The organism is Streptomyces sp. NPDC002935 (assembly GCF_040611295.1).
GTDB lineage: Bacteria > Actinomycetota > Actinomycetes > Streptomycetales > Streptomycetaceae > Streptomyces.
This window is the reverse complement of record NZ_JBEXNW010000045.1, coordinates 1-57,671: the sequence shown is the minus strand read 5'-3', so window position 1 is coordinate 57,671 and position 57,671 is coordinate 1. Positions and strand designations below refer to the sequence as shown.

Genomic DNA, 57,671 nt, shown 5'->3' with positions numbered 1-57,671 from the left:
CCGGCATGCGCGCAGCGTCCGGACCACCCTTCTCGAAGGCGGCCCGCACCCGCCCGACGTACTCCCGCAACCGCCCGTCGTCCCACTCGTCGAGCGGGATGACGTCCACCTTCATGAACAGGTGAAGCATGCGCAGCCGCATCCGCATGGCCCGCAGCGGGTGCCGCTCGTCGCGCTCGGGGTGATCGAGGAAGGCGGCGATCGGATCGACGCCGTCGAGCTCGGGAAGGAGGCCATCGCCGGTACCACCGGCAGCACCGGCAGCAACGGCAGCACCTGTGGTGGACGCGGCGCCGACGGCCGCCTCCGCGTCGGCAGCGGTGACCGCGGAGCCACGCGCGGCGGGACGCCCGCCACCGCCATGGCTTCTGTTTCCGAAGTCGCTGGCGAAGCCGCTGCCGAAATCGCCCTGGCTGCCGCCGCCCGTGTCACCGCCGATCGCGGTGGAGCCGTCGGCCGCCGTACGGCCACCGGTCGGTGCGGCGAGCAACGTCCCCAGCTTCAGGACGAGTTCGGTCCATTCCGTGCCCTCGCGACGGAAGTTGCGCAGCCACCAGAACCAGCCCATGGCGAGGACCAGCCCGCCCGCCTCTTCCTCGTCACGGGCGACAAGCGTGCGATGGAGGGCCGCCCTGATGTTGTCGAGCTCGGTCTCCAGGCGCCGGATCCAAGGGAGTTGGCGGGCCGATCGCAGTTGGGGCTCGGCCTCCTCCGTGAGGGCGAGCACCCACGCGCGGTGGCGCCGCTCGGCAGCGGCACGCCGCTCGGGAACCTCGGCAGCGCGTTCGGTGGCGTACTCATGGATGGTCTCCAGCATGCGATAGCGCATCCCGCCGCCGACGCTGCCGCTTCCACCGACATCGACGCCGACGCCGAAGTCGTACTCAACGCTCTCCGTGCCATCGGCGCCCTCCGGGGTCGCGACGACGAGGGACTTGTCGACGAGCGCGCCGATGAGGTCGGCCGCGGGACCGGTGCACACGGCCTCCGCGGCCGCCAGGTCCCAGCCGCCCGCGAACACCGACGCCTCGCGCAGCACCGTCCGCTCCCGCTCGTCGAGCAGGTCCCAGGACCAGTCGACGACGGCCCGCAGGGTCTGCTGGCGGGGCAGCACCGTACGGCTTCCGGAGGTGAGCAGCCGGAAGCGGTCGTCGAGCCGGTCGGCGATCTGACGCGGGGTGAGCAGCCGCAACCGGGCGGCGGCCAGCTCGATGGCCAGGGGCAGGCCGTCGAGCCGGCGGCAGATCTCGTCCACGGCGGCGGAGTCGTGGAGCGCGGCGTCGGCGTCGGGGCGCACGACCGAGGCTCGCTCCGTGAAGAGGCGGCGCGCGGAATCGGGCAGGAGCGGCTCGACCGGACGCACCAACTCGCCGGGGACGCCGAGGGGTTCACGACTGGTGGCGAGGATCGTGAGCCCCGGGCAGCGGGTCAGCAGCGTCTCGGCGAGTTCGGCCGCCGCGCCGATGACATGCTCGCAGTTGTCAAGGATCAGGAGCTGGCTGCGCGGGGCGCAGTACTCGACGAGCAGGGCGACCGGGTCGTCCTGCGGAACCGCCATCTCGTTGGTGATCAGCGCGGTCTCGCGCAGACCGAGGGCGCTGACCACCGCACCCGGGACCGCCTCGGGCCGGTCGAGCGGGGCCAGCTCGACCAGCCACGCCTGCGAAAGCCCGGCGGCGGCTTCCTCGGCGAGGCGGGTCTTTCCCGAACCACCTGGTCCGGTCAGCGTGACCAGGCGGGCCCTCCGCACATCCGAACGGATGGCCCCGAGCTCGCGTTCCCGCCCCACGAACGAGTTCAGACGGGGACGAATGTTGCCGTTTCGCTGAGCGCGGGAGGGATCCGCGGAGCTGAGGCCGGGGGCCGGGCCGGACGGCACGGCCCCGCCCGTGCGGGACCCGGGACCCTGCGGCCCGCGCGTGTCCCTCGGGTCCAGCAATGCGGCGTGCAGGGCGCGGAGTTCCGGCCCGGGATCCGCGCCCAGACCGTCCATCAGCGCGCGGCGCACCTCCTCGTACGCGGCCAGGGCGTCGGCACCGCGGCCCGCCTCGCTCAGGGCGCGGATGAGCAGAACGTGCAGCGCCTCGTCGTACGGATGCGCCGCCGTCAGTTCCTTCAGCTCCGGTACGACGTCGGAGGCGCGGCCGAGTCGCAGGTCCGCCTCGACGCGGCTGCGCGTCGCCTCCAGGCGCAGGGCCTCCGGGCGGGTCGCGGCGGTGCGGTCGGGGAGGTCCGCGAGGGCGGGGCCGCGCCACAGGGCGAGGGCTTCGCCCAGGCGGGCTCCTGCGGTGGCGGCGTCGCCGTGGTCGAGCGCGGTCCTGCCCTCCGTGACGAGCCGCTCGAACACGAACAGGTCCACGTCGTCCTTGGCGGCCCGGAGCCGGTAGCCGCCGGCCTCCGAGGTGACCGTGTCCTTCCCGATGGCCCGGCGGAGGCGGCCGACCAGTGCCTGCAGTGCGGCGGGGGCGTCCTGGGGAGGGTCGTCCGCCCACACCTCGTCGATCAGGGTGTCCGGGGTGGTGGTGCCGCCGGGGTGGCAGGCCAGCGCTGTGAGCAGCGCGCGTACCCGGGGGCCGCCCACAGTGACCAGGGCCCCCCGGTCGTTCTCCACCTGGGCAACCCCCAGAATCCTGTACCGCACGCCCCCATTCTCACCGCCCTGCCCGCTCCGGGGCACCGCCTCACCCCCGGCGAGGCCGCCCGCGCCCTCACTCACTTCCCCCGAGCTCCCCTGCACCCCGGCACAGCAACAACCGTCTTTCGCCCCCTCCGCCCCTACCCTTCCCACCCCTGGGGCTCCCGCCCCAGACCCCGCTCCTCAAACGCCGGAGGGGCTGAATCTTTCCCCGGAGCCGAAAGGCGAGATCGCACCCGCAGCCGAGGACGCACGGGAGGGGCCGTGCCGGTACATCCCAAATGTCCGTCGCTTACGTTCGGATCGAGCAGCAGTTCGCACAGATAGCCCACGTCTGATCCAGCGGCGACGGACGGGGATGTACCGGCACGGCCCCGACCCACCCACCGGACCCGCACCCACAAGCCCCAGCAAGGGCAAAGCTCAGCCCTGCCGAGCCGCCGCCCCCAACGCCCGCCCCTGCGGCACGATCCCCGCAGGCACGGCCCGCTGCCGCGCGGGCGTCCCCGTCCAGCACGTCCCGCGCCGAGCCAGCAACCGCCGCAGCCACAGTTCGAGCGAGACGAGATCGGCCAGTCCGTCGAGGGGCAGCGGCGCCCCGTCCGCCGCCGCGCGCAGCGCCTTACGGACGACGCGCGCCTCGACGAGCCCCGCCTGCGCGAGCAACGGCGTGTCGAACAGGGAGACCAGGGAATCGACCGCCACCCGCAACCCCGTACGGGCCGCCGCCGCGGAGGACGCGTGGGACGGAGCCCCCCACCCGGGGGGCAGATCGGCCACGCCGGCCCCCTCCAGCACCGTACGCAGGATCGCGGCCCGCGCCCCCGGCTGCACCCGCAGCGCCTCCGGCAGCTCACGGCAGGCCCGGACGACCTGGTTGTCCAGGAACGGCGTGTGCAGCCGCTGGAAGCGGATCTCGACGGCCTGCTCCAGGACGCGTACGTCCGCCGCGTGGCGGGCCAGCGCGGCCCGCGCGCGGAAGTCTCCCGGCCGCTGTCCGGGGCCGACGTTCAGCCGCCCCCCGCCGCCCTGGAGGCGAACCGATACTTCAGCCAGTGCCTCACCGGTCAGCCACCGCGCCGCGGGCCCGGGCCGGGCCCAGCCGAGCGCGGCCAGCGACGCCCCCACCGCGCCTCCGGGCTCCTCGAACCGGCGGTGCAGCAACTGGTCGGCGAGGTTGTCGACTCCGGTGCGGTACGGCGTACGGGCGAGCTTGCGCGCCGCGCCGTACACGCGCGCGGGGACCATCACCGACCCGTCGGCCTTCGCCAACGCGGCGACGGGCCGCACCAGATGGCGCCGCTTGCGGTCCATGAGCAGGTCGGCGAGCCGGGCCGGATGGGCGTCCAGCACCTGCCGCGCGCCGTAGCCCGCGAAGTGGTCGGCGCTGCCGGAGGCGAGCCGCGCGCGGTGCCGTGCCGATGTCACCAGGGACGGCCCGGGCTCGTCGGTCAGCGGCCCCTCCAAGTCGGCGTAGGGAAGGGTCTCTTCGCCCCCGGTGACGACCACATGGTGCAGCCGGGGATTCGCGGCCAGCGTCCCGGCCCGCTCCAGTTCGGCCTCGCGCCCCCGCACGGCGAGGTCGTTGAAGGTCACCGCCAGGAGCCGTTCCCCGGCGCCCGTGCCGTGTCCGAGGACCGTGCCGGGCGCCCCGGGAAGGCCGGCGGCCAGCAGCGCGAGGGTGCCCGAGGCGGACCCTCCGGAGAGGTCGGCCCCGATGCCCGGCACCGGCATCCCGCGCGCGGCGCGCCGCTCGGCGGGTCCCATGCCGGGCACGGGCCCGGGGTCCACATCGGTGCCCGGCACGTGGCGGGGCGCGGTGAGACGGGCGCGGACGGCCTCCACGAGGGCGTTCCTCACGCCGTCCACGGCGATCGTGGGGTCGGCGGTGGGCGCGGCGACGGCGAGGGAGGCGACGGGCTCGTACCCGGCGATCTCGCGCGCCCCGGCGCGCAGGATGAGTGTGTGTCCCGGCGGAATGCGGCGCACGCCCTCGTAGGGGGTGGAGTCGTGCACCGCGGCCGGTACGTCGGGGGCGGCGAGCAGCGCCGCCAGGTGCCCGAAGTCGAGGTTGGCCTCGATGAGGTCGGCGAGGGGGAGCGCGGCCGTCGCGTAGGCCGTGCCGCCCGCCCAAGGGGTGTAGAACACGGGCCGCGCGCCCGCGAGATCACCGCAGACGGTCACCCGGCGGCCGACCTGGACGACCGCGGTGTAGCTGCCGGACCAGTTGGTGAGGTGGCGAAGTGCCCCGCCGCGCGCGGCGAACAGTCCGACCCGCAGCTCCTCGTCGGAGGCGCCGCAGGTGCCGAGGACGGCGATGCGGTTCTGCGCGTCGGCCTTCACCACGCGCACCTCGTCGGGGCGCCAGTCGCCGACGGCCCACAGCGGATCGGGGTCGCCCCACAGGAGTTGGGAGCCCACCGGGTGCACAGTCTCGCCGTTGTTCCCCGTGGTGCCCGCCGAGCCGATCCCGGACGCTCTGGCGACGGTGCTGCTCCACCCCACCAACCATCGCATCGTCGCCTCCACAGGCTGTGGACAACCAGTGCACCGTACGAACTCGGCACCATGCTGCCACGAAGGAAGCGTGCGGGAGGGTCCCTGGGGCGGCTTGTGCTCCCCGAAGTGCGCCCCCATGCGCATGCCCGCGCCGTCGCGGGGCGGCCGCGCGGCGGGCAAATACCCCTCGGGCAGGGCTCGTTGAGGCGACCCGGCCGCCGCGCGCAGCCACAGGAATCCGCCCTCCGCCGACGGCCCGCCCCGAACCCGACCGGGCGCCACGATGGGGGCACCCGGCACCTCCAGGGCACCGGCCCGCCACCGCGACCGCCCGCCCGGAAGCCCGGCCGACACCCCGGCCGGCACCCCCGCCAGCCCCGCGGCCGACGCCCCACCAGCGCCCCGACCCCTCTCGCGACCGCCCCTCGCGCATCACCCGAACCCCAGCGGGTCGACGCGAATGCGCCCCCGATACGCTCCCTCAGGACGCCCTTCGCGCCCTCAACTGACGTGGTGGGAGCCCTAATCACCCTCAGGGGCGACCATCGATTTTCGGCCAAATCGGCAGTGGACGGACAGGTGCGGACACGCTCCGTACAGGCCTTGCGCACCGCTTCGGCAACGCACAGTCCGGGAGGCGGAGTTCGCCTCCCGGACCGGTCCGCCGCCCGCGGGGATGTAGGCGGCGGTGTCCCCCAGCCCACTGGATCCAGTACAGCGGGCCGACCCACGCACTCTCCATGGAAGCGCTCCCCCCGATGGCCGGAGAAGAGCGCACGGACGGGCGCACAGCCACACAACGGGAGCACGCCGCGACCGTCCGTACAGTCGTACGGACCACAATCCCGCCAACCGGACCTACGCCCCTTAACGCTGGGGATCGGGCGAACTACGCTGGGTTTACGAATGCCGCGTGGTTATGCCAGTGCGGCAGCCGTCTGTGTCGAGGGGTGGCGCATGTCCAGGGAGCAACGCGGGCCGAACGAAAAACTCGGCGCCGTTCTCGCCCTCGCGGGAATCAGCAACGCAGGACTCGCGCGTCGCGTCAACGATCTTGGCGCTCAACGCGGGTTGACTCTTCGCTACGACAAGACGTCGGTGGCGCGCTGGGTGTCGAAGGGCATGGTGCCTCAGGGCGCCGCGCCCCACCTCATCGCGGCCGCCATCGGCCAGAAACTCGGCCGTCCGGTGCCGCTCCACGAGATCGGGCTGGCGGACGCGGATCCCGCGCCGGAGGTGGGCCTCGCCTTCCCCCGTGACGTCGGGCAGGCGGTGCGGTCGGCGACAGAGCTGTACCGCCTCGACCTCGCCGGGCGCCGGGCCGGCGGCGGCATCTGGCAGTCGCTGGCCGGCTCCTTCGCCGTGAGCGCGTACGCGACGCCCGCATCCCGGTGGCTGATAACCCCGGCCGACAGTTCGGTGGCGCGCGAGGTGAGCCCCGGTGAGGGCTCCGGAGCGCCGCTGAAAGTCGGCCACAGCGATGTGCTGAAGCTCCGCGAGGCGGCCGAGGACGCCAGGCGCTGGGACTCCAAGTACGGGGGCGGGGACTGGCGTTCGTCCATGGTGCCCGAGTGTCTGCGGGTCGAGGCGGCGCCCCTGCTGCTCGGCTCCTACTCCGACGAGGTCGGCAGAGCGCTCTTCGGCGCGTCGGCCGAACTCACCCGTCTCGCGGGCTGGATGGCCTTCGACACGGGCCAGCAGGAGGCCGCGCAGCGCTACTACATCCAGGCCCTGCGGCTCGCCCGGGCCGCCGCCGACGTGCCCCTCGGGGGCTACGTCCTGGCCTCCATGTCCCTCCAGGCGACCTATCGGGGCTTCGGCGACGAGGGCGTCGACCTCGCCCAGGCCGCCCTGGAGCGCAACCGCGGTCTCGCCACGGCCCGCACCATGAGCTTCTTCCGTCTCGTCGAGGCACGTGCCCACGCGCGCGCCGGTGACGCCCAGGCGGCCGGCACGGCGCTGAAGGCCGCCGAGGGCTGGCTGGAGCGGGCGCGCGACGGCGACCACGACCCGTCCTGGCTCGGCTTCTACTCGTACGACCGCTTCGCGGCCGACGCCGCCGAGTGCTACCGCGACCTGAAGGCGCCGCGCCAGGTGCGCCGCTTCACCGAACAGGCGCTGTCGAAGCCGACGGAGGAGTTCGTACGCTCGCACGGGCTGCGCCTGGTGGTGTCGGCCGTCGCCGAGCTGGAATCGGGCAATCTGGACGCGGCGTGCGAGCAGGGCGTACGAGCGGTGGAGGTCGCGGGGCGCATCTCCTCCGCGCGCACCACCGAGTACGTGAAGGACCTGCTGCACCGGCTGGAGCCGTACGGCGACGAACCGCGCGTGGTGGAGCTGCGGGAGCGGGCGCGACCGCTGCTGATGGCCCCGGCGTAGACCGCCGCTGAGGGCTCTGGCGCGAGACCGTCGCTGAAGGATCCGGCGCGGGACCGCCGCCGGTGGCTCCGGTGGCGGCGCCGGTCCTGCGCCACGGCCCCGCGACCCGAAAGTTCGCGGGGCACGGTTCTCGGGTTTACGGGCATTGTCAGTGGTGCAGTGCACTATCGAAGCCGGAAGGTGGTGCAGATGCGGAGCGCGTACGACTGCGATGTGCTGGTGATCGGCGGCGGAATCGTCGGCCTGTCGACGGCGTACGCCATCACGCGCGCGGCGCCGGGCACCCGGGTGACGGTGCTGGAGAAGGAACCGGGGCCCGCCCGGCACCAGACCGGGCGCAACAGCGGAGTGATCCACAGCGGGATCTACTACCGCCCCGGCTCCCTGAAGGCGCGGTACGCGGTGCGGGGCGCCACCGAGATGGTCAAGTTCTGCGCGGAGTACGACATCGCCCACGCCGTCACCGGCAAGCTGATCGTCGCGACGGAGAAGTCGGAGCTCCCCCGGCTGCACGGCCTGGTGCAGCGCGGCCGGGAGAACGGCATTCCGGTCAGGGAGCTGGGCCCCGCCCAGCTCTCCGAGCACGAGCCCGAGGTCCGCGGCCTCGCCGCCATCCACGTCGGCACCACCGGCATCTGCGACTACGTGGCGGTGGCCCGGCGGCTCGCGGAGGCGTCCGGAGCGGAGATCCGCTACGGGGCGGACGTCGTGCGCGCCGACCGCCGCCCAGGCCTCGGGGTCGCCGTGCGCACGGCGGAGGGGACGATCGTCCGCGGACGGGTGCTCGTCAACTGCGCGGGGCTGCACTGCGACGAGCTGGCCCGGCTCACGGGGGACGACCCCGGGATGCGGATCGTGCCCTTCCGCGGCGAGTACTACACGCTGGCGCGGCCGGAGCTGGTGCGGGGCCTGGTGTACCCGGTTCCGGACCCGGCGTTCCCGTTCCTCGGCGTCCATCTGACCCGGGGCATCGACGGCGGGGTCCACATCGGCCCCAACGCGGTCCCCGCGCTCGCCCGGGAGGGATACGGGTGGGGGACCGTCCGGCCCCGGGAGCTGGGCGCGACCCTGTCCTGGCCGGGTTCCTGGCGGATAGCGCGCCGGCACTGGCGCTACGGAGCCGGGGAGCTGCGCCGGTCGGTGTCGAAGACGGCGTTCACCGAGGCGGTACGGCGCCTGCTGCCCGCGGTGACCCCGCAGGACCTGGTCCCCGCCGCCGCCGGGGTCCGGGCCCAGGCGGTCCTGCGGGACGGCACGCTGGTCGACGACTTCCTGATCAAGGAGGGCCCGCGGACGGTGCACGTACTGAACGCGCCGTCCCCCGCGGCCACGGCATCGCTCCCGATCGGCCGTGAGGTCGCCCGCCGGGCACTGGCGGCACTGGCGGCCGCCTGAGCGGGCCACCCCGTACCGCGGCGCCCGTAAAATCGACCCCACTGTGTCTGATTTCCTTGACTCCCCCGAAGAGACCCGGCCCGCCTCCGCCGAGGACGGCTCGCTGCGTCACCACCGCGCCAAGAGCGAGCCCCGCTTCCCCGACGGTCCGCAGCCCGATCCCGCCGGGTCGCACTTCGAGCGGCGGATCCGCAGTTTCCAGCCCCGGCGGAGCCGGGTGACGGCCGGACAGGGAGACGCGCTGCAGCGGCTGTGGCCCAAGTGGGGTCTGGACATCGACGGGCAGCGGACGCTCGACCTGGCGGAGCTGTTCGGGACGGACGGCCCCGTGGTGCTGGAGATCGGCTTCGGCATGGGCGAGGCCACCGCGCAGATGGCGGCCGAGGACCAGGGCACCGGAATCCTCGCCGTGGACGTGCACACGCCGGGCCAGGGCAACCTGCTCAACCTCGCCGAGCGGAGCGGCCTGTCCAACATCCGGGTCGCCAACGGGGACGCGATCATCCTGCTCCGCGAGATGCTCCCGCCCGCGTCCCTGAACGGCCTGCGCGTCTACTTCCCCGACCCCTGGCCCAAGAAGCGGCACCACAAGCGGCGGCTGATCCAGCCGGAGTTCCTGGATCTCGCCGCGACCCGTCTCAAGCCGGGCGCGCTCGTGCACTGCGCGACGGACTGGGAACCGTACGCCGAACAGATGCTCGAAGTGCTGAGCGCGCACCCCGACTTCGAGAACACCCGGCCGGACGGCGGTTTCGCGCCGCGTCCGGAGTTCCGGCCGCTGACCCGTTTCGAGGGCCAGGGACTGGACAAGGGTCATGTGGTGAACGACCTCCTGTTCCGCCGCGTACAGCATCGAGACCAGCACGCCCCGGGCCACTGACCCGCGCGCATCGCTCCGGCGCCTCCCGGGAACTCCCGGACGACTCCGGTAGACGTCGCGGGCCACGCCCTCCCTCGTTAGGGTCAATGCCGTGGCCATCCACCCCCCGTACCCGACCCAGCCCGGCGGCCCCGTCGGACCTGCGCCGAGACACCCGCACTGGTGGCAGCGCAGATGGGTCCGGTACGGAGCGCTGATCACCCTGCTGGCGATGTCCGGCCTCGTGATCCTCGCCCTCGTCCGCGAACAGACCGGAACCGAGGGCTTCCTGGTCGGTCTCGGACTGGCCGTGCTCCCCGTGCCGCTGCTCATGGCCGCCTTCCGGTGGCTGGACCGGGTGGAGCCCGGCCCCTGGCGCAACCTGCTCTTCTCCTTCGCCTGGGGCGCCTGCGCGGCCGCGCTCATAGCCATCGTCGCCAACAGTTTCGCGACCCGGTGGATAGCGATCGCGACCGCGGATCCGTCCAGCGCCGACACGATCGGCGCGACCGTCATAGCCCCCGTCGTCGAGGAGTCGGCGAAGGCGGCGGCCGTCCTGCTGGTCTTCCTCTTCCGCAGACGGGACTTCACCGGGATCGTCGACGGCGTCGTCATCGCCGGGGTCACCGCCACCGGCTTCGCGTTCACCGAGAACATCCTCTACCTCGGTACCGCCTTCGGCACCGACCAGCTCAGCGGGACAGGCGGGCTGGCCTCCGTCACCGCCGCGACCTTCTTCGTGCGCGTGGTGATGTCGCCCTTCGCGCATCCGCTGTTCACCGTGCTGACCGGCATCGGCTTCGGCGTCGCGGCCCTGTCCGCCGAGCGCCAGCATGTGCGCCGTGTACTGCTCCCCCTCGCCGGACTGCTGCTCGCGATGGGCATGCACGCGATCTGGAACAGCTCGTCGGGCTTCGGCGAGTGGGGGTTCTTCGGGGTGTACGCCGCGTTCATGGTGCCCGCGTTCGGACTGCTGACCTGGCTGGTCGTCTGGACCCGGCAGCGCGAGCTGCGCACCGTGCGCACGGAACTGCCCGCGTACACCGTCGCCGGATGGCTGGGCGCGGCCGAGCCGTACGCCCTCGGCTCGATGCGGGCGCGGCGGCTCGCCCGCGAGTACGCCGACCACCACTTCGGGAAGGCCGCGGCGCGCTCGGTGGCGGAGTACGAGGCGTACGCGACCTCGCTTGCGTTCCTGCGTCACCGGGGACGCCTGGGTCGCGCGGGCGCCGATTTCGTCGTACGGGAGCGCGAGTTGCTCGACGAGCTGTGGCGCCGCCGGGAGATCGCCCGCCCGGCCCTCGCCTACGCGGCCCGCACGACGACGCCGATGCCCGCACCGCCGCCCTGGCCGGCCCACGGGTACGGGTACGCCGCCCCTCCCGCCCAGCCGTACGCCGCGCCGACGCCGTATCCCGCGTACAACCCGTACCGCTCGTAGCCGCGGAACGGCCACGGCACCACCGGTCGGCGCCGGCGGTGCCGTGGCAACGGCAGTCCCGTGGTCAGGCCGATGCCCGGGACAGCCGCGTCAGGTCCTCGTCCGTCAGGACCAGGTCGGCGACCCCCAGCAGCGCCGGGAGCTGCTCCACCGTCCGGGCGGAGGCGATCGGCGCGGCGACCGTCGGCTGGGCGGCCAGCCAGGCGAGGGCGACCGTCGGGACCGCGACACCGTGGGCTTCGGCGACCTCGTCGAGGGCGGCCAGGACTCGCGGCCCGCGTTCCGACGCGAGGTGCTTGGCCGCACCCGCCGCCCGGGGCGAGTCGACCGTCGTGCCCGGGCGGTACTTGCCGGTGAGGAAGCCGGAGGCGAGCGCGAAGTAGGGGACGGCGGCCAGTCCGGCCCGGGAGGCGACGTCCCTCAGGCCGCCTTCGTAGGTGCCGCGCGAGACCAGGTTGTACTGCGGCTGGAGCGCGACGTACCGCGCGAGGCCCTCGCGGTCGGAGAACTCCAGGGACTCCTGGAGCCGCTCGGGCGAGATGTTGGAGGCGGCGATGTGCCGCACCTTGCCGGCCCTCACCAGCTCGTCGAGGGCGCCGATGATCTCGTCGACCGGCACCTCCGGCTTGTCGAAGTGCGTGTAATAGAGGTCGATGTGGTCGGTGCCCAGGCGGCGCAGCGACGCGTCGGCCGCGGCCTTGATGTTGGCACCGGAGAGCCCCGGGTACTCGGGGTGCTGGCTGACCTTGGTGGCGACGACGATGTCCGCGCGGTTGCCGCGGGTCTTCAGCCACTTGCCGATGATGGTCTCGGACTCGCCGCCCTCGTTGCCCTCGACCCACGCCGAGTAGGAGTCGGCCGTGTCGAGGAAGTTGCCGCCGGCGGCCGCGTAGGCGTCGAGCACGGCGAAGGACTGGGCCTCGTCCGCCGTCCAGCCGAAGACGTTGCCGCCGAGGGAGAGCGGGAAGACCTCGAGGTCGGACGAGCCGAGCTTGCGAAGAGAAGTCATGAACAACATCAACGCCCGTACCGGATGGGTGTATTCCACACTCACCCCGGAGGGTCGGTACCGAGGGTCCGATACGCGCACTCGTCCGCACGCGCATGACCGGCAGCCCTGACGTCGGGGGGGTGTCGTCAGGACCGCCGGAGACCAGGGGAGACGTGCGTCGGGAACGTGCGTCCGGCCAGGAGTCGTGCGGGATCAGAGGTCGTACGGGTCAGGAGCCCGAGCGGGTCAGGGGTTGAGGCCCTTGCTCTGGAGCCATGCCATCGGGTCGATGCCGGTGGCGGCGCCGCCGGGGTGCACTTCGAGGTGCAGGTGCGGCCCGGTGACATTGCCGGTCGCGCCCACCCGTCCGATGACATCACCGGTTGCGACCTTCTGGCCCACGGTGACGCTGATCGACGACTGGTGGCAGAACCACAGCTCCGTACCGTCGTCGAGGGTGAGGATCGTGCGGTAGCCGTACGAGCCGGCCCAGCCGGCCTCCGTGATGGTGCCGCTGTGGATCGCCTTGATGAGCGTGCCGGTGGGCGCCGCGAAGTCGAGTCCGGTGTGGTAGCCGGAGGACCACATGGAGCCGGCCTCGCCGAAGGTCGAGGTCAGGGTGTACGAGGAGGTCGGCAGCGAGTAGCTCTTGGCGAGTTCGGCGAGGCGCTCGGCCTCGGCCTTCGCCTTGGCCTCGTCCTCCGCCTTCTGCTTCGCGGCGGCGGCCTTGGCCTCCGCGTCGTCCTGCTGCTTGGCGGCGAGCGCGACGGCCTTCTTCGCGGCGGCGGCCTGGGCGGCCTGCTGGGCGGCGGTGTCGACCTGGTTCTGCTGCGACTCGGCCTGCTGCATGATGCGGGCGCGCAGCGCCTCACCGGCGTCCGTGGTGCCCTGGGCCGTGTCGGCGCTGGTCAGACCGGCGCTAGTGAGCGGAGTCGCGGAACCCTGGGGGGTGCTGGATCCGCCGTCGGAGATCAGGGCCTTGGCGGACTCGGTGACCGACGACAGGTCGGGCAGCGAGATCGAGACGGGGGCCTTGCCCGGCGCGGCGGTGGCCATGCCACCCGCGCCGACGGCGGCTATGACGCCGACGCCGAGAACCGTGGAGCTGCGGGCGAGTCCTCCACCGCGCTGCTTGCCTACGCGGTGCCGGCCGCGGACGGGAAGAACGGAATCCTCGGTGGGGTTCCACTCCTCCCAGGGTCCCTCGTCCTTGCCGTAGGCGTAGCCGAAGGTCTGTGTGTCATTCGGCGGGAACGAGGTTGGCTGAGCGGGCCGGTTGGACGCCACGTGGGCGCACTCCTTTCCTTCCTTGCCACCTACCGGGTTAGCTGACGGGTTCGGAGCAGGAAGGTCTCCTACGCGCGTATATCAACCGTGCTTCCACGGTTGAAATAGGCTCGATTCACCCCAAGTTGGTGGTTCCCCGGTTCCCTTGCGGGATTCGGCGCGTGCGCACGGAGCCATCTCTTGTGACGGCTGGGACGACCGCGCTGCGTTATCGAACGTTAATAGACCCAGGCACCGGATTCCAAGATGTTCCGACTGATCATTAACACCTTTTGGCCAGGACTTTGGGGTCATGGAGGATGAAAAACGGGCGAGTTGACCACGTGACATCGACACGGATTCATTTGACGGTGTGTCAGTTGTTATGCGGAGGGACACCGTCCGATCACTCCTCGTGACAACGGTCGAGAAGGCCGTACGCGTTGCGGGCGCCGGCCGCCCGAGCAGCCCGCGGACCCGCTCGCCGAGCCCACCTCAAACGCGCCGGACGGCGAGCAGCGCCATGTCGTCCGTCAGGGCGCCGCCCGTGTGCCGGCGGACCTCGTCGGCGAGGGCGGTCAGCAGCGCGTCGGGGCCGGGAAAGACCCGTCCGGCCAGCCGCGCGGCCGGATCGTAGAACTCCCCGCGGGGGTCGCGGGCCTCGGACAGACCGTCGGTGTACAGAAGCAGCGTCGCCCCGGGCGGAAAGCGGGCCACCGCCGCCCGGTCGGGCCAGGCTCCCAGTTCGCTCATCCCGAGGGGCAGCGCATAGGGCTCGGCGGCGAGCATGACGAGTGTGCCGTCGGGATGCAGGAGCAGGGGCGGCGGATGGCCGCGGTTGACGATGCGCACGAAGTCCTCGTCGTGCGGGATCTCGGCGAGGACGGCGGTGGTGAACTCCTCGAACGCGTCGGGGCTCTCGTGCCGGGTTCCCGGGCGGGTCAGCGCCCGCTCCAGGCGCCCCGCGACCGCCTCCAGGGTTGCCTCCTGCTCGGCCGCCTCCCGGAACGCGCCGATCACCACGGCGACGGCGGCCACGGCGGTCATCCCCTTCCCGCGTACATCGCCGACGACCAGCCGCACGCCGTACGGGGAGTCCTGCACCGCGTACAGGTCCCCGCCGATGAACGCGTCCGCCTGTGCCGCCTCGTACCGCGCCGCGACATCGAGGCCGTCGATTCGCGCGTCGGGCTCGGGCAGCACCGCACGCTGCGCGAACTCGGCGATCTCCCGGACCGAGGCGAGCCGTTCGTTGCCCCGCCGGACGAGGATGTTGATGAGGACCGCGAGGACGGCGGCCGTCGCCACGGTGACCGATTCGGTGACCGCGTCGACGTTCAGGACGATGTCGAGCAGAAAGTGGACCAGGAACACCGCGCCGACGGCGAGAGCGCCGGTGAGAACGGTGCCGCGCAGCGAATAGAGGGGTGCGGCGACCAGGGGCGCCGCCGTGAAGAGGGGGGCCGCGGTGAAGGCCGACGGCGTGAAGTAGTCGTAGAGGATCCCGGCGATGACGAGCAGCACGGGCAGGGTCCGCACGAAGGTGCGCGCGAAGGAGATCCTGCGGGGAGCCGCTCCCGCCGGACCGGGAAGCGGAGCGCCCCCGAGCCCGGGGACACCGGGCGACGGCCTGTCGGCCCGGTCATCGAGTTCTCCGGTTCGCTGCTCACCTCCTGGCTGCCCCACCTGTCCAGAAGACCTGGAGCGGGGGCGGCGGGCGACCCCTGTGGCCCGACCGGGGGATGTCACGAGGACACAACACCGAAGGCCGGAACTCGTGAATCCGAGTTCCGGCCTTCGGCCTTCAGTAGCGGGGACAGGATTTGAACCTGCGACCTCTGGGTTATGAGCCCAGCGAGCTACCGAGCTGCTCCACCCCGCGTCGTTAAGACCAGTGTACGCCATTAGCGGGACCCGAAGCACACCCGTTTAAACGCGCCCCTTCAGCGGAGTCGAACGGGGTGGTCAGCCCGGCAGATGCAGGTTGGGGGCCTTGGCACGCTCGGCGTACTCGGGGAGGACGACGACCTCGGCGCCCGCCGCGGCGAGCAGGCCGTTCCCGTCGGCGTCCGTGACGAACGTGTCGGGCTCGCGCCAGGCGGTGACGACCCGGCGCACACCGGCGTCGAGGATGAGCCGGGCGCACGGCGCGGGCCGGGAGGCACGGCGGGCGCACGGTTCCAGGCTGCTGTAGACGGTGGCGGCGGCCAGTCGCGGATCGGCCGGGTCGATCTTGGCGAGGGCGGCCTCCTCGGCGTGCACGACGGGGTCGTCCCCCTCGCGGGAGTGGCCACGGGCCAGCTCGGTCCCGTCGGCCGCGACCACCACCGCACCCACGCTGAACGCGGTCGTCGAGGGCGGGCACAGCGCCGCCAGCTCGCAGGCGAGCTCCAGCCACCGCCGGTCCGCCGCGGAGGCGAGCCCACCGGTGCCGGGCGCGGTGGGGACGTACCGGATGAGCACGACGTCCCCGACGGGCCGGGTCTCCACCAGCCGCATCCGGCCGGGGGGATACGCCCCGGGTCCGAACAGGCGCGGCGCGTCCGGCTGCCCGACGAAGAGGGGAGCGACGGCGAGCTGCAGTTCGTCGGCCAGTCCCTCGCGCACGAGCTGGGTGTGGACCTTCCCGCCCCCTTCGACCATGAGCCGACCCACACCGCGTACGTCGTGGAGGTGTTCCAGCAGCACACGCCAGTCGAGTTCGGGCCCGGTCGGGACGACGTCGACGCCGGCGAGACCGTGCAGCAGGTCGGCTGCCCGCTGCGCACCCTTGTCCGTCGTATAGACGACCTTCTCGCCGCCCGTGTGCCAGAACTGTGCCTCCGGGTCGAGGTCCCCGGAGCCGCTGACCGTGACCTTCAGCGGGTACTCGGGGCGGCCGGCGGCGACGCGGGCCGCGCGTCGTTCGGCGGAGTTGACCAGAAGCCGTGGATTGTCCGTGCGCAGGGTGCCGGCGCCCACCAGGATCGCGTCGCTGGACGCCCGCACCTCGTCGACCCGGTCGAAGTCGGCCGGGCCCGAGAGCAGCAGCCGCTCGGGGCCGGTGTCGTCCAGGAAGCCGTCGAGGGAGACGGCGGCGGACAGCAGGACGTAGGGACGGGGCATCGGGACGCATCCTCCGGTCACACGCGCTCAGTGGTTCAAGTTTTAAACAATACCTAGACTGGGCCCATGACGACCCGCTGGCTCTCCGCCGCCGAACAGCGCGCCTGGCGCTCGTACCTCTCCGCGACCTCCCTCCTGGAGGACGCCATCGACCGCCGGCTGCAGGCCGAGGCGGGGATGCCCCACCTTTACTACTCCATCCTGGCCAAGTTGTCCGAGGCGCCGGACCGGCGGCTGCGGATGACCGACCTCGCCGAGGCCCAGAAGATCACCCGTAGCCGTCTGACGTACGCGGTGACCCGGCTGGAGAAGGACGGCACCGTACGCCGAGAGGGCTGCCCCACCGACAAGCGCGGGCACATGGCCGTCCTCACCGATGCGGGCATGGCCCTCCTGGAGCGGGTCGCGCCGGGACACGTCGAGACGGTGCGGACGGCGATCTTCGACCATCTGACACCCGAGCAGGTGGAACAGCTGGACGAGATCTGCGGAACCATCACACGGGCGATCCAGGACGGGAATTACGGGGCATCCGGGGAAGATCTGCCGTGGCGGCGGCGTTCCTGTTCCTCGTGAGGGGCACGAGTGGCACGAGGGGGACGCAGAACCCGTTGCTTGAAGTTTTAAGCAGATGTAGTGTCTCTTCCGGGCAGTGCTTCAAATCTGAAGCACCACCCCGTACGAACCCGCTGGACGGAGAGACAACATGCGCGACTACCCCACCGCCACGGTGCGCACCCGCGTCCGCGTGCCCCTGCGCTTCGGCGACGGCTACTCCGTCGACGCGGAACTCGTCACCTTCCACGGGCTCGCCGACGGCAAGGAACACCTGGCCGTCGTCCTCGGCGACCCCGGCACGGACCCCCTGGTGCGGCTGCACTCCGAGTGCCTGACCGGCGACGTCTTCGGCTCGGCCCGCTGCGACTGCGGACCGCAGCTGCGCGAGGCGGTGGAGCAGATCGCGGACCGGGGCGGCGTCCTGCTGTACCTGCGCCAGGAGGGCCGCGGCATCGGCCTCTACAACAAGCTCGACGCGTACGCCCTCCAGGACCAGGGCCTCGACACCTACGCCGCCAACGCCGCCCTCGGCCTGCCCGAGGACGACCGCGACTACACGGCGGCCGCCCAGATGCTCCAGGCCCTCGGCATCGACTCCCTGGACCTGCTCTCCAACAACCCCGACAAGGCCGAGCAGCTCCGCGACCTAGGCATCACGGTCTCCCACCGGGTCCCGACGGGCGTGTTCACCACGGCCCACAACGTCCGCTACCTGCGCGCCAAGGTCCTCCAGACCCAGCACACGCTCCCGCTGACGGAACTCACGGGACTCACGGTCGGCTGACAGCCCTTGAACGAAACAAGCCCCCGGCTCAGATCGCTCTGAGCCGGGGGCTTTTCCGTAGACCCTGTGGGACTCGAACCCACAACCAATGGATTAAAAGTCCACTGCTCTGCCAATTGAGCTAAGGGTCCCCGCACCGGACGACGCCGATACGGCGCACCGACCCGCGCCGATGCATCCCCGAGCATAGCGGGAGGTGGCCGGGACTCCGATCGGGTATCGGGGACCCGGCCACGCCAAAAGCGCACAAGGTCAGGGATCGACCGGTTCGGGCGCACCCTTGCGGGCGGCCTCACGGGCGATCGTGCGCTGGTGATCGGGGTTGAGGAACCAGTGCCGGGCCGAGGCCATCCACCAGGCCGCGGCGAAGCCGAGGACGACGAGGACGGCGATCGGGGCGTAGTTGAAGGTCTCCCAGGTGACCGGGGAGACCTGGGGCAGCATGAACAGGATCGTGATGACGACCACCCAGGCGACCGCGATCACCCCCACGGGGCGGGACCAGCGACCCAGATGCCAGGGCCCGCGCTCGAAGGCGTCACCCTTGCGCACCCGCAGCAGCGTCGGGATGACGTACGCGACATAGAGGCCGATCACCGCGATCGACGTCACGGCGGCGTAGGCCGCGTAGTTGATGAGGTACGGCAGGCCGAGCACGAGGGCGCCCAGCGCGGCCAGCCAGACGGCCGCCACGGGGGTCCGCGTGCGCGGGTTCACCGTGTGCCACACCCGCGAGAACGGCAGCGCGCCGTCCCGCGAAAAGGCGTAGATCATACGGCTGTTGGCCGTCACCGACGCCATGCCGCAGAACAGCTGCGCGCCGATCACGACCAGCAGCAGGAGCTTCCCGGAGGTCGCGCCGAGCGCGTCCAGCAGGATCTGCGCCGGGGGCGCGCCCGTCGCCGAACCCAGCTCCTTGTCGTACGACTGGATGGCGAAGGTGAAGCCGAGGAGCAGGACGAACCCGGCGATCCACGAGGTCCAGATGGACCGCACGATGCCCTTGGGGCCGGCCGTGGAGGCGTCGTGTGTCTCCTCCGTCATATGGGCGGAGGCGTCGTACCCGGTGAACGTGTACTGGGCCATGAGGAGTCCGATGAGGACGACGTAGACCCCACTGCCCCAGCCCGTGTTGTTCACGAACTTCGTGAACACGAAGCCGGCCGACTGGTGGTGGTCCGGTACGAAGGTGAGCGCGCCGACGATGACAGCGACGCCGATGACGTGCCACCACACGCTGATGCTGTTGAGGAGGGCGACGATCCCCACGCCGAAGGTGTTGAGGAGGCCGTGCAGGATCAGGATTCCCGCGAACAGCAGGACCGTGCGGCCCGGCGTCACCTCGAAGTCGAACTGGAGGTTCAGATAGGCGCCGAGGAAGGACGCGGCGCCGAAGTCGATGCCCGCGGTCACCGCCACCTGGCCGAGGACGTTGAACCAGCCCGTGAACCAGGCCCAGGCGGCCGCGCTGCGCTCCGGGGCGAGCCGGTGCGCCCAGAAGTACAGCCCGGCGGACGTCGGGTAGGCCGAACAGATCTCGGCCATCGCGAGTCCGACGAACAGCGTCATCAGGCCGACCGCGACCCAGCCCCAGGTGATCACGGCGGGACCGCCGGTGTTCATGCCGAACAGGTACAGCGTCAGACAGCCCGACAGGACCGAGATGATCGTGAAGGAGACCGCGTAGTTGGAGAACGCCGACATGCGGCGGGCGAGAACCTGTGTGTAGCCGAGCTGGGCAAGCCGCTCTTCGTCCGACAGCCCACTCACTCTGGCGTCATCTGTCATGCCCCCAGCGATTCCCTCGCCGGGGGCATGACATGCGCTACGGGGCAGAGCAAGTTGGCCAGAAAAGGCCCTTGTAGCTCTGCCAGCCGCCGGTGATCTTCACCCGCGAGCCGAACGAGCCCGTTCCGGTACCGGCGTTGCTGGCGACACTGCCCGGCGAAGCCCGGCGCGGCCTTGCGGCCCGGGCCAGTGCGCATGCTGTTCGACCGCCAGGTTCCACACATACCGGGCGTGCGCACAGTGGCCGAGCATGATGCCCGCCTGCGCGTTCGTCGGGTACAGCCGGAAACGTGACATGCCGCGAACCTAGCCACCCCGTTCCCCTCCAGCACGCGTCTTCGGCCGGTCTCACTCGTGAGAGTGACCGACACGTCCCCTCTTCCAGGGCGGCCTTCGGCCGCAGAGCCCCAAGCCCGCCGTCACCACCACCTGCCGCAGGCCGGCCCCGGCAGCACACCTTCCGCAACGCCGGATCGCCCTGCCTGCGATCCGGCTTTCCCTGTCCCGCTACGCGGGAGCGGGCATTCACCCCGGCCCCGAAGGACCGGGCACCCTGCCCGAAAGCAAGGGGGAGCGGGAACTCGTTTCCCACAGCTCGCCCCCGAAACGACGATGTGGCCCCCACCCGGACCGGGTGGGGGCCACATCACTTCACTGAGCTAGCCGGCGTCAGCCGTTGCGCTTCCAGCGCGGCTTCTCGTCACGGCGGAACGAACCAGGAGCGGTGCCGGTGCCGGTCGTGCGGTGGTCGTCGCGACGGCCGGTCGGGCGGTCGTGGCCGGAGCGGAAGCTGCCGCCCGCGGGACGGTCGCCCTGACGGTCACGGTTGAAAGGGCGGTCGCTGCCCCGGTGGCCGCCACGGTTGTCGTCACGACGCTCGAAAGAACGGCCGCCACGGTCGTCACGGTTGAAGCCGCCGCCACGGTTGTCGTCACGACGCTCGAAAGAACGGCCGCCACGGTCGTCACGGTTGAAGCCACCGCCACGGTTGTCGTCACGACGCTCGAAAGAACGGCCGCCACGGTCATCGCGGTTGAAGCCACCGCCACGGTTGTCGTCACGACGCTCGAAAGAACGGCCGCCACGGTCGTCACGGTTGAAGCCGCCACCGCTGCGGTTGTCGCGGTTGAAGCCACCACCGCGGTTGTCGTCACGACGCTCGAAAGAACGGCCGCCACGGTCATCGCGGTTGAAGCCGCCACCGCTGCGGTTGTCGCGGTTGAAGCCACCCCCGCGGTTGTCGTCACGACGGCCGCCGCGGTCGTCGCGGTTGAAGCCGCCACCACGATTGTCGTCGCGGCGGAAGCCGCCACGGTCGTTGTCGCGACGCTCGTAGTTGCCCCGCTCGTCGCGGCGCTGACGCGGCTCGTAGGCGGGACGCTCGGCCGGCTCGGAGGCGACGGCCTCGGCGGCCGGGGCCTCGACCACGACCTCGGCAGCGGCCTCGGCGGCAGCGGCGACGGCCACCTCCGGGTCCTCGCCCCGCTCACGGGCGGCACGGGCGACCAGACGGTCGGCCTCACCGCGCAGCTCGGCGGCACGACGCTGCGCGCGCTCCAGCTCCTTGGTGAGCTGAGTGACCTCGCGCTCGGCCTGCTGTGCGGCGTCGCCCGCCGACTGGGCCTGGACCTCGGTCATCGACCGGGCGCCGGTGATCTCGGCGACGTCGGGCTCGAAGGCCGTACCCGAGTTGATGATGTGACGCGCGGCGTCGACGCCCGCGTCCTCCATCAGCCGGAAGATCTGGCGGCGCTGGTGCGGCAGCGACAGCGACACGACGGTGCCGGAGCGGCCGGCGCGGGCCGTACGGCCGGAGCGGTGCAGGTAGTCCTTGTGGTCGCCGGCCGGGTCCACGTTCAGGACCAGGTCGATGCCGTCGACGTGGATACCGCGGGCGGCGACGTCGGTCGCGACGAGCGCGTTGACGTAACCGTCCTTGAAGTCGGCCAGCGTCCGGGTGCGGGCGCCCTGCGTCATGCCGCCGTGCAGCGCGTCGGCCTTCACACCGGCGTCGCGCAGCTGCTCGGCGATGCGGTCGGCGCCCAGCTGGGTGCGGACGAAGATGATCGTGCGGCCCTTGCGGGAGGCGATCGCGGCGGTGACCGGCGCCTTGTCCTTGGGCTTCACGATGAGGATGTGGTGCGACATGGTCGTGACGTTGCCCTGGGCGCTGTCGACCTCGTGCGTGACCGGGTTGGTCAGGTAGCGCTTGACCAGCGTGGAGATCTCGTTCTCCATCGTGGCCGAGAACAGCATGCGCTGGCCGCCGGCCGGGATCTGGTCGAGCAGCTCGGTGACCTCGGGCAGGAAGCCCAGGTCCGACATCTGGTCGGCCTCGTCGAGGACGGCGATCTGGGTGTTCTCCAGCGAGCAGGCGCCGCGGTTGATGATGTCGCGCAGGCGGCCCGGGGTGGCGACGAGGACGTCGACGCCGCGCTCCAGGGCGTAGATCTGGTTGCCCATCGACGTACCGCCGCAGACGACCTTCATCTTCAGGCCGAGGACGTCGCCGTAGGGCTGCAGCGCGTCGGCGACCTGCATGGCCAGCTCACGGGTCGGCGTCAGGATGACGGCGCGCGGCTTCTTCTTCTCGGTGTGACCGCCGGCGAGCTGCGCGAGGGTCGGCAGACCGAAGGAGAGGGTCTTGCCGGAGCCGGTGCGGCCACGGCCGAGGATGTCCTTGCCGGCCAGGGCGTCCGGGATGGTCGCGGCCTGGATCGGGAAGGGGCTGGTCACGCCGTTCTGCGCGAGCTTGCGGACGACGCCCTCGGGGAGACCGAGGTCCTCGAACGTGAGCTCGGGGGCGGACTCGACGGTCTCAGCGGTGTCGATGACCTCGACGGTCTCGATGACCTCGACGGCCTCGACCGCGTCGTTGTTCTCGTTGTTCTCGGGCACGACGACGTGATCAGTACTGGAAACAGACATGCGAAATGCGAACCTTCCGGAGTTCTTCGGCACGCGCCCAAACTCCGTGAAGTCGCAAACGACCGCCTCTATGCGGTCCGGCCACGGCAAGGGAGAGTACGCGCCACGCGGCGCTCTCTGCGGCGGCGCCGGGCAAATGGGATCAAACGATCTACTACCATACGCACCCTTCCCCCATGAAGGCAAACTGAGCCCCATACGACCAGGTGAAGGTGCGTTCTTAGCCACCTGCTCGCATCAACAAAGCTACCTCGGCCGCGCCGACCGCGCTGTTGTACCGGCCACATCCACGGCCCCGATCGCCGTGAACCCCGCCACATCCCCCATCCATGAGGCCCGCCACCTCGCCCCCCGGCGCCCGCTACACCGGTGCGCCCGCCTCGGGCGCCGGCTCCCGCTGCACGAGCTGCGTCGCCTGCTGCTCGTGCGCCGACGACGACGGCTCCGCCGTACCGGGGTCGGGCTCCGGCGGCGACGAGGCGGGCGGGGGCTCGGGCGTCGGCTCCGCCGTCGTCCGCGTGGGACTCGGCTCGCCGGGCGGCACGGGCTCCGTGGACGGCCTCCCGCCCTTCTCCGTCGCCTTCTCGGACGGCTTCGCGCCCGCGGACTCCGACGCCGACGGAGACGCGTCGCCGGACGCGGACTCCCCCGGCTTCGCCGAGGACTTGCCGCCCTTTCCCCCCTTCCCGCCGCGCGACCCGACTCCGCCGCCGCCCACCGCGGTCCCGCCGCCGGGCACCTGGCCGGCCCGCTGCCCCGCCGAGTGCGAGGGCCCGGGCCGCTCCCCGTCGTCGCCGACGCTCATGCAACCGGCGGCGGCGGCGACGGCCATGACCGTGGCGACCAGACGGACGGGTACGTACAAGGCGCGCACGGGCGGCCACCTCCGAATGGGGTGTCCCCCGCTCAAGAGGAGCCGGAGCGTGGGGAGGAACGGGAGTTCCCCCTGTCCAACTCCCGCCGCCCACAAGAGGACACGCGCCCCCCGGGCCCAACCGGGCCGGGGGGCGCGTGCGGGGAACGCGTTCTTCGTGGGCGGTGATGCGTGACGCGCGAGGTGCCGCGGGTCAGCCGACGGCCAGCGGGTCGTCCGGGGCCAGCACGGCCGCGATGCGCTGGGCGACCACCTCGGCCTGGTTGCCGTCGGGCGTGTCCGCGGTCTTGGTGGCGTTGACCGCGATGGCGAGACGGTCGGACGGGAGATACGCCTGGATCGCCGCGTAGCCCGAGAACGACGGGTTCTGGAGCACCCATCCGTTGATCACGATGACGCCGAGCCCGAAGTGCTTGGCCTCGGTCTGCTCCAGGCAGACCGTGGCGGGACAGGTGGCGGTCGCGTGGCCGAGACCGACCGTCCCCGGGTTGAGCAGGGTGCGGTAGGAGCGGTGCGAGAGGAGTTCGCCGCTGCCGATGGCCTGCGCCGAGCGGGCCAGGTCACAGACGTGGGTGGTGATGACCGCGCCTGGCGCGGTGGTCCACGACGGGTTCCAGAACGTGGACTCCTCGTACAGGCCGCGCTCGGCGGTGAAGGCGTGCAGGACCGGACGCGGGATGTCGGGGGTGAAGTTGTTCCGGGTGTTGTCCAGACCCAGCGGACCCGTGACCCGCTCCTTCAGGAACCTGTCGATCCGGGTTCCGGTGATCTTCTCCAGCGCCTGGATCAGCAGCAGGTAATTGGCGTGGGAATAGCTCCAGTTGGTGCCCGGCTTGTACCAGAACGGATGGCTGTAGGGGTACGAGAGCAGCTCCTGCGGGGTCCACTGGCGGAACGGGTGGGCCTCCAGCTCGGCCAGGAAGGCCGGGTCGGTGACGTAGTCGTGCAGCCCGGTGGTGTTGGTGGCCAGCATCCGCAGGGTGATCTTGTCTGCCTTGGGCAGACCGGGCAGCCAGCGCTCCACGGTGTCGTCGAGGCGGACCTTGCCCTCCTCGACGAGCTGCAGGAGGGCCGTGCCGACGTAGGAGAAGGCCACCGAACCGGCGCGGAAGTGCATGTCCGGCTCGGCCGGGACACCCGTCATGGACTCGCCGAGCGCGTCCGTGAGGATCTCGCGTCCGTCGCTGGTGACCTTCAGCTCCACGGACTTCAGGTGGAGTTCGGCCTTGGCCTCACGGGCGATGTCCAGGACCTCGCGGGCCTGGCCGTCGAGAGGCCTCTCGGTCCTCACACAGTCGCGTCCGCCGCGGCCGCCGGGCCCTCCGGCGAACGCCGGTGCGGCGGCGCCCGTCTGGGCCGTCACGGCGAGGAGGGCGGCACAGAGGAGAGCCGTGCGGGCGCGGGCACGCGTGCGCAGCCGCGTCGGGGAAGGGGTGCGGGTCATGCCCGCACTATGTCCGGATCATCAATGACAATTCGACAGAACACTCCGTAAATGTTATGAGACACCCCATGTGGGGCAGGGGCCGGTTCGCCCTCCGTCATATCCGGCCCCATCGGAGCCTCCGTCGGCCTCCTGTGACGGCGTGCCGTCCCTGACAATGGCCTTGTGCTGGAGATGACGCGCGAAACCTTCGAAGAGCTCGTGAGCCAGGCCCTCGACCAGATCCCGCCCGAGCTGACCCGGGTCATGGACAACGTCGCCGTGTTCGTCGAGGACGAGCCTCCAGCCGACGACCCCGAACTGCTGGGCCTCTACGAGGGCACCCCGCTCACCGACCGCGGTGAGTGGTACGCCGGCGTACTCCCCGACCGCATTTCGATCTACATGGGCCCCACGCTGCGCGCCTGCGAGACCCCGGACGACGTGGTCCACGAGGTCGCCGTGACCGTGATCCACGAGATCGCCCACCATTTCGGCATCGACGACGAGCGGCTCCACGAACTGGGCTGGGGCTGACGAACTGGGCCGGGGCTGACCAAAACCCCGTCCGCCCCGGCAGGGCAGCGGGTCTCCCGCCCGCATACCCGCCCCGGCACTTGGGCATACGGGACCAATGGTCCGCGTCCCCGTTGCCGCAGCCGCCGCCGTCCGCCGCATGACCGACCGCGCCCGCCGGGTGCCGCACGCCCTCACCCGCCGCCACCGCGGCCGCCGCAGGAGCCCGGTGCTCGAACTCGCCGCCCGGCCGAACCCGTACGCCCGCGCCGTCGGACTTCTCTGCGTGGTGCTGCTCGGCGCCTGGCTGGGACTGCTGGTCGTGGGAAACGTCCGCGTCCCGGTCGGCCCCATGAACACCACCATGACCCTGCGCCCCTCCCTCGCGGGCGGCACGAAGATCAACATCTCCCCGCTAGGCGCGCTGGAACTGCGCAGCCACGAGGCCCCGCTGCGCCTCGACGTGGACGTGGACCAACTCGACCCGGAACGCTCCCAGGCCCTCGTCGACCACCCGGAGCGCCTGTCCGGCCTCCAGGACGAGGTCGCGCGGGACGTCGAGCACGGCACCCTCGACCTGGCGGTCCGCTCCTGCATAGCCGTGGTCGCCGGTGCCACCGCCCTCGGCCTCGGCGTCTACCGCCGCCCCCGCCGGGCCCTCGCCGCCGGCGGCCTCGCCCTCGCCCTGCTGGCCGCCTCGGGAGCGACCGCCTTCGCCACCTGGAATCCCCAGTCGGTCCTGGAACCGAAGTACTCCGGGCTCCTCTCCTCCGCACCCTCCCTGGTCGGCAACGCCCGCAACATCGTCAGCGAATTCGACGTCTACCAGAGGGAGTTGGCCCGCCTGGTGACGAACGTGACGAAGCTGTACGACGTCACGTCCACCCTTCCCGTCTACGAGCCCGACCCCACCACGATCCGGGTCCTGCACGTCTCCGACATCCATCTGAACCCGGCGAGCTGGAAGATCATCAGCTCACTCGTCCGGCAGTACGCCATCGACGTGATCGTCGACTCCGGCGACACCATGGACCACGGCTCGGCGGCCGAGAACGGCTTCCTGGACCCGATCCCGGACCTCGGTGCCCCGTACGTCTGGGTCCGCGGCAACCACGACTCGGCCGAGACGCAGAGCTATCTGGAACGCATGAAGAACGTGCGGGTCCTCGACAACGGCCGGGCGGTCACGGTCGCGGGCCTGCGCTTCGCCGGCATCGGCGACCCGCAGTTCACCCCGGACCGCTCGGTCACGCCGGGCGGCGGCGCGGCGGAGGATCTCGCGGGCGCCCGCCTGGCCTCGGCACTGCGCGATCAGCGCGCCGCCGGCACCCCGGTCGACATCGCCGTCGCCCACGAGCCGTCGGCCGCCCGCGGGACGGACGGCGAGGTGCCCCTGGTGCTGGCCGGTCATCTGCACCACGAGGAGATGGAGGTCATGAAGTACGGCACCCGGCTGCGCGTCGAGGGCTCGACGGGCGGCAGCGGTCTCCGCGCCGTCGAGGGCCAGTACCCGGACCCGATCGAGGCGTCGATCCTCTACGTCGACCGGGACACCCGCCGCCTCCAGGCCTGGGACGAGATCAGACTGGGCGGTCTGGGCCTCACGACGGCCGAGGTCAGCCGCCATCTCCCGGAGGAGAACCAGCCGGGCGCGACCCCGTCGCCGACCCCCTCCCCGAGCCCCTCCGGGACCTCCCCGTAAACCGTTTTGGCGATACCCCCCGCCATCCCATATGCTCATGACGTCCCCGACGCGCTGAGAAGCGCCCAGGCGGGCCGATAGCCCTCATCGTCTAGCGGCCTAGGACGCCGCCCTTTCAAGGCGGTAGCACGGGTTCGAATCCCGTTGGGGGCACGCAACACCGTGTGCGACACTATTGACGCGTCGCACGCAACAGCTTGGTCCTGTGGAGCAGTTTGGAGTGCTCGCCACCCTGTCAAGGTGGAGGCCGCGGGTTCAAATCCCGTCAGGACCGCTGAGGTTTCTCCGGAAACCTCGTGGCTGGGTAGCTCAGTTGGTACGAGCGATCGCCTGAAAAGCGATAGGTCGCCGGTTCGACCCCGGCCCCAGCCACAGCAAAGGCCTCGATCTTCGGATCGGGGCCTTTTTTCGTATGCGCCACGGTGTCCGCCCGTCGACTTGGCATGCCCTGTGCACGGCGCTACGTTCTGGCCCGCAGACAGGGTGTCTCGGGCGGGGGAACGAGTGATGTTGAACGGCGGCAGGTCGAAACCGGTGCGCGAGCTGGATCTGGAGCGCTACCGCGCCCGCTACGGGCTGACAGCGGTCGTGATGAGCAACCTCGCGATCGTCGGCGTCTCGGTCTTCGGGGTCTGGCAGCTCCACGGCGACAAGGCGGTGACCGTCGGCGTGCTGACCGCCGCCTTCACCGCGGTGAGCAGCACGACCACCGCCTACCTGGGCATCAAGGCGGTCTCCAACACGGCCAGGGCCATGGCGCAACCGCAGGTCCCCGCCCCAGGAGCAGCCCCGGCGCCGGCAGCGAACCCGGAAGCGGTCCCCGGATCGGCAGGGACCTCAGGAGCCATCCCGGGGCCGGCGGCGCCCCCGGACGCGGCCGGGGACCGGCCGCGTCCCCAGGAGTAGCCCGGGACCAGCGGCGACCCCAGGACTCCGCCCGCCGCACAGCGGCGCGCGGAGGACCTCGGTGCCGCTTCCGAGCGCCCCGGCGAAGGGCTTCCGCACCGCCTCGGGGGTGCGGACGATGGGCTCATGGTCGCCCTCATCATCGCCGGGGTCTTGGTCTTCGTGGTCATCGGCCTGATCGTCGAGTTCGGCACCCCGCTCGCCGCCGACGCCTGTCCCGCGTGCCGCGGCCGGGGCGGGCGGAGCGTGTTCCGCACCACACAGCAGTGGGACATCCGCACCCACCGCTACATGCCCACCACCAGCCTCACGACCGACCGCTGCTCGTCCTGTTCCGGGTCCGGAAAGCGGCGCGGGTAGGGCCGGACGGCCGGGTGCGCGCAAAAGCGTTCGCCAGTCATTTCGCCGAGGTGAGATCCTGGACCGCGTATGTCTACGCAACCCGCCCCCGCCCTCGGCGATCTCGCCCCCCGTCTGGCCGAGCTGTCCCTGCGCGACGCGCACCGGCTCGGGCGCAGACTCGAAGGCGCGCGCAAGATCCGCAAGCCCGAGGCTCGCTCCACCGTGTTCGCCGAGATCGAGGCGGAGGTCGCGAAGGGCGAGGCCCGGATGGCCGAGCGCCGCGCCCGCGTTCCCGCCATCACCTACCCCGAGCAGCTGCCGGTCAGCCAGAAGAAGGACGTGATCGCGGAGGCCATCCGCGACAACCAGGTGGTGATCGTCGCCGGTGAGACCGGCTCCGGCAAGACCACCCAGATCCCGAAGATCTGCATGGAGCTGGGCCGTGGCGTCCGCGGCATGATCGGGCACACACAGCCCCGTCGTATCGCCGCCCGTACCGTCGCCGAACGGGTGGCGGACGAGCTGGACACACCGCTCGGCGAGGCCGTCGGCTGGAAGGTCCGCTTCACCGACCAGGTGAACCCGGACGCCACCTTCGTCAAGCTGATGACGGACGGCATCCTCCTCGCGGAGGTCCAGACCGACCGCGAGCTGCGCGCCTACGACACGATCATCATCGACGAGGCCCACGAGCGGTCCCTCAACATCGACTTCCTGCTCGGCTACCTCGCCCAGCTGCTGCCCAAGCGGCCCGACCTGAAGGTCGTGATCACCTCCGCGACCATCGACCCGGAGCGTTTCTCCCGGCACTTCGGGGACGCCCCGATCGTCGAGGTCAGCGGGCGGACGTATCCCGTGGAGGTGCGCTACCGCCCGCTCCTGGAGGACGACTCCGAGGACGCGGACCGCGACCAGATCACCGCGATCTGCGACGCCGTCGAGGAGCTCCAGGCCGAGGGCAAGGGCGACATCCTGGTCTTCCTGTCGGGAGAGCGCGAGATCCGCGACACGGCCGACGCGCTGACGAAGAAGAAATACCGCTTCACTGAGGTACTGCCGCTGTACGCCCGGCTCTCGCACGCCGAGCAGCACCGCGTCTTCCAGGCGCACACCGGGCGCAGGATCGTTCTGGCGACCAACGTCGCCGAGACCTCCCTGACCGTCCCGGGCATCAAGTACGTGATCGACCCGGGCACGGCGCGCATCTCCCGGTACAGCCACCGCACGAAGGTGCAGCGGCTGCCCATCGAGCCGGTCTCACAGGCCAGCGCCAACCAGCGCAAGGGCCGCTGCGGCCGTACGTCCGACGGCATCTGCGTCCGGCTGTACTCCGAGGACGACTTCCTCGCCCGGCCGGAGTTCACCGATGCCGAGATCCTCCGTACGAACCTCGCCTCCGTCATCCTCCAGATGACCGCGGCCGGCCTCGGCGACATCGAGAAGTTCCCGTTCATCGACCCGCCGGACCACCGCAACATCCGCGACGGCGTCCAGCTCCTCCAGGAGCTGAACGCGCTGGACCCGACGGAGAAGGACGCCCGCAAGCGGCTCACGCCGACCGGCCGCAAGCTCGCCCAGCTCCCCGTCGACCCCCGGCTCGCCCGGATGGTCCTGGAGGCTGACAAGAACGGCTGTGCCCGCGAGGTCATGGTGATCGCGGCCGCGCTCTCCATCCAGGACCCGCGCGAGCGGCCGTCCGAGAAGCAGGCGCAGGCCGACCAGCAGCACGCCCGCTTCAAGGACGAGACGTCCGACTTCCTCGCCTTCCTCAACCTGTGGCGCTACGTCCGCGAGCAGCAGGCGGAGCGCGGCTCGTCCGCTTTCCGCCGGATGTGCAAGCAGGAGTACCTGAACTTCCTGCGCATCCGCGAGTGGCAGGACATCTACAGCCAGCTGCGGACCGTCGCCAAGCAGATGGGCATCCACCTCAACGAGGACGACGCGCCCGAGCAGAGCGTCCATGTGTCCCTGCTCGCCGGTCTGCTCTCGCACGTCGGTATGAAGGACGTGAAGGAGACCGGCGGGGAGAGCGGGAAGAGCACAGGGAAGAACGAGTACCTGGGCGCGCGCAGCGCCAAGTTCGCGATCTTCCCGGGCTCGGCGCTCTTCAAGAAGCCCCCGCGTTTCGTGATGTCCGCCGAGCTCGTCGAGACCTCGCGGCTCTGGGCGCGCGTCAACGCCCGCATCGAGCCGGAGTGGGTCGAGCCGCTGGCCGGCCATCTCCTCAAGCGGACGTACAGCGAACCGCACTGGGAGAAGGACCAGGCCGCGGTGATGGCGTACGAGAAGGTCACGCTCTACGGCGTACCGATCGTCGCGCAGCGGAAGGTGAACTACGGGCGGATCGACCCGGAGGCCAGCCGCGAGCTGTTCATCCGCAACGCGCTCGTCGAGGGCGACTGGCGTACGCACCACAAGTTCTTCGCCGACAACCGCAAGCTCCTCACCGAGGTCGAGGAGCTGGAGCACCGGGCCCGCCGCCGGGACATCCTGGTCGACGACGAGACGCTGTACGACTTCTACGACCAGCGGGTGCCCGAACACGTCGTGTCCGGGGCGCATTTCGACTCGTGGTGGAAGCACAAGCGCCATGAGGAGCCCGAACTCCTCGACTTCGAGCGCTCGATGCTCATCAACGACCGGGCCGGGGCGGTCTCGAAGGACGACTACCCCGACTCCTGGCTCCAGGGCCGGCTGAAGTTCCGGGTGACCTATCAGTTCGAGCCGGGCGCGGACGCGGACGGCGTGACCGTCCACATCCCGCTCCAGGTCCTGAACCAGGTCACGGACGAGGGCTTCGACTGGCAGATCCCGGGGCTGCGGGAGGAGGTGGTGACGGAGCTGATCCGTTCCCTCCCGAAGCCGATCCGGCGGAACTACGTTCCCGCCCCCAACTTCGCCCAGAAGTTCCTGGAGCGGGCCGTCCCGCTCCAGGAGCCGCTGACGCTGACGATGGCGCGCGAGCTCAAGCGCATGGTCGGAGTGCCGCTGACGGCCGACGACTTCGACTGGTCACGGCTCCCCGACCATCTGAAGATCACTTTCCGGATCGTCGACGAGCGGCGCCGCAAGCTCGCCGAGGACAAGGACCTGGAGGCCCTGAAGCTCCGGCTGAAGCCGAAGGCGCGCCAGGCGATCTCGCAGGCCGCCGCGGCGACGGCCGAGCGCGAGGGCGGCGAGTCCCTGGAACGCACAGGGCTCACGGACTGGACGATCGGCTCGCTCACGCGCATCTTCGAGACCCGCCGGGCGGGCCAGCCGGTGAAGGCGTACCCCGCGCTCGTCGACGACGGGCCGGCGGCCGGCACCGTCTCCGTACGGCTCTTCGACACGGAGGCCGAGCAGGCCGAGGCCATGTGGAAGGGCACCCGCCGGCTGATCCTGCGGAACATCCCGGTGAACCCGGGCAAGTTCGCCTCGGACAAGCTGACCAACGCCCAGAAGCTCGCCCTGTCCGCGAACCCGCACGGGTCGGTCCAGGCCCTCTTCGACGACTGCGCGATGGCCGCCGCGGACAAGCTGATCGCGGACTTCGGCGGCCCGGCGTGGGACGAGGAGTCCTACCGGAAGCTGTACGACAAGGTGCGCGCCGAGATCGTCGACACGACCGTGCGCACCGTCGGGCAGGTTCAGCAGGTGCTCGCCGCCTGGCAGGCGTGTGAGCGGCGCCTGAAGGGCGTCAGGAGTCCGACGCTGCTCGCGAACCTCACGGACGTGCGCAAGCAGCTGGACGCCCTCATGAAGCCCGGTTTCGTCACGGCGACGGGGCTGCGGCGCCTGCCGGACCTGATGCGCTATCTGGTCGCCGCGGACCGCCGCCTCCAGCAGATGCCGACCGGCGTCCAGCGGGACACCAGCCGCATGGAGAAGGTCCACGAGATGCAGGACGAGTACGCCTGGCTCCTGGAGCAGTTGCCGCAGGGCCGGCCGGTGCCCTCCTCCGTCCTGGACATCCGCTGGATGATCGAGGAGCTCCGGGTCAGCTATTTCGCCCACGCGCTGGGCACGGCGTACCCCGTCTCCGACAAGCGGATCGTGAAGGCGATCGACGCCGCCGCGCCGTAACGGCGCCCGCACGTGAGGTGAGTTCGACCCCGGGCCCGCCCTCCTGTACAGTCTCTTTTCGCAGCACAGCGCAAGAAAAAGTCGCTGCGAATCTGGTCCTGTGGAGCAGTTTGGAGTGCTCGCCACCCTGTCAAGGTGGAGGCCGCGGGTTCAAATCCCGTCAGGACCGCGTGAAGAAAGGCCCGGAGCTTCGGCTCCGGGCCTTTTCGCATGCCCGCCTCCAGCCCGTCCCCGGCCCGCCCCTTCGTGCGGCCAGGAACGTGCGCGGGGACGTCGTCCCGTCCGCGGTGCGGGCGCCCGGCCGTTCGCGTGCGCGGCACCGGTCGGCGTACGGCCGTCAGGGCGTCCGGAAGCCTCCCTGCGGCCCGTTCCCGTCTCTTGACGGCGTCACATTCCGTCGGTACCCCAGAAACCAGGGCCCTCGCCCTGCCGGCCCTCTGGAGGTGCGTATGGCGGTGTCCGCTCGGCACGAGACCCGGGCTCTGCTCCGAGCCCATCTGGCGGCCGCCTCCGGGTACCGCCACCTGACGCGGCACTGTCCGATCTGCCACCAGCTCCTGCGGCTGGCCATGGAACCCGCCTCGCACGACGAGCGGGACCCCGAGTGCGCCCCGGAGGACGAAAGTCCCTCCACGGCGTGACCGACGGCCGCGGCCATGCCCCACGACACTGTGCGCGCCCTCGCGCGACCCGGCCGCTCACGGCCCCAACTCCCCTAGCGCAGAAGGTTCGCGTGCGACAAGGACTGTGGCATGTGACAGGAGTCACCGCATATGTTTTCAGAAGTGTGGAACTTACCCCCCTCATACAACCAGTCAATTTAATATGTGCAATTGCACCCCTCCTCGGGGGCACCCACAGCCGATCCGACACCCGCACCCAGACTCCGACAAGGCCGCTCACAGGCCGGTCGCCCAGGCGCGAAGACCGCACAAAAAAGATCGCGCTGGACCCGGCGGAGTCCAGCGCGATCTACGACGCACCCTGTTCATGGGGCAAAAAAGCTTGGGCGTGAGCTCTGTTGGGGCAGAACCCGCGTCGCTTGGAGCTGTGGTGTGGACGCCTCGACGGGTTGGGGGATCCGTCAACTTGTCCGGTTATGCGATGGTTCAGGCTTCGCTGCGCTGCTGCGGGATACCCGCGAGCAGTGCGCGGACCTCAGCCTCGCGGTAGCGGCGGTGCCCGCCGAGCGTGCGGATGGACGTAAGCTTGCCGGCCTTCGCCCACCGCGTGACCGTCTTGGGGTCGACGCGGAACATCGTGGCGACCTCAGCCGGGGTCAGCAGCGGCTCGGCATCAGGGGTGCGAGCGGTCATGAGCGGCCTCCTCGGGAGAACCGAACCTTCTCGGTTCTTTCCTCTAAATTCTGCACCTTGACCCGCGTTGCCCGAAATGGCGGACGCGAGTCGAGTCGGTTATAGGACGAACGGCTTGTCCTCGGCACTACAACTACACCATCCGTCCAGCCGCGTCGGCCAAACCGATGGAATTGCCCTCCCAGGTGTTCATCAGCGACGGAAGCCGATGGACCATGCCATAGCGGACAGTCACGCCACTGTGACGATCAGTCACAGGGCGATCAGGAGTCACCAGACCCCTCAAAGCGTGCAATGCCGAGATTCCCCCCCAAACGTGGGCGGAGGGAGTCCTCCCCCGGACTCCTTGTCCTATTTTGGCACGAGGAGGGGCAAGCGATGCAAGAGCCGGGTAAGTGCCGTCCGTCACGCTTGACACCCGTTGACGTATAAGCCCGGATCGGGACCTACGTCCTGGAGTGAGGGTTCTTCAGCGTGTGAGGACCATACGCGAGTTCGACTGGAACCTGTGAGAAGCAGATCACACCGGACAGCGGACTCAGGGGCCCCACCCGCCCCTCCAGCCCCACCCGGACGAACCCGCGGAGCAGACCCCGGCCCGGACCGCCGCCGACTCCGCCTCAGTTCGACGAACGCCGGTCCCTGACCGACCGCCAGCGCTCCACCAGCCGGCCGTACGCCTCGCCCGCCTTCGCCCCGTCCCCGGTGCGCAGCGCCTCGATGCCCTCGGCGACGTCCGCAGCGGAGTGGTCGTCCTCCAGCTGCCCGGCCGGCAGCGTGTGCACGAGCCCGCCGTAGTCCAGCTCGACCAGCGAGCGCGGATGGAACTCCTCCAGCCAGCGCCCCACGTCCACCAGGCCCTCGATGAGCGGTCCTTCGTCCAGTGCTTCCCTGAGCGTCCGCAGGGCCCGCGCCGTGCGCCGCCGCGCCTGCACCATCGGCGTCCGGTAGCGCAGCAGCGGCGCGGCTCCGCCGGGGCCCGTCCCCTTCTCGTACTCCCGCTCCTCGTCGGTGACGAGCACGAACCAGTTCAGCGGGACCTGCCAGGTCGAGGTGCGGATCCACGGGCGGGCGTCGGGGTTGCGCGCCAGCCAGCGCTCGTAGTCCAGCGCGGCCTGACGGCGTACCAGCGGCGGCAGGACCGCGTCGAGAACGGACGCCGGGAGCTCCTCGCCCAGTTCGTCCAGGGCCTGCCAGCCGCGCAGCCGGGTGCGCCAGGGGCAGACGCACACCACCCCGTCTACCTCGGCCACGAACGCGTCGCCGCTCTCGTGCACCGGCACGGGGATCGGCGGGGTGGGCAGCAGATCCGCCAGCGAGCGGCGCAGTTCGTCCTGGTACGAGGGGCGCTCGGTGCGCCGGGCGTAGCGCGTCCAGTGGGCGCGCTCGGACTCCGGGAACGCGGCCAGTGGCTCGTACACGCGCAGATACGTCGCATACGGGACGATCACCGCGGACACCTTGGGCACGCCTGCTCCCTCCCCCGTCGACCACCGGGAAAACCAGCGAGAACCGCTCATAACCTGATGAGAAATCTATGCAAATCGAACCATGGCTGTACCCCGCCCGTAGGTGATCCTGAACACTGCGCCGAAGGCGGGTCGGCGCAGGCTCTAGTCTCATTCCCACGGAGCCCGCCATCCGCACGGGCCCCGCACCCAACCGCCGTTTTTTACCTGGGAGTCACCACAGTGACCGACGTAACCGGCGCGCCTGCTGATGTACTGCACACCCTTTTCCGTTCGGATCAGGGGGGTCATGAGCAAGTCGTGCTCTGCCAGGACCGCGCCAGCGGCCTCAAGGCCGTCATCGCCATCCACTCCACCGCTCTGGGCCCGGCCCTCGGTGGCACGCGCTTCTACCCGTACGCGAGCGAGCAGGAGGCCGTCGCCGACGCCCTCAACCTCGCGCGCGGGATGTCGTACAAGAACGCCATGGCCGGACTCGACCACGGCGGCGGCAAGGCCGTCATCATCGGCGACCCCGAGCAGATCAAGTCCGAGGAGCTGCTCCTCGCGTACGGCCGGTTCGTCGCCTCGCTCGGCGGCCGGTACGTCACGGCGTGCGACGTCGGCACCTACGTCGCCGACATGGACGTCGTGGCGCGCGAGTGCCGGTGGACGACCGGCCGCTCCCCGGAGAACGGCGGCGCGGGCGACTCGTCGGTCCTGACCGCCTTCGGCGTGTTCCAGGGCATGCGGGCGTCCGCCCAGCACATGTGGGGCGACCCGACGCTGCGCGGCCGCAAGGTCGGCGTCGCCGGCGTCGGCAAGGTGGGCCACCACCTGGTCGAGCACCTGCGCGCGGACGGCGCCGAGGTCGTGATCACGGACGTGCGGGCCGACTCCGTGCAGCGGATCCTGGACCGGCATCCCTCCGGCGTCACGGCCGTCGCGGACACCGAGGCACTCATCCGCACCGAGGGCCTCGACATCTACGCGCCGTGCGCGCTGGGCGGGGCGCTCAACGACAGCTCCGTGCCGGTGCTCACCGCCAAGATCGTGTGCGGTGCCGCCAACAACCAGCTGGCGCACCCGGGCGTGGAGAAGGACCTCGCGGACCGCGGCATCCTGTACGCCCCCGACTACGTGGTGAACGCGGGCGGGGTCATCCAGGTCGCCGACGAGCTGCACGGCTTCGACTTCGACCGGTGCAAGGCGAAGGCCGCGAAGATCTTCGACACCACGCTGGCCATATTCGCACGTGCGAAGCAGGACGGGATTCCGCCGGCCGCGGCGGCCGACCGGATCGCCGAGCAGCGGATGGCGGAGGCACGGCGTCACTGACGCCTTCCGGGGCCATACGCCCTTGTCAGGGACCCGCCGACGGCCGGTTGGGAGAGAACTCTCACGTCTGTCGGCGGGTCGTACGCCAAGAAGAGGTTAAAATCGCGGTTGACCAGCGAGGACAGGGCACCTCGCGGGTTCTGGGTGAAGGCGCGTGCTGCGGGCGACGTACCGTATGGGCGCGGGCTCAGGTACCGTGGAAGCCCTACGGACCGGTCTCTCCACGGAGAGTCCGTTCCAGATCATGAACGCGTGTCAAGACTCTGGGGCCGTCGAGCCCCGTATCCGAGGGGGTCGAGCCATGGGGCGCGGCCGGGCAAAGGCCAAGCAGACGAAGGTCGCCCGCCAGCTGAAGTACAGCAGCGGCGGGACTGACCTCTCGCGTCTGGCCAATGAGCTGGGCGCTTCGACTTCGAGCCAGCCGCCGAATGGCGAGCCGTTCGAGGACGACGACGAGGAAGACGACCCGTACGCACAGTACGCGGATCTCTATAACGACGACGACGAGGACGAGGACGACCAGTCCGGCCCTCAGTCGCAACGTCGCGGCGCTTGACGCAACAGCGTCCCTCGCAGTTTCCGCGACCTCTTCTCGTAGCGGATCTCCTGGCGTGGGTTCCTGGTAGATCTGGCCTGGCGTATTTCTCGTAGCGACTGCACCTCACCCGGTCCGGGGTTTCACCACCGGACCGGGTTTCGTGCTGTCTCGGGGGGCCTCAGCCCGCGTAGTCGCCGATGAGCGCCGCGCCCGTCGCGTGGTCCCCGCGCTCGGTGATCTCGCCGGCGATCCAGGCGTCCACTCCGCGGTCCGCGAGGACGGCGAGGGCGACCTCGGCGGACTCCTCGGGCACGATCGCCATCATGCCGACGCCCATGTTCAGCGTCTTCTCCAGCTCCAGGCGCTCGACGCCGCCGGTCCTGCCGACCAGGTCGAAGACCGGCGCCGGGGTCCAGGTCTCGCGGTCGACCACGGCGTGCAGACCGTCCGGGACGACACGGGCCAGGTTGGCCGCCAGTCCGCCGCCGGTGATGTGGCTGAAGGCGTGCACCTCGGTGCTCTTCGTCAGCGTCAGGCAGTCCAGCGAGTAGATCTTGGTGGGCTCCAGGAGCTCCTCGCCGAGCGTGCGGCCGAACTCCTCGATGTGCTGGTCCAGGCGCAGGTTCGCCCGGTCGAAGAGGACATGCCGGACGAGCGAGTACCCGTTCGAGTGAAGACCGGAGGCCGCCATGGCGATCACCGCGTCACCCGTACGGATGCGATCCGGGCCGAGCAGCTGGTCGGCCTCGACGACGCCCGTACCGGCGCCCGCGACGTCGAAGTCGTCCGGACCGAGCAGACCGGGGTGTTCGGCCGTCTCGCCGCCCACCAGGGCGCAGCCCGCGAGGACACAGCCCTCGGCGATGCCCTTCACGATGGCCGCGACCCGCTCCGGGTGGACCTTGCCCACGCAGATGTAGTCGGTCATGAAGAGCGGCTCGGCGCCGCACACCACGATGTCGTCCATGACCATCGCGACCAGGTCGTGGCCGATGGTGTCGTACACGCCCAGCTGCCGGGCGATGTCGACCTTGGTGCCCACGCCGTCCGTGGCGGAGGCGAGCAGCGGACGCTCGAAGCGCTTGAGGGCCGAGGCGTCGAAGAGGCCGGCGAAGCCGCCGAGGCCACCGAGGACCTCGGGGCGCTGCGTCTTCTTCACCCACTCCTTCATCAGCTCTACGGCGCGGTCGCCCGCCTCGATGTCGACTCCGGCAGCCGCGTAGGACGCACCGGAGGCACTGCCCGTCGCCGGAGGGGACTGATCAGACACAGAAGACATTGCCTGGGATCTTTCGGTTGGTGAAACGGGGCTCTGCGGCACTACGGGCGACGGATGGCGTCAGCCGCGGCCGTGGCTGCGGGACCCGCGGCCAGCTCGGTCTCCAGGAGCTGCTTGCCGAGCAGTTCGGGGTCCGGAAGCTCCATCGGGTACTCGCCGTCGAAGCAGGCGCGGCACAGATTCGGCTTGTCGATCGTCGTGGCCTCGATCATCCCGTCGAGCGAGATGTACGAGAGCGAGTCGGCGCCGAGCGAGGTGCCGATCTCCTCGATGGTCATGCCGTTCGCGATCAGCTCGGCGCGGGTCGCGAAGTCGATGCCGAAGAAGCAGGGCCACTTCACGGGCGGGGAGGAGATCCGGATGTGGACCTCGGCCGCACCCGCCTCGCGCAGCATCCGGACCAGGGCGCGCTGGGTGTTGCCGCGCACGATCGAGTCGTCGACGACGACCAGGCGCTTGCCCTTGATGACTTCCTTGAGCGGATTCAGCTTCAGGCGGATTCCGAGCTGGCGGATCGTCTGCGACGGCTGGATGAAGGTCCGGCCGACATACGCGTTCTTCACCAGGCCGGCACCGAACGGGATGCCTGAGGCTTCCGCGTAACCGATCGCGGCGGGCGTCCCGGACTCCGGGGTCGCTATCACCAGGTCGGCCTCCACAGGGGCTTCCTTGGCGAGTTTGCGGCCCATCTCGACGCGCGAGAGGTACACGTTCCGACCGGCGATGTCCGTGTCGGGGCGGGCCAGATAGACGTACTCGAAGATGCAGCCCTTGGGCTTCGCTTCCGCGAATCGCGAGGTCCGCAGGCCGTTCTCGTCGATGGCGACGAACTCGCCCGGCTCGATCTCGCGCACATAGCTGGCGCCGCAGATGTCGAGGGCGGCGGACTCGGAGGCGACCACCCAGCCACGCTCCAGGCGGCCGAGGACCAGCGGGCGGATGCCCTGCGGGTCACGGGCGGCGTAGAGGGTGTGCTCGTTCATGAAGACGAGCGAGAAGGCGCCCATGACCTGCGGGAGGATCTTGGTGGAAGCCTCTTCGATGGTCAGCGGCTTGCCGTCGTCGTCGACCTGGGCCGCGAGGAGCGCGGTGAGCAGGTCGGTGTCGTTGGTGGCCGCCACACGGGTGGTGCGGCCTTCCTGCTTGGGCAGGTCGGCGACCATCTCGGCGAGCTGCGCCGTATTGACGAGGTTGCCGTTGTGGCCGAGCGCGATGGAACCGTGCGCGGTGGCACGGAACGTCGGCTGGGCGTTCTCCCACACGGAGGCACCAGTGGTCGAGTAGCGGGCGTGACCGACCGCGATATGACCTTGGAGCGAACCGAGCGAGGTCTCGTCGAAGACCTGGGACACGAGGCCCATGTCCTTGAAGACGAGGATCTGGGAGCCGTTGCTGACCGCGATTCCCGCGGATTCCTGACCCCGATGCTGGAGGGCGTAGAGCCCGAAGTAAGTGAGCTTGGCGACCTCTTCGCCCGGAGCCCAGACACCGAAGACGCCGCAAGCGTCCTGGGGGCCTTTCTCACCGGGGAGCAGATCATGATTGAGTCGACCGTCACCACGTGGCACGGCTCCGAGTGTAGGCGAGATCGACCACTGGTCCGAATTGGGGATTCGGGGCCTCAGTGGATCACTCGTCGGCCACCGCGCTGACGATTGTGCCGTTTGTGCTGGTCAGCGTGATGCCACGATGATCCAACGTGTAGGCGGGCTTGCTGTCGAAGAGCTCCAGCAGCGTCTTCTCGGTCCTCATGAGTGAGCCTTGGCACATCATGCGGGTGGTCCTGACCCGGCCGAGGGTGATATGTCCGTCGCTGACGGTGGCCTGGGCGGACGCGTGGTTGCAGCCGAGCCGGCCGTCGAAGGTGCCGTCCTCGCCGAGGACGAAGTACGCGTTGGCCCCCTTCGGGAGCGGCTGGGACACGTTCGTGTCACCGAGTGCCGTGACCGTCCACTTCGTCCCTCGCAGGGGTGCGTCCTGCTCCTTGGTGAGGCTGATCCGGTCGCCGTTGTCGGCGGTGAGCGTCAGCTTGTCGCCGTCGGCCTTGGTCGTGAACGCGCTGCCGCCCGCGACGGTGCGGCTCAGGCTCCGCTCGAAGCTCATCGGGCCCTTCTCGCAGCCCATGTCGGTCGTCTGGATCTCGCCGAACTCGACGCGGTCACCGTCGAGGGTGGCCTTCGAACCGAAGCCGTTGCAGCCGAGGTTGCCGCTGACCCGACCGTCCTCGCCGATCCTCAGATACGCGCCCGAGGGTGCCTGCGCGGTCTTTCCGTCCACGGTGAGGCTGTCGACCGTCCAGTGGACACCGGTCACCGGTGCCGAATCCGTCCGCGCGGACCCGCTCCCCGCCGACTGGGTACCGCACGCCACGGCGAGGGGCAGCAGGGTCAGGACACTGAGGGTCGTTCGCTGCTTGTCCATGCGGATGGGACGGGAGGGGTGGGTGACCGGTTCCCTCGGAGGCGGTGCGAGGGGGTTCAGCCCATCAGGGGGAGCAGGCCGCCGAGGTCGGCGCGCTCGCCGCTCGCGCTGACCTTCGCGTCGTCCAGCGCCGTCTTCCACCGCGTACGTCCCGTCGCGAGCCGGAGCCAGGTCAGCGGGTCCGTCTCGACCACGTTCGGCGGAGTGCCGCGGGTGTGCCGGGGCCCTTCCACGCACTGGACGACGGCGTACGGCGGGATCCGGACCTCCGTCGACGCGCCGGGCGCCTTCACGGCGAGCGTGTCGGCGAGCAGCCGGGTGCAGGCGGCGAGGGCCTGGCGGTCGAAGGGGATGTCGGTACCGGCGGCGCGGTTCAGATCATCGGTGTGCACGACGAGTTCGACGGTGCGGGTGACGAGGTAGTCGGCGAGGGTCATCGCCCCCGCGCTCACGGCGAGCAGCCGGTCGTCGGGGGCCGTGGCCAGGTGCTCGGTGATCCGGTGTTCGGCGTGGGCGTAGAGCGCGTCGAGGTCGGGATGGTCGGCGGCGAGTGCGCGCGTGCCGTCGGCGATGTTCCCGGCGCGGGCCGCCGTCCCGAACGGCCAGTCGAGCAGCGCGCGTTCCTTCGCAGCGGGCGCCGGCAGGTCGAGGTGCCGGCTCACCGCCTCGACCGCCATCACGATGTGCGCGGCCAACTCCCGCACAGTCCAGTCCCCGAGCTGTGCGGGCCGTGCCAACTGCTCCTCGCTCAGCGCGCGTACGCCGTCCCGTACGTTCCCGAACTGCGCGAGAACCGCCGCGCGGATCTTGGCGGAGTCGTAGGTACGCGCGCGTTTCCGGGCTGAGGTCATACGGCGAGCCTAGGGCCTGTCCGGCGGATCATGCCGGAGACGCCGGGCCTGGCACGTGCGCTGATCAGGCGCCGCAGGTTTCCTGAGCCGGCCTGATGGCCCTCGCCGCACTGCCCGCGCCGAGGTTGCCCAGGTCCGCCGACGCCGAGGACCCTTCAGCCCCGCCTCGGCAGACCGGGCCGGTCCCGGCACGACGAAGGCCCCGCCCGTCGAAACGGGCGGGGCCTTCGCACAGATTGACGGGTTACGCCAGCAGCGCCGGGATCGTGCCCTCGTGGGCCGTGCGCAGCTCCGCCAGGGAGAGCACGAACTCGCCCTGGACGTCGACCATCGCGGTCGCGTCGGACTCGATGCCGTCGACGACACCGATACGGGTGACGGGCAGACCCCGGGCACCGCACATGTCGTTGAAGCGGAGCTCCTCCGAGCGCGGGACGGCGACGACCGCGCGGCCCGCCGACTCCGAGAAGAGGAACGTGAACGCGTCGAGACCGTCGGGCACGATCAGCCGCGCGCCCTTGCCGCCCTGCAGTGCCGACTCGACCACAGCCTGGATCAGACCGCCGTCGGACAGGTCGTGCGCGGAGTCGATCATGCCGTCGCGGGAGGCCGAGATGAGGATCTCGGCGAGCAGCCGCTCGCGCTCCAGGTCGACCTTCGGCGGCAGACCACCGAGGTGGTCGTGGACGACCTGCGACCAGGCCGAGCCGCCGAACTCCTCGTGGGTGTCACCGAGCAGGTAGAGGAGCTGGCCCTCTTCCTGGAAGGCGACCGGGGTGCGCCGGGCGACGTCGTCGATGACGCCCAGCACGGCCACGACCGGAGTCGGGTGGATGGCGACCTCGCCGGTCTGGTTGTACAGCGAGACGTTGCCGCCGGTCACCGGGGTGCCCAACTGCTGGCAGGCGTCGGCCAGTCCACGGATCGCCTCGGCGAACTGCCACATGACGGCCGGGTCCTCGGGCGAGCCGAAGTTCAGGCAGTCGGAGACGGCGAGCGGCTTGGCACCGGTCGTCGCGACGTTGCGGTAGGCCTCGGCGAGGGCCAGCTGCGCGCCCGTGTACGGGTCGAGCTTGGCGTAGCGGCCGTTGCCGTCGGTCGCGATGGCGACGCCGAGCCCGGTCTCCTCGTCGATGCGGATCATGCCCGAGTCCTCGGGCTGGGCCAGCACCGTGTTGCCCTGCACGAAGTGGTCGTACTGGGAGGTGATCCAGGACTTGGAGGCCTGGTTCGGGGAGGAGACCAGCCTCAGGACCTGGTCCTTCAGCTCCTCGCTCGTCGCCGGGCGGGGCAGCTTGTTCGCGTCGTCGGCCTGGAGGGCGTCCTGCCAGGAGGGGCGGGCGTAGGGGCGCTCGTAGACCGGGCCGTCGTGCGCGACCGTGCGCGGGTCGACGTCGACGATCTTGCCGCCGTGCCAGAAGATCTCCAGGCGGTCGCCGTCGGTGACCTCACCGATGACGGTGGCGATGACGTCCCACTTGTCGCAGATCTCCAGGAAGCGGTCGACCTTCGCCGGCTCGACGACCGCGCACATGCGTTCCTGCGACTCGCTCATGAGGATTTCCTCGGGAGAGAGAGTCGAGTCCCGCAGGGGTACGTCGTCCAGGGTGACGCGCATGCCGCCGGAGCCGTTGGACGCCAGCTCGCTGGTGGCGCAGGACAGACCGGCAGCGCCGAGGTCCTGGATGCCGACGACCAGCTTCTCGGCGAAGGCCTCCAGGGTGCACTCGATGAGGAGCTTCTCCTGGAAGGGGTCACCGACCTGGACGGCGGGACGCTTCGACGGCTTGGCGTCGTCGAAGGTCTCCGAGGCGAGGATCGACGCGCCGCCGATGCCGTCGCCGCCCGTGCGGGCCCCGTACAGGATGACCTTGTTGCCGGTTCCGGACGCCTTCGCGAGGTGGATGTCCTCGTGCCGCATGACGCCGATGGCGCCGGCGTTGACGAGCGGGTTGCCCTGGTAGCAGGCGTCGAAGACGACCTCGCCGCCGATGTTGGGCAGGCCCAGGCAGTTGCCGTAGCCGCCGATGCCCGCGACGACACCCGGCAGGACGCGCTTGGTGTCGGGGTGGTCGGCCGCGCCGAAGCGCAGCGGGTCGACGACCGCGACCGGCCGCGCGCCCATGGCGATGATGTCGCGCACGATGCCGCCGACGCCGGTGGCCGCGCCCTGGTAGGGCTCGACGTACGACGGGTGGTTGTGCGACTCGACCTTGAAGGTGACCGCGTAGCCCTGGCCGACGTCGACGACGCCGGCGTTCTCGCCGATGCCGACGAGCAGCGCGTCGGACTGCGGGGCCTTCTCGCCGAACTGGCGGAGGTGGACCTTCGAGGACTTGTAGGAGCAGTGCTCGGACCACATGACGGAGTACATGGCGAGCTCGGCGCCGGTGGGCCGGCGGCCGAGGATCTCGACGACGCGCTCGTACTCGTCCTTCTTCAGGCCCAGTTCGGCCCAGGGCAGCTCGACGTCGGGGGTCGCGGCCGCGTTCTCGACCGTGTCCAGAGGCGTGCGGCTCATGCGTTGACCAGCTTCTTGAGGATCGACGTGAAGAAGGGGAGGCCGTCGGTGCGGCCGGACCCGACCAGGGGCTCGACGGCGTGCTCCGGGTGCGGCATCAGACCGACGACATTGCCCGCCTCGTTCGTGATGCCGGCGATGTCGCGCAGCGAGCCGTTCGGGTTACCGCATCCATCAGCGGCTTCGCCACTGACCACGTAACGGAACGCGACCCGGCCCTCCGCCTCCAGCATGTCGAGCGTGTGCTCGTCGGCGACGTACCGCCCGTCCATGTTCTTCAGCGGGATGCGGATCTCCTGGCCGGCCGCGTAGTCGGCGGTCCAGGCGGTCTCCGCGTTCTCCACCCGCAGCTTCTGGTCGCGGCAGATGAAGTGGAGGTGGTTGTTGCCGAGCATCGCGCCGGGGAGAAGGTGCGCCTCGGTGAGGACCTGGAAGCCGTTGCAGATGCCGAGAACCGGCATTCCGGACTTCGCCTGCTCGATGACGGTCTCCATCACCGGCGAGAAGCGCGAGATGGCGCCGGCCCGCAGATAGTCGCCGTACGAGAAACCGCCGGGCAGCACCACGGCGTCGACCTGCTTGAGGTCCTTGTCCTTGTGCCAGAGAGCTACGGGTTCGGCACCGGCCAGCTTGATCGCGCGCTGCGTGTCACGGTCGTCGAGGCTGCCCGGAAAGGTGACGACTCCAATACGAGCGGTCACTTTCCGGCCTCCGCGACTTCCTCGACCTTGACGGTGAAGTCCTCGATCACGGTGTTGGCGAGGAAGGATTCCGCCAGTTCATGGATGCGGGCGAGCGCGGCGTCGTCCACCGGTCCGTCCACTTCCAGTTCGAATCGCTTTCCCTGACGGACGTCGGAGACACCTTCGAAACCGAGGCGCGGCAGTGCACGCTGCACCGCCTGGCCCTGGGGGTCGAGGATCTCCGGCTTGAGCATGACGTCGACTACGACGCGTGCCACTGGCACTCCCGGTGTGTGGTGCTGAGCAGGTCCCTTCAGACTACCCGTACAAAATTTCTACTCGCGTAGATTCGTAGAATCCTACGTGACCCCGATCACGATCAGGCATCGGCACGGGGGCATGCACGGAAAATCCTGGGAAAAACCGCAGAAGAGCGGTAGGACCCCATTGCCTTCGGACACGCGCAGGGATTTAGTCGGGCTTCACAATGCAATGCCGGGCACTGTACAAAGGAATTGGCAATAGCCGATACTTTGCTCGATAACAGCCGGACAGTCGACATCTCCCCGACAACTCCGTGACGTCCACGCACGTCATGACCGTTGATCGCAGAGGTGTCGCACGAAGGGACCGATATTCGTGGCGCAGCGTGTCGTGGTCACTCTCTTTGACGACATCGACGGCTCGGAAGCGGCGGAAACGATCGCCTTCGGACTCGACGGCAAGTCGTACGAGATCGACCTCAATCCAGCCAATGCCAAGAAACTGCGTAAGGCGCTCGCGCCCTACCTCGAGGCCGGCCGCAAGCAGTCGAAGTCCGGGAAGGTCTACACGCACACCGCGTTGACGCCCGACCCGGCCGCGGTCCGCGCCTGGGCCCGCTCCAACAAGATGGACGTGCCGCCGCGCGGCCGGATCCCCAAGAAGGTCTACGAGGCGTTCGCCGAGGCGCACTGAGCCGGCGGCCCCGGACGGGGCACCCGACGAGAGCCTCCGCGGGAGCCCTGGCCCGGGCCGGGTGCCGCGAGAGCCCTCCACCGGACCCCTGGAAGAACGGACTTGCGCTGACCCCCGCCTGATCAGCTAGAGTCTGGAACACGCCGAGGGGCCAGGCCGAAAAGCCGGAACCCGAGGGTCGTGCGGGTGTAGTTCAGTAGCAGAACATCCCCCTTCCAGGGGGAAGGCGCAGTGTGCAATTCCTGTCACCCGCTCTGCATCGCTTACCGATCACGGTTGTTGATCAGGTAGAGTGGTGCTCGCGCCGATCGGTGGAAGCCGGTCGGAGGCAATGCGGACGTAGCTCAGTTGGTAGAGCGCAACCTTGCCAAGGTTGAGGTCGCCAGTTCGAACCTGGTCGTCCGCTCCACGAAGCAAAGGCCCCGGTCAGTCGACCGGGGTCTTTCTCGTGTCCGCGAGCCCCGACCTCTCGCCCGGCCATGGATGTCGATGGGCCGCACCCGTATCAGGGTCCTCCTGCCTATCGCCTCCGTGTCCTTCCCGGCTATCGCCGCCCGCTCGCGCCGGAGTCCCGTCTGACATTTGTCATGCGGAGTGATGACACCGCGCACTGCTGAGGGAACCCGTCCGCCGGGACGCTGATTTCATGAACACGAACGAGCAGGATGACGTGATCGAGGTCACTGATCTGCGGCGTGTGTACGGGGGCGACGGAAGAGATTTCGAGGCGGTGCGCGGAGTCACCTTCTCCGTGGGCCGCGGTGAGCTCTTCGCTCTCCTCGGTACCAACGGCGCGGGCAAGACATCCACCGTCGAACTGATCGAGGGTCTCGCTCCCCCGGCCGCCGGGCGTGTGCGGGTCCTCGGGCGCGATCCGTACACGGACCGGGCGGCCGTGCGGCCCCGCATCGGCGTGATGCTCCAGGAAGGCGGCTTCCCCTCCGAGCTGACGGTCGCGGAGACCGTGCGGATGTGGGCGGCGTGCACCAGCGGAGCCCGTCCCACCGGGCAGGCGCTGGACATGGTCGGCCTCGCGCACCGCTGCGACGTACGGGTCAAGCAGTTGTCCGGGGGCGAGAAGCGGCGCCTGGACCTGGCGCTCGCGCTCCTCGGCCGCCCCGAGATCCTCTTCCTCGACGAGCCCACGACCGGACTCGACGTGGAAGGCCGCCGGAGCACCTGGGAGTTGGTGCGCGAGCTGCGCGACGGCGGGACCACGGTCCTGCTGACCACCCACTATCTGGAAGAGGCGGAGGAACTCGCCGACCGGCTGGCGATCCTCCACGAAGGACGCATCGCGGCCATCGGCACCCCGGCCGAGGTCACCGCCTCCCAGCCGTCGCGCATCTCCTTCCGACTGCCCGACGGCTACTTCCCCGGCGACCTGCCCCCGCTGGCCGAACTCGGCGTGAGCAGCCATGAGACGGCGGGCCGCGTGATCAAGCTGCGCACGAACGAGCTGCAACGGACGGCCACCGCCCTGCTGGTGTGGGCCGAGCGGGCGCGGGTCGAGCTGCGGGGGCTCGATGTGCGCCAGGCCTCTTTGGAGGAGGCGTTCCTGCGGATCGCGCGGGAGGCGGCGGTGGACGGCGTGGACGGTCCGAGGACGGCGGGACGGTCCGCGGATGCGCGGACCGTGGATGCGCGGACAGTGGATGCGCGGAAAAGGGGGACCGAGGCATGAGCCGAACAGCAGTCACGACCGGCGCCGGCGCGACCAGGACCACGGCCGCGGGACGGATGGGCGCGCTGGCACGCGCCGAACTGACGCTGCTGGGCCGCAGCAGGGCGACACTCGCCGCAGCGGTGTTCGTACCGCTGGCCATGCCGTTCATGCTCCGCTCGAACGTCGACCAGATGAATCTGAAAGGCACCGGTCTCACCGTCGGTTCGATCCTGCTGCCCTCCTCGATCGGCTTCTCGCTCCTCTTCGCCGTCTACAGCTCCCTGGTGAACGTGTACACGGCCCGCCGCGAAGAACTCGTCCTCAAGCGGCTGCGCACCGGGGAGCTGGGGGACGTGGAGATCCTCGTGGGAGCCGCGCTGCCCTCGGTGGCGACAGGACTCGCCCAGTGCGTGATCCTGACCGTCGCCTACGAGGTGACGCTCGGCGTCGGGGCGCCCGAAGCACCCCATCTCGTCCTGCTGGGTCTGCTGTTGGCATTCATCACCTGGCCGGCGCTCGCCGCCGTCACCGCGAGCTTCAGCAGGAGCGTCGAGGGCGCCCAGCTCGCGGCCACGCCCCTGACGCTGGTGTCACTGGTCGGTTCCGGGACCTTCATCCCCCTGGAGACGCTGCCCGACGGCATGGCCTCGTTCTGCGAACTGCTGCCCCTCACCCCGGTGATCACCCTGATCCGCGGCGGCTGGACCGGGCACCTCTCCGCCCACGACACCACGGGCGCCCTCGTCACGGCGGTGGCCTGGACCGTGATCGCGGTGTTTGCTGTACGACGGTGGTTCCGCTGGGAGCCGCGGCGATGACCACGGACACGGGGGTGGGCATGAGCAGGCCGGCCGGCTGGTGGCGGGGCAAGAGCACCCCGGCGAAGGTGGAGACGTACACACGGTGGTCGTTCCACTTCTTCACCGTGCTCGAGGCCGTCTCGATCGGACTGCCCGTCTTCGGGAACGTGGCGACGGCACGGTCCTGGACCCTGTTCCTGCTGGTGTGCGGGCACTCCGTGTTCTGCGCGGTGACCGCCTCGCGGGCGCTGGACTGGGCGCGCGGCACCCGGGAGCAGCCCCGGCGGACGCTGCTCGCGCTGGCCGTGGGTACGGCCGTGGTGGCCGTCGTGGGGGTCGTCCTCTCGGGCACTCCCTGGCGCCCGGCCAGCGACGGCGAGTTCCTGGTCGCCTCCTCGCTGTTCGTCGGCGTCACGGCGTTCGGCACGGGCACGCTCGCGCTCGGCACACGCGACAGACGCCGGATGACGTACGCCGTGCTCGGCGCGGCCGCGGGCGCCGGCGTGCTCTCCGTGCCGCTCGGCTTCCCCGGCCCCGCCGCGCTGATCACCGGCGTCCTGGTCCTGCTGACCGCCGGATTCCTCACCTTCACCGCGGCCTTCTCCGTCTGGCTGCTCAACGCCGTCTACGAACTCGACAAGGCCCGCGAGACCCGCGCCCGGCTCGCGGTCGCCGAGGAGCGGCTGCGCTTCGGCCGCGATCTGCACGACGTGATGGGCCGCAACCTCGCGGTGATCGCCCTCAAGAGCGAACTCGCCGTGCAGCTCGCCAGACGCGGGCGGGCCGAGGCCGTGGACCAGATGACCGAGGTGCAGCGGATAGCCAGGGAGTCCCAGCGGGAGGTGCGCGAGGTCGTACGGGGGTACCGCGAGGCCGACCTGACCACTGAACTGGCCGGGGCACAGGGCGTGTTGACCGCGGCCGGCATCGACTGCGACATCACCGGCACGGCCGCGGGGCTGCCCGCGCAGGTCCAGTCGGCGCTCGGCTGGGTCGTCCGGGAAGCGACCACGAACGTACTGCGGCACGGGGACGCCAGAAGGTGCGGGCTGTCCCTGCGGGTGGCGGAGGAGCGGGTGACGCTCACCGTCGAGAACGACGGGGTGCCGGACGCGCCGGAGCCGGGCCCCGGGCCGGACGGCGACTCCGGGCGGAGAAGCGGGTCCGGGCTCGTGGGGCTGCGGGAACGGCTGGGGGAGGTGGACGGGGTCCTGCGGGCCGGCGCGAGCGGTGGGGTGTTCCGACTGGTGGCGGAGGTACCGCTCCCGCACACCCCGGACCGGGACGGAAACACCGGTGCGGAGGCCGTCGTCGGGTCCGGTGCCCTTGGCGACGACACCCGGAGTGTGTCGCCCTCGTCCGTTCCACACCAGGTGAGAGAGGCCACCTCATGACGTCCGTACCGCTCGACATGCCGGCGCCGGCGTCCCCCGTGCGGCTGCTGCTCGCCGACGACGAGCATCTGATCCGGGGAGCACTGGCCGCGCTGCTCGGGCTCGAGGACGACCTGGTCGTGGTGGCCGAGGCGGCGACCGGACCGGAGGCGCTGGCGATGGCGCGGGCGCACCAGCCCGATGTCGCCGTCCTGGATCTTCAGATGCCGGGGGCGGACGGTGTGAGGGTGGCCACATCCCTGCGGACCGAACTGCCTGGCTGCCAGGTGCTGATCGTGACGAGTCACGGGCGGCCGGGGCATCTGAAGCGGGCACTCACGGCGGGTGTGCGGGGGTTCGTCCCGAAGACGGTCAGTGCGCGGCGGCTTGCGGAGATCATCCGTACGGTGCACGCGGGAAACCGTTATGTGGACCCGGAGTTGGCCGCCGACGCGATCTCCGCCGGGGACTCGCCGCTGACCGCGCGCGAGGCCGAGGTCCTCGAATTCGCCGCCGACGGGGCGCCCGTGGCAGAGATCGCGGAGCGGGCCGCGCTGTCCCAGGGGACCGTGCGGAACTACCTGTCGTCGGCCGCCTCCAAGCTGGGCGCCGAGAACCGTCACGCCGCGGTGCGTCTCGCGCGGGAGCGAGGTTGGGTATAGTGGCTGTCGCGCCACGGCGCATGCGGACGTAGCTCAGTTGGTAGAGCGCAACCTTGCCAAGGTTGAGGTCGCCAGTTCGAACCTGGTCGTCCGCTCCAGAAAGAAGCCCCCGGCCTGTGGCCGGGGGCTTCTTCGTGTGTTCCGGCCGGGGGACATTCTTCGGACTGTCCGGCTCGGGTGGCTGCCGGGCCCGGCCGGTGGCCGGGCCCGGGTGAGTCAGGACCAGCTGACGCCCGTCAGGCGCTCGTAGGCCTCGATGTACTTGGCGCGGGTGGCCTCCACGACGCGCTCGGGCAGCGCGGGCGGCGGCTGCTCGCTCCTGCGGTCCCAGCCGGATTCCGCGGAGGTCAGCCAGTCGCGGACGTACTGCTTGTCGAAGGACGGCTGCGCGTGGCCCGGCTCCCACGCGTCGGCGGGCCAGAAGCGCGAGGAGTCGGGGGTCAGCACCTCGTCGGCGAGGACGAGGGTCTCGCCCTCGAAACCGAACTCGAACTTCGTGTCCGCGAGGATGATGCCCCGGTCGCGGGCGATGTCACGGGCGCGGCCGTAGACGGCGAGGGTCGCCTGGCGCAGTTCGGCGGCGGTCTCGGCGCCGACCTGGCGGGCGACCTCCTCGTAGGAGACGTTCTCGTCGTGCTCGCCGACCGCGGCCTTGGTGGCCGGGGTGAAGATCGGCGCGGGGAGTTCCGAGCCGTCGACGAGGCCCTCGGGGAGCGCGAGGCCGCAGACGGTGCGGGACTCGTTGTACTCGACCAGGCCCGAGCCGGTGAGATAGCCGCGGGCGACGCACTCGACCGGAGCCATCCGCAGGGACTTGCAGATCAGGGTGCGGCCGGCCCAGTCGGCGGGGGCGCCCGGCGGCAGTTCGGTACTCAGCACGTGGTTGGGGGCCAGCTCCGCGAGCTGGTCGAACCACCACAGCGAGAGCTGGGTGAGCGTGCGGCCCTTGTCGGGGATCTCGGTGGGGAGAACCCAGTCGTAGGCGGAGATGCGGTCACTGGCGACCATCACGAGGTCGCCCGCCTCGTTCTGGTACAGGTCGCGCACCTTGCCGGTGTGCAGATGTACCAGACCCGGCACCTGAAGGGGCTCGGGCTTTTCGACGAATCCGGACACGGTGCCTCCCCGTGGTTCTGTCCAAGTGGCTCGATTCTCCCGTATGGGGCGAGCGGGTGTGGACAGGGGGCGTGATGAGCCGGTGCGGGTGCCCGTGGTGCGGGTGGGTCGCGAGGCTCCCGGCCGGGCTTCCTCAGTCGTGTTTGCAGATGCGGTCGAGGAGATTGGCGGTCGCTCGCTGGATACGTGGGTCCACGTGGCCGGGGCGATCGAGGGCCGGAGACCACGCGAACGTCCCGGATGCGAAGACCAGGGCGCCGGACGGGGCCCGGTAGAGCGAGGTCTCCTGATGACGGGGGGTGCCCTCGCTGTCCGGGTACGGGGAGTGTGCGAGCAGGATCCGGTCCTGGTGCTCCGGCAGCGGGGTGCGCGGGAAGTAACGGTCCGCCTCACCCGCGACCATGCCCTCCACCTCGTCGCCCTCGTGCGCGCCGGTCGCCTCCCACAGCCAGTGGTCGGCGTTGCGGACGACCAGGGGGTGCGGCTCGGGGACGCGTCCCGCGTACTGGATACCGATGAGCTGCTGTTCCGGACGGTCGATCTCCCGCCACAGGGCGGGCTTGCCCGGGCCCCGGCGTTTCCGGCAGGTCAGCAGCCGGTCGGCGACGCCCGAGGGGGACGGCCCCAACTCCACCTGCCAGTACATGGTGTTGGCGGAGAGGAAGACGAGCGAGGTGCCGTGTTCGCGGGCGAGTTCCGTGGTCCGGCGCATCTGCGGCGACCAGTACTCGTCGTGGCCCGGGAAGACGAGGCCGCGGTAGCGGGTGGGGTCGACGCGGCCGGCGTGCAGGTCACGGGCGTCGGCGTAGGCGAGGTCGTAGCCGTACCGTTCCGCCCAGCGGATGAAGTCGTAGGCGTGGCCCACATGGAGAGGAAGGCCGGCGCCCGCGTACGGGCGGTCGAAGGAGACGGTCGTCGCGGCGTCGGCCTCGCCGAGCAGGCGGCCGTTCTCGTCCCACGCGTGGTAGAGGCTGGCACCGGTGTGGCCGTCCTCCGGGTACAGGTTGTACGCCTGCCAGGTGATGTCCGGGAGCAGCAGGAGCAGGTCAGCCGTCTGGTGGTCGCGGACGGTGAAGGGGACGTGGGAGCGGTAGCCGTCGACGGTGGTGAGGACGGCGACATAGGCGCCGACGCTCCAGTAGGACGGAATCTGCAGGCGCCAGGACAGCCACCAGTGGTGGCAGGAGACGGTGCGGTCGGCCGTGAGCGGCGGCGGCTGGACGATGCCGGAGAGACGGGGGCTCGTGGTGATCTTGCTGGCGCCGTCACCGCCGTAGTGGCCGATGCGGTAGATGTCGACGCTGAATTCCTGCGGCGGGTCGACGGTGACATGGAAGTCGATGGACTCGCCGGGAGCGGTGGCACCCGTGGTGGTGAAGCCCTTGATCTGGCGGTGGACGTCGTCGGCGGAGCGGGGGCCTCCGGCGCCGGAGCGCACACGGGTGCCGGAGGTGGCGCGCGGACCCGGGATCCTGGCGGTGCCGGTCGCTGGGTGGGGCGGCTGGGTCGCGTCGGTGTCCAGGTACCAGGGGACGACGTGGCCGGTGTCGTCGAAGTAGGTCTCGCTGCCGCGGAGCCAGGGAACGGGGCCCTGGCCGAAGGGATCCGTGACGGCGTGCGCGAGTGCTCCCGACTCCCAGCGGCGGATCTGCTCCGACCCCATGCCTGCTCCCCTCCCTCGTGCCCCCGTCGTTCTGGTAAGCCCTTGCGCTGTGCGCGGTTCGGTCCCAGCACATCACATTACGCACGCAGTCCGTCACCGTTCGTCGCGAATTGACGTGAGTGGAACGGCTGGCTCCGCCTGGGTCGAGGCGACCGCGCACAACGTGCGGCCGGTCGCCGGCAGGGCGTCAGACCAGGCGGACCGGTTTCTCCGGGCGGACGCCGAGGTGACGGAGCCAGTCCCGCAGGGGCGCGGGATCCCCGGTCTCTATGAGGGTGAGGACACGGGGGCTGAGGTCGGCGGCTCGTTCACCGGCGACGAGAAGGGACGGGCCGTCGAGCCAGTCGAGTCCGGGGGCCGCTCCGGCGGTGTCCATCGCGGCGCAGCAGACCATCGCGGTGACATGGTCGGCCAGCAGCTCACGGCCGGTCCGGGGCGGCTGGAGCGGGAACAGCGGAAGGATCCCGTCGTCCCAGAGGGCGTGGTCGGGGCCCTGCTGCTCGGCGCTCCCGGCGGGCGGGGGCGTCGCCGGGGCGGACGCCTCCTCGCGGGCCAGTTCCGCGGTGATCCCGGCCGCGAGGACGGCCGACCGTTCGTTCCCCACGGCGAGGTCCGGATCCTCGCTCTCGGCGATGCCCATCTCCCCGTACGCCTCCGTGCGGTGCGCCGCGAGGGAGCCGCCCGGGTCCGGGGCGGGCCCGGCTTCCGCGGGTTCCGACAGATGGTCCATCACGCGTGCCAGCGTCGGGCCGTCCGCCTCGGGCAGCGCGGGGTCGGCGGGGTGCCGGACACCGAGCGTGTCCAGGACCCGGTGGAGGCGGGCCGCGTCGGTGCGCCATTTACGGTCGACGACCTCGTCCGGGTAGTCCTGCCAGTCGACCGGCGCCCAGTCGGGGCCGGCCTCGGCGGGGCCGCCGTGGAAGAGACGGGCGGCGAGCAGCGAAGCCGCCTCGTCCACGGCGCCGGGCTCTTCGAGCAGATCGCAGGCGGGGCGCTCACCGAGACGGGAGGCGAAGCCCTCGGCCAGGCGGTCGCGGCGGGACAGCTCGGTCAGCGCGGCGACGACGCCCACGTCCAGCCGGGAGGGCCAGCGGCCCATCCGCCAGGCGGGCAGCGCGACGCGGGTGAGCAGGCGGTCCCAGCCCGCGTACGCCAGGCCCACCTGTTCCTGGGCGACGATCCGCACGCCGTAGTCCACAGCCTGTGCGCGCTCGGCCGCCGCGACCGCCACTCCCCGCTCCATTTCGGCGGCGTGGCCCCGGCAGCCGCGCAGCAGGAGACGGGTCACCCAGCCCACACCGGCGAGAACCGTGCGGGACAGCGGGTCACGGCCGGGTGCCGAGGACACGGCCACGGCCGCGTCCAGGCCTCGTACGAAACGGCGGGCCGCGGCTATGTCCGGGTGCGCCGACGGGCCCGTACCGGCGACGACCGGGGCGAGGACCGCCCGCAGTTCGCCGACCCGCATCCACCACAGGAAGGGGGAGCCGATGACGAGGACGGGGGCGGCGGAGACACGGCGGGCGCGGTGCGTCAGTCCGGGCATTCCGCGCCCTCCGGCCAGGGCTGCCCGCCCGCCGTCCGCGGCGTCCGACGCGTCCCTGCCGCCCGGTGCGGAGCGACCGTGTGCCCGGTGGGTGCGGTCCTCCAGCCAGCTGTCGCAGTCCGGGGTGAGCGCTATCGCCGAGGGAGCCGGAACGTCGAGACGGTCGGCCAGGTCGCGGACCATCCGGTAGAGATCGGGGGCCGATCGCTCGGAGATCGGGACCGTGGGGCTCATCGCGGGCCGGGCGCGGGCCACGACGAGCGCGACGCCCGCCGCCGCGAGAAGGACCAGAACGGCGAGGACCGTCACGATCCACCGCGCGATCCCCCAGGGCCCGCCCGTGATGCGGCCGGTGGAGCCACCGACGAGCAGCACGACGGCCGCGGCCGCGGGCAGCAGGGCGACGGCCAGCGCCCTGCTGCGGACGCGCAGCACAGCGAGAGCCCGGGAGCGCGCTGCCTGCGCGCCCACCTCCACACCCGTACCGGTCACGACCGGACGTCACCCCCTCTTGTCCGCCGGGCCCCGGCCTTTTCACTGCCGGTGCCGACGGATGCCCTGGCGTTGGTCACTCCCCCACTGTGGCACCCGCCGCCGACATCGCAATGCCGGTGGGCCAAGTGCCGGAATGCTTTCGCCGCACCCTAGTTGGGGCCTCGGCCCGAGTCAGCCGGATGGGGCATCGGTCACTCGATGGAATGGCTCTGGGGAAAGGTGGATGACGGTGGGCCACGATCAGGCCTCCGATTCCGGGCGGAAACCCGCAGGTGAAAGGGCCCGGCCAGGCACGACGAAGCCCCGGATTCCGTACGGAATCCGGGGCCCGGTGATGCTATGGGGGCCTGAGGCTATGCCTCCGCCTCCGCCTCCGCGTCCGCCGCCGCCTTCGCCGCGATGTCGGTGCGGTGCTGCGAACCGTCGAGACCGATGCGGGCGACCGCCGCGTAGGCGCGCTCGCGGGCCTCGGTGAGACCGGATCCGATCGCTGTGACGGACAGCACACGGCCGCCCGCGCTCACCACCGCTCCGCCCTCGCGCCGGGTGCCGGCGTGCAGGACGTACGCGTGCGGGGCTTCCTCGGCGGCCACGGCGTCGAGCCCGGTGATCGGGTCGCCGGTGCGCGGGGTGTCCGGGTAGTTGTGCGAGGCCACGACCACGGTGACCGCCGCGTTCTCGCTCCAGCGCAGCGGTTCCAGATCGGCGAGGCTGCCGTTCGCGGACGCCAGCAGGACACCGGCGAGCGGGGTCTGCAGACGGGCGAGGACCACCTGGGTCTCGGGGTCGCCGAAACGGGCGTTGAACTCGATGACCCGTACGCCACGGCCGGTGATCGCCAGACCGGCGTACAGAAGGCCGGAGAACGGTGTGCCGCGGCGGCGCAGTTCGTCGACGGTCGGCTGGAGGACGGTCTCCATGACCTCCCCGACGAGCTTCGGGTCCGCCCAGGGCAGCGGCGAGTACGCGCCCATGCCGCCGGTGTTCGGTCCTTCGTCGCCGTCCAGCGCGCGCTTGAAGTCCTGGGCGGGCTGGAGCGGGACGACGGTCGTGCCGTCGGTGATCGCGAAGAGGGAGACCTCGGGACCGTCGAGGAACTCCTCGATGACGACGCGGTCGCAGGCGTTGGCGTGCGCGCGTGCCGTGTCGAGGTCGTCGGTCACGACGACGCCCTTGCCGGCCGCCAGTCCGTCGTCCTTGACGACGTACGGCGCTCCGAAGGCGTCGAGGGCCTCCTCGACCTCCTCCGGCGTCGCGCAGACGTACGAGCGTGCCGTGGGGACGCCGGCACCCGCCATCACGTCCTTCGCGAACGCCTTGGAGCCCTCCAGTCGCGCGGCCTCCCCGGAGGGGCCGAAGCAGGGAATGCCCGCCGCGCGCACGGCGTCGGCGACACCGGCGACCAGCGGGGCCTCCGGGCCCACGATCACCAGTTCGGCGCCGAGCTCCGTGGCCAGCGCGGCCACGGCGGTGCCGTCGAGGGCGTCGACCGCGTGCAGCTCCGCCACCTCCGCGATCCCGGCGTTCCCGGGAGCGCAGTACAGGGCGGTGACGTCGGGGTCGAGGGACAGGGAGCGGCACAGGGCGTGTTCGCGGGCGCCACCACCGATGACAAGGACCTTCACGGGGTCAGCCTAGCCGCCGCACGCGGGTGCCCTTGTGGGGGCTTCCGAAGCAAGGGGGGTGCGGCACTGGTGCGATCCTCCAAGAGGGCCGTCGCCGATGTGCCGGGGGACTGCCGCCGAGAGGTGTTCAGCCGGCCGGTCTCTCACTCGTTCGTGAACTCTTCCAGCACCGTCGCTCCCAGCTCGCGGACGATCAGGTCGTGGCCCGAGAGGGCGGACTCGTCCAGGTCGGGGTCGTCGTCCTCCGGGGTGTCGTCCTCGGGGGCGACCGGCGGCGGGTCGTGTGCCGGGGGCGGGGTCGACGCGGGCGCGGACCTGCCCTGGCCCTGGGCGTGGCCCGCGGACGGGCCGGACTGCGAGGACGGGGGCTGCGAGGCCGGAGCCGATGGCTGCTGGGGCGCGGGGCGCTGGCCGGCCGGGGCCCCGCCGTAACCGCCGGCGCCACTGCCACCGCCGGCGCCTCCGCCTCCGTAGCCGCCGCCCCCGCCGTAACCGCCTCCGCCGCCGAACCCGGAGCCCGCCGGAGCGGCCGGGGGTGCCGAACCGCCCGAGGCATCCACGATCGCCTCGACCTTCCACTGCACGTTGAACTGCTCCGCGAGCGCCTGCCGCAGCACGTCCTCGCTGCCGCTGCTCGCGAAGTTGTCACGCGCCCCGGCGTTGACGAAGCCGATCTGCAGGGTCGTGCCGTCGAAGGCCGTCACCTGCGCGTTCTGGCTGAGCAGGATCCAGGTGAACCGGCGGCGGTTCTTCACCGCCTCCAGGATGTTCGGCCACAGCGTGCGGGGGTCGGGGCCGCCCGCGGCCGGTGGCGCCGAGGGAGCGAACTTGTAGTCGTGGCTGTGCCGCTCCTCCTTGTCGCGCAGCCCGCGCCCCCAGGCGGAGACGATCCGCACGATGTCCTTGAAGAAGTACAC

At 70.9% G+C, this 57,671-nt stretch carries 43 protein-coding genes, 9 tRNA genes, 1 pseudogene and 1 riboswitch (1 of these 54 running past the window's edge); of the genes and pseudogenes, 26 read left to right on the top strand and 27 right to left on the bottom strand.

The genetic code is table 11. From position 1 onward, the window contains the following. Window positions 1-2,641: the 5' portion of a BTAD domain-containing putative transcriptional regulator gene (locus tag ABZX90_RS38835; RefSeq protein WP_355213015.1), read on the bottom strand. The gene continues 989 nt to the left of window position 1, outside the view; only the first 2,641 of its 3,630 coding nucleotides appear in the window; it begins with the start codon at window positions 2,639-2,641; its stop codon lies beyond the left edge, outside the window. Window positions 2,642-3,058: 417 nt separating this feature from the next. Next, window positions 3,059-5,152: an asparagine synthase-related protein gene (locus ABZX90_RS38830; protein ID WP_351131442.1), complete on the bottom strand. Its 2,094-nt coding sequence runs from the start codon at window positions 5,150-5,152 to the stop codon at window positions 3,059-3,061. A gap of 939 nt (window positions 5,153-6,091) precedes the next feature. Between ABZX90_RS38830 and ABZX90_RS38825 the strand changes: the two genes are divergently transcribed. From ABZX90_RS38825 to ABZX90_RS38810, 4 genes are all read left to right on the top strand, one after another. After that, window positions 6,092-7,513: an MFS transporter gene (locus ABZX90_RS38825; protein WP_328554689.1), complete on the top strand. Its 1,422-nt coding sequence runs from the start codon at window positions 6,092-6,094 to the stop codon at window positions 7,511-7,513. A 189-nt stretch (window positions 7,514-7,702) separates the two neighbouring features. After that, on the top strand, window positions 7,703-8,908 hold the full coding sequence (lhgO, locus tag ABZX90_RS38820; RefSeq protein WP_355213012.1) for an L-2-hydroxyglutarate oxidase: 1,206 nt from the start codon (window positions 7,703-7,705) through the stop codon (window positions 8,906-8,908). A 43-nt stretch (window positions 8,909-8,951) separates the two neighbouring features. Then, window positions 8,952-9,788 (top strand): tRNA (guanosine(46)-N7)-methyltransferase TrmB, encoded by an 837-nt coding sequence (gene trmB, locus ABZX90_RS38815; protein WP_355213010.1) that lies wholly within the window; start codon window positions 8,952-8,954, stop codon window positions 9,786-9,788. Window positions 9,789-9,879: 91 nt separating this feature from the next. Continuing rightward, window positions 9,880-11,208 carry a PrsW family intramembrane metalloprotease gene (locus ABZX90_RS38810; RefSeq protein WP_355213008.1) on the top strand — a complete coding sequence of 443 codons (1,329 nt, stop codon included), beginning with the start codon at window positions 9,880-9,882 and terminating at the stop codon, window positions 11,206-11,208. Between the two features lie 64 nt (window positions 11,209-11,272). Here the strand turns inward: ABZX90_RS38810 and ABZX90_RS38805 are convergent, their stop codons facing one another. The 5 genes from ABZX90_RS38805 to ABZX90_RS38785 all read right to left on the bottom strand — a co-directional run bounded on the left by ABZX90_RS38805 (window position 11,273) and on the right by ABZX90_RS38785 (window position 16,570). Continuing rightward, a complete protein-coding gene (locus ABZX90_RS38805) occupies window positions 11,273-12,217 on the bottom strand; it encodes an aldo/keto reductase (RefSeq protein WP_355213006.1) in 945 nt (314 codons plus the stop codon). Between the two features lie 228 nt (window positions 12,218-12,445). Next, on the bottom strand, window positions 12,446-13,486 hold the full coding sequence (locus ABZX90_RS38800; protein WP_351131436.1) for a M23 family metallopeptidase: 1,041 nt from the start codon (window positions 13,484-13,486) through the stop codon (window positions 12,446-12,448). A gap of 11 nt (window positions 13,487-13,497) precedes the next feature. Beyond that, a riboswitch (cyclic di-AMP (ydaO/yuaA leader) is annotated at window positions 13,498-13,656 on the bottom strand. A 304-nt stretch (window positions 13,657-13,960) separates the two neighbouring features. Beyond that, entirely contained in the window at window positions 13,961-15,151 is a 1,191-nt protein-coding gene (locus ABZX90_RS38795) for a PP2C family protein-serine/threonine phosphatase (protein ID WP_355213004.1), read from the bottom strand. Window positions 15,152-15,273: 122 nt separating this feature from the next. Beyond that, window positions 15,274-15,347, bottom strand: a tRNA-Met gene (locus tag ABZX90_RS38790). An 83-nt stretch (window positions 15,348-15,430) separates the two neighbouring features. Next, a complete protein-coding gene (locus ABZX90_RS38785; RefSeq protein WP_355213002.1) occupies window positions 15,431-16,570 on the bottom strand; it encodes a dihydrofolate reductase family protein in 1,140 nt (379 codons plus the stop codon). Window positions 16,571-16,636: 66 nt separating this feature from the next. On the opposite strand from ABZX90_RS38785, the gene ABZX90_RS38780 reads away from it, so the two are divergent. Continuing rightward, the gene (locus ABZX90_RS38780) at window positions 16,637-17,146 is read left to right on the top strand and encodes a MarR family transcriptional regulator (protein WP_351131431.1); all 510 of its coding nucleotides are present in this window, start codon (window positions 16,637-16,639) and stop codon (window positions 17,144-17,146) included. Window positions 17,147-17,276: 130 nt separating this feature from the next. After that, window positions 17,277-17,912 (top strand): GTP cyclohydrolase II, encoded by a 636-nt coding sequence (gene ribA / locus ABZX90_RS38775; protein WP_355213000.1) that lies wholly within the window; start codon window positions 17,277-17,279, stop codon window positions 17,910-17,912. Between the two features lie 58 nt (window positions 17,913-17,970). Here ribA and ABZX90_RS38770 read toward each other — a convergent pair. From ABZX90_RS38770 to ABZX90_RS38745, 6 genes are all read right to left on the bottom strand, one after another. Then, window positions 17,971-18,043: transfer RNA gene (locus ABZX90_RS38770), tRNA-Lys, on the bottom strand. Window positions 18,044-18,164: 121 nt separating this feature from the next. After that, entirely contained in the window at window positions 18,165-19,700 is a 1,536-nt protein-coding gene (locus ABZX90_RS38765; protein WP_351131428.1) for an amino acid permease, read from the bottom strand. Window positions 19,701-19,799: 99 nt separating this feature from the next. Continuing rightward, on the bottom strand, window positions 19,800-19,952 hold the full coding sequence (locus tag ABZX90_RS38760) for a hypothetical protein (protein WP_351131457.1): 153 nt from the start codon (window positions 19,950-19,952) through the stop codon (window positions 19,800-19,802). Window positions 19,953-20,369: 417 nt separating this feature from the next. Then, window positions 20,370-22,628 carry a DEAD/DEAH box helicase gene (locus ABZX90_RS38755; RefSeq protein WP_355212998.1) on the bottom strand — a complete coding sequence of 753 codons (2,259 nt, stop codon included), beginning with the start codon at window positions 22,626-22,628 and terminating at the stop codon, window positions 20,370-20,372. A 361-nt stretch (window positions 22,629-22,989) separates the two neighbouring features. Further along, window positions 22,990-23,502: a hypothetical protein gene (locus ABZX90_RS38750; protein ID WP_351131424.1), complete on the bottom strand. Its 513-nt coding sequence runs from the start codon at window positions 23,500-23,502 to the stop codon at window positions 22,990-22,992. A gap of 193 nt (window positions 23,503-23,695) precedes the next feature. Further along, a complete protein-coding gene (locus ABZX90_RS38745) occupies window positions 23,696-24,946 on the bottom strand; it encodes a serine hydrolase domain-containing protein (protein ID WP_351131422.1) in 1,251 nt (416 codons plus the stop codon). A gap of 165 nt (window positions 24,947-25,111) precedes the next feature. Between ABZX90_RS38745 and ABZX90_RS38740 the strand changes: the two genes are divergently transcribed. From ABZX90_RS38740 to ABZX90_RS38695, 10 genes are all read left to right on the top strand, one after another. Continuing rightward, window positions 25,112-25,462 carry a metallopeptidase family protein gene (locus tag ABZX90_RS38740; RefSeq protein ID WP_351131421.1) on the top strand — a complete coding sequence of 117 codons (351 nt, stop codon included), beginning with the start codon at window positions 25,112-25,114 and terminating at the stop codon, window positions 25,460-25,462. Window positions 25,463-25,559: 97 nt separating this feature from the next. Then, entirely contained in the window at window positions 25,560-27,143 is a 1,584-nt protein-coding gene (locus tag ABZX90_RS38735; RefSeq protein WP_351131420.1) for a metallophosphoesterase, read from the top strand. An 80-nt stretch (window positions 27,144-27,223) separates the two neighbouring features. Continuing rightward, window positions 27,224-27,296, top strand: a tRNA-Glu gene (locus ABZX90_RS38730). 46 nt (window positions 27,297-27,342) lie between these two features. After that, window positions 27,343-27,417 (top strand) — tRNA-Asp (locus ABZX90_RS38725). A 24-nt stretch (window positions 27,418-27,441) separates the two neighbouring features. Continuing rightward, window positions 27,442-27,515: transfer RNA gene (locus tag ABZX90_RS38720), tRNA-Phe, on the top strand. A gap of 135 nt (window positions 27,516-27,650) precedes the next feature. Next, window positions 27,651-28,049 carry a hypothetical protein gene (locus ABZX90_RS38715; protein ID WP_355212995.1) on the top strand — a complete coding sequence of 133 codons (399 nt, stop codon included), beginning with the start codon at window positions 27,651-27,653 and terminating at the stop codon, window positions 28,047-28,049. Window positions 28,050-28,175: 126 nt separating this feature from the next. Beyond that, a complete protein-coding gene (locus ABZX90_RS38710) occupies window positions 28,176-28,409 on the top strand; it encodes a hypothetical protein (RefSeq protein WP_355212993.1) in 234 nt (77 codons plus the stop codon). Between the two features lie 69 nt (window positions 28,410-28,478). Then, window positions 28,479-32,456, top strand: coding sequence for an ATP-dependent RNA helicase HrpA (hrpA, locus tag ABZX90_RS38705; RefSeq protein WP_355212991.1), 3,978 nt, complete (start codon window positions 28,479-28,481; stop codon window positions 32,454-32,456). A 94-nt stretch (window positions 32,457-32,550) separates the two neighbouring features. Further along, window positions 32,551-32,625, top strand: a tRNA-Asp gene (locus tag ABZX90_RS38700). Between the two features lie 280 nt (window positions 32,626-32,905). Beyond that, window positions 32,906-33,097 (top strand): DUF6274 family protein, encoded by a 192-nt coding sequence (locus ABZX90_RS38695; RefSeq protein ID WP_351131414.1) that lies wholly within the window; start codon window positions 32,906-32,908, stop codon window positions 33,095-33,097. 468 nt (window positions 33,098-33,565) lie between these two features. Here the strand turns inward: ABZX90_RS38695 and bldC are convergent, their stop codons facing one another. After that, window positions 33,566-33,772, bottom strand: coding sequence for a developmental transcriptional regulator BldC (bldC, locus tag ABZX90_RS38690; protein WP_003949541.1), 207 nt, complete (start codon window positions 33,770-33,772; stop codon window positions 33,566-33,568). A 620-nt stretch (window positions 33,773-34,392) separates the two neighbouring features. Further along, window positions 34,393-35,241: a hypothetical protein gene (locus tag ABZX90_RS38685; RefSeq protein WP_351131413.1), complete on the bottom strand. Its 849-nt coding sequence runs from the start codon at window positions 35,239-35,241 to the stop codon at window positions 34,393-34,395. Between the two features lie 222 nt (window positions 35,242-35,463). Between ABZX90_RS38685 and ABZX90_RS38680 the strand changes: the two genes are divergently transcribed. After that, window positions 35,464-36,558: a Glu/Leu/Phe/Val dehydrogenase dimerization domain-containing protein gene (locus ABZX90_RS38680; protein WP_355212989.1), complete on the top strand. Its 1,095-nt coding sequence runs from the start codon at window positions 35,464-35,466 to the stop codon at window positions 36,556-36,558. Window positions 36,559-36,859: 301 nt separating this feature from the next. Next, complete coding sequence (locus ABZX90_RS38675) at window positions 36,860-37,114, top strand: DUF3073 domain-containing protein (RefSeq protein ID WP_037615441.1); 255 nt, start codon at window positions 36,860-36,862, stop codon at window positions 37,112-37,114. A gap of 160 nt (window positions 37,115-37,274) precedes the next feature. On the opposite strand, the gene purM is transcribed toward ABZX90_RS38675, so the two are convergent. From purM to purS, 7 genes are all read right to left on the bottom strand, one after another. Beyond that, the gene (purM, locus tag ABZX90_RS38670; RefSeq protein ID WP_351131410.1) at window positions 37,275-38,375 is read right to left on the bottom strand and encodes a phosphoribosylformylglycinamidine cyclo-ligase; all 1,101 of its coding nucleotides are present in this window, start codon (window positions 38,373-38,375) and stop codon (window positions 37,275-37,277) included. 41 nt (window positions 38,376-38,416) lie between these two features. Then, window positions 38,417-39,943, bottom strand: coding sequence for an amidophosphoribosyltransferase (gene purF, locus ABZX90_RS38665; RefSeq protein WP_351131409.1), 1,527 nt, complete (start codon window positions 39,941-39,943; stop codon window positions 38,417-38,419). A gap of 61 nt (window positions 39,944-40,004) precedes the next feature. Continuing rightward, window positions 40,005-40,796, bottom strand: coding sequence for an META domain-containing protein (locus ABZX90_RS38660; RefSeq protein WP_355212986.1), 792 nt, complete (start codon window positions 40,794-40,796; stop codon window positions 40,005-40,007). Window positions 40,797-40,852: 56 nt separating this feature from the next. Beyond that, on the bottom strand, window positions 40,853-41,647 hold the full coding sequence (locus ABZX90_RS38655) for a sterol carrier family protein (protein ID WP_355212984.1): 795 nt from the start codon (window positions 41,645-41,647) through the stop codon (window positions 40,853-40,855). Window positions 41,648-41,891: 244 nt separating this feature from the next. Continuing rightward, window positions 41,892-44,168 (bottom strand): phosphoribosylformylglycinamidine synthase subunit PurL, encoded by a 2,277-nt coding sequence (gene purL, locus ABZX90_RS38650; RefSeq protein ID WP_355212982.1) that lies wholly within the window; start codon window positions 44,166-44,168, stop codon window positions 41,892-41,894. Continuing rightward, entirely contained in the window at window positions 44,165-44,869 is a 705-nt protein-coding gene (gene purQ, locus ABZX90_RS38645) for a phosphoribosylformylglycinamidine synthase subunit PurQ (protein WP_351131404.1), read from the bottom strand. The genes purL and purQ overlap by 4 nt, the downstream gene beginning before the upstream one ends. Continuing rightward, window positions 44,866-45,129: a phosphoribosylformylglycinamidine synthase subunit PurS gene (purS, locus tag ABZX90_RS38640; RefSeq protein ID WP_005482678.1), complete on the bottom strand. Its 264-nt coding sequence runs from the start codon at window positions 45,127-45,129 to the stop codon at window positions 44,866-44,868. Before purS ends, purQ begins: the two co-directional genes overlap by 4 nt. Window positions 45,130-45,490: 361 nt before the next feature. On the opposite strand from purS, the gene ABZX90_RS38635 reads away from it, so the two are divergent. The 8 genes from ABZX90_RS38635 (at window position 45,491) to ABZX90_RS38600 (ending at window position 50,407) form a co-directional block, all read left to right on the top strand. Further along, on the top strand, window positions 45,491-45,808 hold the full coding sequence (locus ABZX90_RS38635) for an Lsr2 family protein (protein WP_351131403.1): 318 nt from the start codon (window positions 45,491-45,493) through the stop codon (window positions 45,806-45,808). A gap of 182 nt (window positions 45,809-45,990) precedes the next feature. Next, a tRNA-Gly gene (locus ABZX90_RS38630) sits at window positions 45,991-46,062 on the top strand. A gap of 79 nt (window positions 46,063-46,141) precedes the next feature. Next, a tRNA-Gly gene (locus ABZX90_RS38625) sits at window positions 46,142-46,217 on the top strand. A 237-nt stretch (window positions 46,218-46,454) separates the two neighbouring features. Continuing rightward, window positions 46,455-47,492: an ABC transporter ATP-binding protein gene (locus ABZX90_RS38620; protein WP_355212979.1), complete on the top strand. Its 1,038-nt coding sequence runs from the start codon at window positions 46,455-46,457 to the stop codon at window positions 47,490-47,492. Continuing rightward, complete coding sequence (locus tag ABZX90_RS38615) at window positions 47,489-48,292, top strand: ABC transporter permease (RefSeq protein WP_355212977.1); 804 nt, start codon at window positions 47,489-47,491, stop codon at window positions 48,290-48,292. Before ABZX90_RS38620 ends, ABZX90_RS38615 begins: the two co-directional genes overlap by 4 nt. Before the next feature lie 20 nt (window positions 48,293-48,312). Next, window positions 48,313-49,668, top strand: a complete 1,356-nt coding sequence (locus ABZX90_RS38610) for a histidine kinase (protein WP_351131456.1) — start codon at window positions 48,313-48,315, stop codon at window positions 49,666-49,668. 17 nt (window positions 49,669-49,685) lie between these two features. Further along, the gene (locus ABZX90_RS38605) at window positions 49,686-50,309 is read left to right on the top strand and encodes a response regulator transcription factor (protein WP_355213024.1); all 624 of its coding nucleotides are present in this window, start codon (window positions 49,686-49,688) and stop codon (window positions 50,307-50,309) included. A 22-nt stretch (window positions 50,310-50,331) separates the two neighbouring features. Next, a tRNA-Gly gene (locus ABZX90_RS38600) sits at window positions 50,332-50,407 on the top strand. A gap of 118 nt (window positions 50,408-50,525) precedes the next feature. Here the strand turns inward: ABZX90_RS38600 and ABZX90_RS38595 are convergent. The 5 genes and pseudogenes from ABZX90_RS38595 to ABZX90_RS38575 form a co-directional block, all read right to left on the bottom strand. Next, window positions 50,526-51,425, bottom strand: coding sequence for a phosphoribosylaminoimidazolesuccinocarboxamide synthase (locus ABZX90_RS38595; RefSeq protein ID WP_355212975.1), 900 nt, complete (start codon window positions 51,423-51,425; stop codon window positions 50,526-50,528). 133 nt (window positions 51,426-51,558) lie between these two features. Next, entirely contained in the window at window positions 51,559-53,088 is a 1,530-nt protein-coding gene (locus ABZX90_RS38590; protein WP_355212973.1) for a N,N-dimethylformamidase beta subunit family domain-containing protein, read from the bottom strand. A gap of 187 nt (window positions 53,089-53,275) precedes the next feature. Then, the gene (locus tag ABZX90_RS38585) at window positions 53,276-55,126 is read right to left on the bottom strand and encodes a hypothetical protein (RefSeq protein ID WP_355212971.1); all 1,851 of its coding nucleotides are present in this window, start codon (window positions 55,124-55,126) and stop codon (window positions 53,276-53,278) included. A gap of 356 nt (window positions 55,127-55,482) precedes the next feature. Continuing rightward, on the bottom strand, window positions 55,483-56,754 hold the full coding sequence (purD, locus tag ABZX90_RS38580) for a phosphoribosylamine--glycine ligase (protein WP_355212969.1): 1,272 nt from the start codon (window positions 56,752-56,754) through the stop codon (window positions 55,483-55,485). A gap of 143 nt (window positions 56,755-56,897) precedes the next feature. Next, window positions 56,898-57,671, bottom strand: a pseudogene (locus ABZX90_RS38575) (hypothetical protein); the annotation flags it as partial.

Excerpts from the sequence above, each read along its gene's own strand:
- ABZX90_RS38765 (WP_351131428.1), bottom strand. The coding sequence starts at position 19,700 with ATGACAGATGACGCCAGAGTGAGTGGGCTGTCGGACGAAGAGCGGCTT.
- ABZX90_RS38780 (WP_351131431.1), top strand. The coding sequence starts at position 16,637 with ATGACGACCCGCTGGCTCTCCGCCGCCGAACAGCGCGCCTGGCGCTCG.
- ABZX90_RS38610 (WP_351131456.1), top strand. The coding sequence starts at position 48,313 with ATGAGCAGGCCGGCCGGCTGGTGGCGGGGCAAGAGCACCCCGGCGAAG.
- ABZX90_RS38715 (WP_355212995.1), top strand. The coding sequence starts at position 27,651 with ATGTTGAACGGCGGCAGGTCGAAACCGGTGCGCGAGCTGGATCTGGAG.
- ribA (WP_355213000.1), top strand. The coding sequence starts at position 17,277 with ATGCGCGACTACCCCACCGCCACGGTGCGCACCCGCGTCCGCGTGCCC.
- hrpA (WP_355212991.1), top strand. The coding sequence starts at position 28,479 with ATGTCTACGCAACCCGCCCCCGCCCTCGGCGATCTCGCCCCCCGTCTG.
- ABZX90_RS38660 (WP_355212986.1), bottom strand. The coding sequence starts at position 40,796 with ATGGACAAGCAGCGAACGACCCTCAGTGTCCTGACCCTGCTGCCCCTC.
- lhgO (WP_355213012.1), top strand. The coding sequence starts at position 7,703 with ATGCGGAGCGCGTACGACTGCGATGTGCTGGTGATCGGCGGCGGAATC.
- ABZX90_RS38805 (WP_355213006.1), bottom strand. The coding sequence starts at position 12,217 with ATGACTTCTCTTCGCAAGCTCGGCTCGTCCGACCTCGAGGTCTTCCCG.
- ABZX90_RS38605 (WP_355213024.1), top strand. The coding sequence starts at position 49,686 with ATGCCGGCGCCGGCGTCCCCCGTGCGGCTGCTGCTCGCCGACGACGAG.
- ABZX90_RS38695 (WP_351131414.1), top strand. The coding sequence starts at position 32,906 with ATGGCGGTGTCCGCTCGGCACGAGACCCGGGCTCTGCTCCGAGCCCAT.
- ABZX90_RS38830 (WP_351131442.1), bottom strand. The coding sequence starts at position 5,152 with ATGCGATGGTTGGTGGGGTGGAGCAGCACCGTCGCCAGAGCGTCCGGG.
- purM (WP_351131410.1), bottom strand. The coding sequence starts at position 38,375 with ATGTCTTCTGTGTCTGATCAGTCCCCTCCGGCGACGGGCAGTGCCTCC.
- ABZX90_RS38655 (WP_355212984.1), bottom strand. The coding sequence starts at position 41,647 with ATGACCTCAGCCCGGAAACGCGCGCGTACCTACGACTCCGCCAAGATC.
- ABZX90_RS38735 (WP_351131420.1), top strand. The coding sequence starts at position 25,560 with ATGGTCCGCGTCCCCGTTGCCGCAGCCGCCGCCGTCCGCCGCATGACC.
- ABZX90_RS38710 (WP_355212993.1), top strand. The coding sequence starts at position 28,176 with ATGGTCGCCCTCATCATCGCCGGGGTCTTGGTCTTCGTGGTCATCGGC.
- ABZX90_RS38785 (WP_355213002.1), bottom strand. The coding sequence starts at position 16,570 with ATGCCCCGTCCCTACGTCCTGCTGTCCGCCGCCGTCTCCCTCGACGGC.
- ABZX90_RS38615 (WP_355212977.1), top strand. The coding sequence starts at position 47,489 with ATGAGCCGAACAGCAGTCACGACCGGCGCCGGCGCGACCAGGACCACG.
- purL (WP_355212982.1), bottom strand. The coding sequence starts at position 44,168 with ATGAGCCGCACGCCTCTGGACACGGTCGAGAACGCGGCCGCGACCCCC.
- ABZX90_RS38620 (WP_355212979.1), top strand. The coding sequence starts at position 46,455 with ATGAACACGAACGAGCAGGATGACGTGATCGAGGTCACTGATCTGCGG.
- ABZX90_RS38760 (WP_351131457.1), bottom strand. The coding sequence starts at position 19,952 with ATGCTCGGCCACTGTGCGCACGCCCGGTATGTGTGGAACCTGGCGGTC.
- ABZX90_RS38590 (WP_355212973.1), bottom strand. The coding sequence starts at position 53,088 with ATGGGGTCGGAGCAGATCCGCCGCTGGGAGTCGGGAGCACTCGCGCAC.
- ABZX90_RS38675 (WP_037615441.1), top strand. The coding sequence starts at position 36,860 with ATGGGGCGCGGCCGGGCAAAGGCCAAGCAGACGAAGGTCGCCCGCCAG.
- ABZX90_RS38755 (WP_355212998.1), bottom strand. The coding sequence starts at position 22,628 with ATGTCTGTTTCCAGTACTGATCACGTCGTCGTGCCCGAGAACAACGAG.
- ABZX90_RS38745 (WP_351131422.1), bottom strand. The coding sequence starts at position 24,946 with ATGACCCGCACCCCTTCCCCGACGCGGCTGCGCACGCGTGCCCGCGCC.
- bldC (WP_003949541.1), bottom strand. The coding sequence starts at position 33,772 with ATGACCGCTCGCACCCCTGATGCCGAGCCGCTGCTGACCCCGGCTGAG.
- ABZX90_RS38825 (WP_328554689.1), top strand. The coding sequence starts at position 6,092 with ATGTCCAGGGAGCAACGCGGGCCGAACGAAAAACTCGGCGCCGTTCTC.